Below are 55014 nucleotides of genomic sequence, written 5' to 3'. Positions count from 1 at the left end.
TCAGCGCGTCGAACTGAGGCTGAACCTGCTCAGGCGGCCGGGTAGAAAGGCGACATGGATTTAACTGGTCGAGAAGGGCCGCTTTTTGCCGAGGCTGTGTAAAAACGTTTTAGAGCAGGTTTGACAGTCAGAACCAGAACGAAAGTCGCGTTCCTACGTAAATTTCAGGTCGGGCCGATATCCCAATCATTGGCAGTCTTTACGTAGCGATGCAGATTTCAAAACAGTCTCTGCGTTTTTACACAGCCTGGACCCATTGCTACCGGTGGCGATAGTCAAAGAACGGCCTTTAGCGGTCGTTTGAACTTGAAAGTCTTATGAATAATTCGATCCAACGCTTTCAGGTTCCAAACTGGCTCCCAATTACTATTCGACCTTCAAGGCTCCCGACCCTGGCAAGTCCGTCACCAGATCGGCCCCCAGCAGCCTCGCTGGTGTGTAAGTGCCGCCAGCCCGACGCATCTGCAACAGGTAATCGACCACGGTCAACGCACCGTAGATCGTCAAGCTGTAGACGTTCGCGGTGTGCACGCGTGCCACTTTGCATTCTCCGTGAGCGTTACGGGCTTCACCCCACACATAAGTGCCTTGATCTGCACGCTTTTCGTCATCAGGGCCGATCACCGTCTTGCCGATGCGTGCCTTGAGCAGCCTCTGCACGAACGGCAAACCCAGCAGCGGACGAATGAAGTTGGCGAACCTGGCGCCGCGAATCATACCGGCAGAGCCTGGTATGAACACCTCAATGTTGGGAATGCCGGTGGTGTGCCACGCCGTGGAAACGTCACCCCAGGGAATGGTCATCGCCAGCTTCTCGCCGTCGCCGAAGTCGATACGACGCACCTGATAGGCCAACGGAACAGACACGATTTTCCCGTTGCGACGTATCTTGCCGCCCTGCGCCATGCCTTCGATTGACGTCTTGGCAGTGCCAGGCGAAAAGCTGGAGCGGGAGTCAAAACCCAGCGCCAGATGCGTTGCATCCGGCAGCGCACTCTTGAGTGCAGCGGCGACACAGTCAGTGGGGATCACGTCGAAGCCGACGCCAGGGCAAATGACTACGCCCGCCATTTGCGCACGTTCTTGCAGGGACTGGGCATGTTCGAATACGGCAATTTCGCCGGTGATATCCAGGTAGTGCGCATTGGCACGCAAGCAAGCGTCCATCATCGGGGCGGCGGTCGCCGAAAACGGCCCTGCGCAGTGCAGAACCAAACCATGACCCTTGATCTGGGCGAGCAATCGCGCCTCGTCATCCAGTCCGAAAACACGGGCTTCAAGACCCAGCTCCCGGGCCAGGACTTCGATCCTGTCGCGGCTTCGTCCCGCCAAAACCGGCCTGAGTCCACGCTTGACGGCTTCGCGAGCGATCAACTCGCCGGTATAACCGTAGGCGCCATAGATCATCCATTTCATGTGCGTCACAGGGTTGTCTTGCTGACTCATGCATTGCTCCTGACAGAATTGATGAAGTGCGTTATTGCCTTGCCCAATCAACGTCAGACGCTAACGTTAAAGTCAGGTTTAGAGTCAAGCAGAAGTGTGCCAGCGCCGGCGGCAAACTTTCAGAGGTGCAAGGGTTGACCTTAAAGAAAGGTTTAAGGTGAGCATGCACGGACATGCATGACTGTTGGAACCCGGATGATGTTAAAGACCTTTCTTTCTTGTGCGTTGGTATTGATTGGCGGTGCTTTCATGACCTTTTCAAATGCTGAGCCGAACGCTTCCTCTGCTATTGCGAAGGATCGCCAGATACTGGTGATCATGACCAATCACGCAAGCTATCCCTCACGAACCGACACCACGGGGCTGTGGCTGACCGAGCTGACGCATTTCACCGATGTTGTGGAAGCGGCCGGCTACACGACGGTTTTTGCCAGCCCTAAGGGTGGAGCTGTTCCTTTGGACGAACGCAGCCTCGGTTGGCTCTATATGGACAAGGCCGCCCGTGAACATTTGCAGTCACCGGCCTTTCGCGCTCGACTGAAAAACACGATACCGGTTGCCGATATCGATCCGTCTCGATTCAGCGTCATCTATTTCACGGGGGGGCACGGTGTCATGTGGGACTTCCCCGGAAACCCGGACCTGCGTCGTGTCGCCGAAAAAATCTACAACCAGGGCGGCATCGTCTCTGCTGTCTGCCATGGCGTAGCGGGACTACTGGATCTTAAGGACGAGCAAGGCCAGTTGATCATCAACGGCAGAAACATAACCGGATTCTCTGATCGCGAAGAGCTGTTTTCAGGCATGAAGAGTCAGGTTCCCTTCTTCCTGGAGGACAGGCTGATGAAACAAGGTGCGCGTTACCGTAAGGCCTGGCTGCCATTCACGCCATTTGCCATCACCGATGGAAGGCTCGTGACGGGCCAAAACCCTCAGTCGCCCAAGGCCGTGGCTGAAGCCGTAATGGCCTTGCTCTCCGCTGGCACTGTAACTCGCTAAGCCTTTGTCGACGACACGCTGAAAACACTACTGCGAGCAAACTTGAAAATTTGTCTCCATGGTGCTTGACCTTAAAGTTCAGTTTAACGTTAAGGTTTCTTTCGGCAGGCATTAAAGCCTGCTCTGGCGAATTTCGACTGGCGTGAGCAGCGCGGGTTATCAAGCGCAGTGAGTGCTCAGCGAAGTTCTCTGGTCGACGCCATCAAGCCGATGCAATCACCTGGAGAGAGAAAGATTGAAACTCGCAAGCGCCGTTTTAACAGGATTGCTTTTCAACACTTTTGCCAACCATGCGTTGGCGGGGATGCCTGAAATGCCCAGCCAGAACGACACAACCATGATCGATATCGCAGGTCACCAGGTGCCTGTCGTCAAGGGCGGCTTGTACGATCGCTTTCGCTCCAATCCTCCTTTGTCGGTGATTGCAGCAGAAGCACCGGGCGTTGATTTAGGCTGGTTCAAAGGATTGGAGAAGACCAAGGTCGACATTGGCTTTGAGTCGTACTCGCCAAATTTTTACTACGAGAACAGCCGCGTGACGGCTGTCTATACGGCGGATCTGAACAAGCTCCGGGAACTCATGCCACCCGAGGTACTGGCAACCGTCCAACCCCTGCAGATCTGGCCGGGCCGAGGCTTGATCGCATTTACCGCGTACACCTATCAGCACTGCGATAACGACGCTTATAACGAAGTCGCTGTGTCGATCATCACCAACAAACCTGGCAAAGCCAATCTTGGTCCGCTCACGCTGATTGGCCAGTCGATGTCTGGAGATTTCTGGGGTTATGTGCTCAAGCTGCCGGTCAATACCGAGCTGGCGAGGGTTCGCGGTGTCGTCGGTTACAACCTGCCGAAATGGCTGACGGGCATCGACCGGAAAGAAGATGCCCAATCGGTGGTCTATGACATCACCGACAGCCAGACCGGCAAAGTGGACGTGTCCTTCAAAGCGAAGAAGCTCGACGACCTGTCCAGTGACGTCGATATCGTCACCAGCAGTTTCACGAATCTTGATCACCAAGGCCGGTTAGCCTATGGATATGCTGTTTCCCGCCAGCTCAGCCACGGCTCCAGCAGGAACGAGGATTCGGCAACCCTCACGCTGGGCGACGGCAGCCTGTCGAACTACATCCGCTCCTTGAAGCTGGGGAAAATGATGAAGTACGAATACGTGCCAGCGTTCCAAAGTGCGCTCTACGCGCCGCAGCCGTTAGCGGCACTGGCTAACGCGCACTGATTCAACGATCCGGCAAAAACCTGTCAGACCTCACAAGCCTGACAGGTGACGTTTTACTTGGACGACGCAATACCACGGCCGCGTGGTGCTGCCGCCACACCTTCCTCGCGTAGACGATGCAATAACAACTGCGTGTTGTCCACGCAACCCATGCCTTCAGGCTTACTTTCAACTCCCTCGATAACCAGAAGAAGTTGCGCTTTATTGAGTGCCAGCCGTTGCTGCAGGACTTCGATTTCCTCAACCTTGCGCTTGAGTCCACTGAGCAACTCTTCATGCCGCCAACCGTTCGCATTCATCGGCAGTAATTGTCGAATTTCTTCCAGTGAAAACCCCGCCGCCTGGGCGCCCGTGATGATCTCCAAAACCCACTCCGTATCAGGTGCATAGTCCCGATACCCATTGGCTTTGCGCCCGACAGATTTGATCAGGCCGCTCGCTTCGTAAAAGCGAATCCGTGAAGGCGCCAGTCCGCTGATTTTCGCCAGTTCGCCTATTCTCATATCCCACCCCAAAAAAGCCATTGACCTTAAAGTTGACTTTAAACCTAAAGTGATTTGGCGACCAAGCTGCGCGGATGTAATGCATTGCTAAAACGCCATGGAATTCAGGGGTGGGCGAAAACCAGACCAGGACCAATCCCTGGGAACCGCCTATTGGATGGGCTGCACGTTATTGAACAAGGGCAAGGTTCAACAAGGGGCACGATCAGGACACGATTGGTCATACCCTCCATTTCATTCGGGAGATGCGAACATGGGTTATGTCACTACGCAGGACGGTGTTGAGATCTTTTACAAAGACTGGGGACCACGGGATGCCCAAGTGATCTTTTTTCATCACGGATGGCCACTCAGTGCGGACGACTGGGATGCGCAGATGCTCTTTTTCCTGGCGAACGGCTACCGGGTCATTGCACACGACCGGCGTGGTCACGGGCGATCCAGTCAGGTCTGGGACGGGCATGACATGGATCACTATGCTGATGACGTCGCGGCCGTGGTCAACCATCTTGGGGTACAAGGCGCAGTTCATGTGGGGCACTCCACCGGCGGTGGTGAAGTCATCCATTACATTGCGCGCCACGGCGAAGACCGAGTGTCGAAGGCCGCCATAATCAGCGCCGTGCCACCCTTGATGGTTCAGACACCGAGCAATCCAGGCGGCTTGCCAAAGTCGGTTTTCGATGACTTGCAGGCACAGCTGAAGGCCAACCGCGCACAGTTCTACCATGACGTTCCAGCCGGGCCTTTCTACGGTTATAACCGCCCTGGTGCAAAACCGTCTGAGGGCATCATCCGGAACTGGTGGCGACAAGGCATGATGGGCTGTGCAAAGGCGCATTATGACGGGATCGTGGCCTTTTCCCAGACCGACTTTACCGAGGATCTAAAGAGCATCACGATCCCCGTGCTGGTGATGCATGGTGATGATGACCAGATCGTGCCTTATGAAAACTCCGGGCTTTTGTCAGCCAAACTGTTGCAAAACAGCACGCTGAAAACCTACTCGGGCTTCCCGCACGGAATGCCTACGACGAACGCCGATACAATCAACGCCGATTTGCTCGCTTTCCTGCGAGGTTAGGCAACTTGGGGGGTAAAAAACTGCCCCCCAGTTTCTTCAAAGCCAAAAAATCGATGCGTTGAAGATTCGATTAAGTGGCTGAAAACTGAGCTGACCGAGTGTCCGCTTGCGACTCCCTTCGTCTATGTTTCCTGTTCCTCACTGGTTTAAAAAAAATGGGGCTGTTAATCAATTAATTATTTGCCCTGTTCAGGCTGCCCAGCGTAGTCCGGCGACGCTCAGCAGGATCATGCCGATCCAGACAAGTTTCCAGAACGATACCGCATCACCCATCCAATACATTCCAACGACGGCTGTGCCGGCAGCGCCGATGCCGGTCCAGACCGCATAGGCGGTTCCTACAGGCAGCACCCGCAAAGCCATCGTCAACAGGCTCAAACTGCCGGCCAATACTACGACCGTGCCGACCAGCAGCCAGGGTCTTTCAAGGCCATTGGCAGATTTCAAGCCGACCGCAAAGAAGATCTCCAGGAATCCGGCAACGATCAGCAGTAACCACGATGCGTTGTAAGTCATTCGATGAAACCTGTGTGGCAAAAAAAAGCGAGCCGGTCAAGGCTCGCCAAAGGGAGGTAAAAGGTCAGTTGGCCAACAGTTTGCCGCTGAACAGGCTGATCAGGGTTTTCACCAACAACACGGTCAGTGCCACGGTGAGAAACAGCAGAATTACAGCAGCGATTACCATCAGCACGGTGTTGTCCTGGGCATGTGCATATTTCAGCGCGGCATTGCTCAGGGCCGCGATGGGAAAGCTGATTGCCCACCACGAAGGGGCAAAGGGCACATCGCGACGGAACACTTTGAAGCCGAGCACCACGAACAGAAACAGACCGAAGTAGAACAATACGCTGGCAAACCTGTCGATCTCGCCGAACACATTGGTGTACGCCAGGAAACCGACTTCAAAGGGGGCAATAAGGACCATCAGCGAAGGCACCATGCCTTTGGCCAGCGTTGTCTCATGCACCAGCCGCGAAAAGATCCGGGTGAAGAAAACCAGCGCCAGCACCGCACCCACGGCGAGGGCAAACAGGTTGAACTCAGCAACCCAGGCCATGGGCATATGCGCACCGGTTACCGCGATATCGAGGGTGGCAACACCCGGAATCAACCAGGCAGGTACGGCATTCAACGAATCCTGATTGCCCGACAACAGACGGAAAACCACGAGGCCTGCGAGCAACACCGTCAGTGCGCTGCCCAGTATCCAGAGAGCCCGTCCGAGCAATTCGTTGTGGGGCGCGGCGACTGCCGAAAGCAGCAACAATGCAATGGTGACGGTGCCGAAAAAGTTGCTGGCGATCGGATGGTTGAACTCGGCCTTTACCGCCTCTGGATGTTTCACCCATTTGCCCAGGTAACCCAAGGTCAGCAGCACGAATACCAGGCCGGCCAGGGCGCCAATCGCTTCACCCAACACTCCGCCGACACCGTAATACTGACCACTCAAGCGCCAAGCCAGTCCCAGACCGGCCAGACCCATGACCGAGCCGAACAGATTAATAGGCAGGTTTTTGATGGACGTATTGCTGGTTTGCACCGATTGAGCGGCAACGACCGTGGGGGTATATGCAGTGTTCATGGCAGTCTCCCGTTTGACTGAATTTGCTGTTGGGGCTATTTTCAGCCAAACAGAACTTGGCTGAAATAGTCATTAAGCGACGTATTCAGCCAATGATTCGACGAGGACAGACATCATGCGCATAACCCTCCTGGCCTTCCCCCGCGTGCAACTGCTGGACGTTGTCGGACCTGCCGATGTCTTCGCCGAAGCAGCCAGGCAACTGGGCAACCCACGCGCCTATCGGGTTGAAGTGATCGGCACCGGCAAAGGGATGATCAAAAGCTCTAGCGGTTTGAAGCTTGCCATCGACGACACCTTTGAAACGTATAAAGGCAAGATTGACACCTTGCTTGTCGCTGGCAGTCCACACATCGATGAAATTGCCCTGGACCCTGCATTGCAGGAATGGCTACGCCGGCAGGCGAAATCCGTACGTCGTATCGGCTCCGTCTGTAGCGGTGCCTTTTTGCTGGCCGCCGCCGGGCTGCTTGACGGACGCCGTGTCACCACTCACTGGAACTCCAGCGCAAAGCTGGCCAGGGAACACCCGCAAACCCATGTCGACCCGGACAGCATCTTTATCAAGGATGGCAACATCTACACCTCGGCAGGGGTCACGGCGGGCATGGACCTGGCTTTGGCGCTGGTCGAAGAAGACCACGGCAGAGAACTGGCGCTCAGCGTTGCCCGTGAAATGGTGATGTTCTTCAAGCGGCCCGGCGGACAATCGCAGTTCAGCGCGCAATTGGCGGCACAAACCGCCGAACGCAGCGTGATCCGAGACGTGCAGGATTATGTTGTGGAACACCTGAAGGCCGACTTGAGCGTACCCATCCTGGCCGCCCGCGCCGGTATGAGCGAGCGCAACTTCGCCCGTACCTTCAAGGCCGAAGCCGGTTCAACCCCGGCCGAATTTGTCGAACTGGCGCGCATCGATGCGGCCAGACGGTTAATCGAAGACTCGGACGTATCACTCAAGCGCTTGGCCGATACAGTAGGTTATGCCAATACGGACGGGTTCAGGAGGGCATTCATGCGGCGTCTCGGGGTTGGTCCCAGTGATTATCGAAAGCGTTTTTCATCGGTGTAATGTAGAGGGGCCTCATCGCTAAACGTTGCCGCCGCATCATGGGCAACCCGAAGCGTGAATTCCAGGATGGCGGCATTTAGGGCGGGTAGGGCGAGATTTGGGTTGATTTTGAAACGCAGGCATCGCTCTGGGTGCTGCGGCCTGAAGGTTCGCTGTTTTGGTAATTCACATCACTCAATGCTCATGGGCATGCGAATGGATGGAAAGGGCACCAGGGACCTTGGTGCGTTCGAGCCCCCCACGTTCCAGCCACCGAAGGGTCTGCTCATAGGCACGCTGCAGCAAAGACTCGGTCTGGTCAAAGTTGAAAACCGAGACATCCACCGGGCACAAGGGCGGGACGATGTGCAGACTGGTGACAGTGCGGAAGTGTTCGATGTCGCTCACCAGCTGGCGCATGCTCATCAGATTGACGGTGTGCAGGGCCAAGGCGACCAGTCCTCGGGGAGGTTGCGTCAGGTCGCAACTCACTCCGGTGGGGATTACCACGACGTTGGTGGCTCCCAAGGCTACGGCAGTCGAAATAGGTGTATTGCTTGCCACGCCGCCATCAACCAGAAACTGATCGGCGATTTGTACGCAGGGGAACACCAGCGGAATGGCAGCGCTGGCCAGTAACGCCTGCTCGAGTTCGCCACTGGACAGAACCGTCTCGGCACCACTGAGCAGGTTGGTGGTGACGATGTACAGGGGCAGCACCGCATCCTCAATGCGGTGAATGGGCAGTGCCTGACCCAGCAGCCGATTCAAGGCCGACGGCTGTAACAGATAGCCACGCCGTTTGATCAATCCTCTACAGGTATCGAACCAAGAGAGGGGGAAGATGTCAGTTTTACTCAGCCCGCGCCAGAATCCGGCGAGCGCCTGGACGCCATCGGAATCGGGTCTTGCGGCAAAGTAGGCACCGTTGATAGCGCCTACCGAAGCACCAATCACCATGTCAAACCGAACATTGGCTTCGACCAGAGCCCGCAACATTCCTACCTGCACCGCCCCCAAACTGCCACCGCCAGCGAATACGATTGCGGTTTTGGTCGTCATGGCGGAAGTCTCTGTGCGGAAATGTATCGAATGAGTGTAGCTGGCGGGGCGGCATGACTTCCGGCAGCCCGCCATATGCATTCAGTGCGCGACCTATGAAGCGGCGCTCGCCTCATTGGTAGAATTCAAATAGCAGGCCATCTCCCGTTCGACAACGTCGATCTCATTTAGCCCCCAGTTTGTAAGGGGCGCGGAAAGTTTGCCGGTCGACGCAAAACTCGCCGCCAGCAGACGGGTCATCAGCGTCTTTGCCAAGTCCAGTTGCTCCTGAAGCTCCTGAACCGCGCGATCAGCCTTGTCCAGGCTCTGTCGCAGGGCATCGCGCCCGGCAGTGATCTGTCCGACACTGGCCATCGTTTCATGTAGGTCGACCATCAATGCCGCTTTTTCTTCCAAAGATTTATCACTCATCAATGTGCTCGTTCGCTCAGGTTCAAGGTCAGGCACGCGCAGGCCTTGCCTCAGTGATATCGGCACGAGAGTTTATTCCTATAGTTTTCTATCGCACTGCTGCGCAAGGTGCCGACCAACGGCAGCGGAACCCATCAGTACCCCCGACCCGAAACGCCCGCTGAACGATTTAGCCTATCTGTTGCGTTGGTGGGTTGAATCCACAACCCATAGCTGACGGTCGGCTTGGCTCAGATTCAGATTGAGCAAGCCGGTCTCTCGAATCAACACTTCGTAAAAAACGAACAATTCGCAACGAATAAACGATTTTTACTGATGCTACATGCCCGTTAGCATGACCTCTTCCAGCCCATTTACTTCATGCAGAGACAGTCATGCAGAAGGCCATCCAATGCCGCGGTTTCGAGATTACTTCAGCAAGCGCCTGGCCTACCGCTTAAGTCACTGCGCCGCCCGCATTGGGGCGGGTGATCGTGCGGCGCTATATGAGTATCGGCCAACCTTGGATAGTTAAATGACCACCATTAGCGTCGGCCAATCTTGGATGTGGGCCGCCTTTATCGGGTTCGTCCTCGCCATGCTGGCGCTGGATCTTTTCGTTTTCGGCGGGCGCAAGGCGCATCGTGTTTCGGTACGCGAAGCGCTGGCCTGGGTCATCGCCTGGACCAGTTTGGCGTTGGTCTTCTCCGTCCTGCTCTGGTGGTATCTGCGCAGCATGTTCGGCGCCGAAGTGGCCCAGCGTACAACGCTCGAATTCCTGACGGGCTACCTGATCGAGCAGTCGCTGTCGATCGACAACATGTTCGTTTTCGTGATGATCTTCGGCTATTTCGCCGTGCCGCCAGAGTTGCAGCGCCGCGTCCTGCTCTATGGCGTGCTCGGCGCCATCATCATGCGCGCCGGTATGATTTTCGCCGGTGTCTGGCTGGTGCAGGAGTTTGCCTGGCTGCTCTATGTCTTTGGCGCTTTCCTCCTCATCACCGGCGTCAAGATGCTGATCTTCGCCAACCAGCAGCCAGAGCTCGAAAAGAACCCTTTGCTGCGCTGGTTGCGTAGCCATCTTCGCATCACCGACGGTTTTCACGGCGAGCGCTTCTTCGTGCGCCAGAACGGCCTGCGCTGGGCGACGCCGCTGTTCCCGGTGCTGGTGCTGATCGAGGCCAGCGACCTGGTGTTCGCGGTCGACAGCATCCCGGCTATCTTCGCCGTCACCACCGACCCCTTCATCGTGTTCACCTCCAATATCTTCGCCATCATGGGCATGCGCGCACTGTATTTTCTGCTTGCCGACATGGCCTACCGTTTCCACTTGCTCAAATATGGTCTGGCCATCGTACTGGTGTTCATCGGCGGCAAGATGCTGGTCGCGCCGTGGTGGCACATGCCGATCCAATGGTCGCTGACCACAGTCGGCGGCATCATCTTGATTTCGGTACTGTTGAGCCTGACTTTGACGAAGAGCAAAACACGGGTTACGGGAGAACAATGATGAATTTGAGACAAGAACGGGCGATGGCGGCACCGACGCTAGCTGAGTGCGACAGTGATGGTCGACTGATCGGCGTAGTCATCGACCGGTTGAATCTACAACCCAAAGCAGACGGTGGCGACAGGCAAAAGTCGGCCAATAGCGGCCTACCTGAAAATCAAGCTTTCAACAAAGCATCCGCGATTGTTCCTGAAAAAGTCGTCTCTACCGGTCCGGTGAGAAAAACTGATCCCTCGCCATCCCATTGAACCGTTACAACTCCGCCGTCACATTCAACCTCAACGCAATTGTCTAACAAGCCACGACGAATTCCGTTAACCGCGGCGCCACAAGAGCAGGAGCCTGAACCCAGCGGGATACCACCCCCGCGCTCCCAAATTCGCAACCGGATGTGCTTTCGGTCAATGATCTGGACGAAATGCACGTTCGTCCTGAGGGGAAACAAGGGGTTGGTTTCAACTCCCGGTCCAATCGTCGCAATCTCAACGGCTGCCAGGTCATCCACAAAATAGGTGCAGTGCGGATTTCCCATGCTGCAAGCTGTTGGGTGACCGGCAAGTGGTATCACTAAAGTGTCCATTTCCAAAGCCAGAGGAACATCCGACCAACCCAAAAGTGGCTTTCCCATGTTTACAGAAATGGCGCCGGTTGAAGTTCGTTCGCAAGTCAGCAGGCCACGGTTGGTTCGCAGTGCTGCCGAAGTCATATTGGATTCACGCATCAGCATATCAGCGGCCCCGCGCGTTGCGCTGCCACAAGCGTCCAGCGTTGAGCCATCTGCATTCCAGAACATCAAACGCGCATCTGCATCATCGCAATCAAACACCACCGCGAGTTGATTGAAGCCGATTCCTCGGTTCCGATCTCCCATTAGACGAGCCATATTGCTGGTGATTGAGTTCGGTGATTTTCGCGAGTCGACGATAACGAAATCATCGCCATTGGCGTGCATTTTATGAAAGCTGAGCGGCATAAATAGACCTGGCAGCAAGACATGTGATGAGTTGACGTTTTAAAGCGATCTATCCCTATTCGCATGACTTTTGCAAGCTACGTGAAAACTCATGAGGCGAATGTGTTTGGCAGACTGGACATATCGTTGTGTTTGATTCGTCACCGGCAGCTTTTGGCCGAATTAGGTCAGTTTCGACAGGCGAAGACTGACCCGATGCAGGGAGTCCCTTTCACTTTTCGAGACTCTCGGTATGGCTGACAGCTACCTGCCGCCCGCGCTCCAGGTTGACGCCGGCCAGGATCAGCAGGCCGACAACGAAATAGCTGCCGGTAATCAGCATCGCCAGGCGGTGATCGCCTCCGGACAGCCAACTGGTCAGGCCGTAAGTCATGGGGCCGAGGATTGCCGACAGTTTGACGGCTAGCCCCCAGAGGCCGAAGAACTCCGCCAGCCGCGTCGGCGGCGCGAGCAGACCGACTATCGCACGTCCGGCCGATTGGCTGGCGCCCATGCACAGACCGGCGAGGTTGGCCGCCAGCCAGAACAGCCCGGGGCCGCGCGCGACCCAGACCAGACCGACCATGCCGAGCCAGCCCAGCAAGGTCAGCGCCAGCGTGGTGCGATGGCCGAGGCGATCCTGCAGCCAACCGAACAGCACGGCACCGATGGAGGCCGTGATATTCACCACGAAGATCAGCAGCAGCGTGTCCTGGGTACTGAAGCCCATGACCTGATTGGCATAGATGGCAGCCAGGGTGATCACCGCCGAGATTCCGGCCTGGTAGCAGACGGTGCAGGCAAGGAAGCGCAGCAGGTCACGATAGCGGTCTGCTTCGCGCAGCGTCTGCGCGAAGCGCGCCAGCGCCGCTTGCGGGATAGGCCTGTCGCTGCTCCCTGTCTGCGGCAGGCTGCGTTCACGCAAGAACAGGAAGGTCGGTACGCTGGCCAACGCGAACAAGACCGCAGTGATCAGCATGCACACCGGCACGAACTGCGCCGCCGTCTGGCCTTGCGCCTGGGCCCAGCTGACGAAGGCCAGGCAGGCACCCAGGCTGACCAGGCCGCCTATATAGCCAAACCCCCAGCCCCAGCCGGACACCTTGCCCAAGGCATCCGCACGGGCGAGCTGGGGCAGGAAGGCGGCAATCAGGTTCTCGCCGCTGCCGAAGCAGTAGTTGGATAGCACGATGAACAGAATCGCAACGCCGAGCTCCCCCGGCCCGGCCAACGCCAGTCCAGCGGTAAAGGCGACGCAACCGATCGTGCTGAACAGCAGCAGGCGTTTCTTGCAGGCGAACGCGTCGGCGTAGGCACCGATCAGCGGAGCGGTCAGGATGATCAAGGCGTAAGAGAGGGATATGGCGCTGGTCCAGGCCAGCGTACCCCAGGCTTCGCCCTTGGCGACCACGGCGACGAAGTAGGCGTTGAACACGGCGGTGATCACCACGGTCGTGTAACCGGAGTTGGCGAAATCGAACATCGCCCAGGCCCAGATTTCTCGGCGTGTCACTCCGGGGGCAAGGCTGGCTGGCATGGCAGATCTCTCTGCAGGGGCTGCGTTCTTCAGAAGCCTAGCCCCGGCTCACCCATCCAGCGAGCGCTGCAGCTGATGATGGCATTCCCAGTCGCCTCCGTAGGCGCATAATGGCAGTCGGCAAGGATCTACACACAGAGTGTTCTGTCATGAGGGGCTGCCGATGCCTCGTCCGCCTCCAGAAACCCGTGCCGTTCCCCGTTGCGATGGGGACGCGGAAAAATTGCTCGAAATTGTCCGGCGTACCGTGGTCGAGCTGCGCCCGCAAGCGGCAGAAGGTTTGCAAGTCACCTTGCACAGCGTGCTGGATCGGGATCTGGGCGTAGACAGCCTGACTCGAGTTGAGCTCTGGTCACGTATCGAGCACGAATTCGGTGTGCGCTTGCCAGAAAACCTGTTCGCCTCAGCAGACACCCCCACCGACATACTGCGCGTGCTGCACAGCAGGCATGGCGCCGAGGCCGTACGTCCGTTGCCCTCCAGCAACTCCAGCGAGACCCTGATAGCAACGGGGCAGACGCCAGATGCCGCGCGGACCTTGATCGAGGTACTCGACTGGCATGTGCGCCAGCAGCCGCAGCATCTCCACGTGCGCCTGCTAGGTGAAAGTGACCAGCAGGAAGATATCAGCTATGGCGCCTTGCACCAGGGGGCCTTGGCCGTTGCCGGAGGGCTGCAACGCAGTGGCTTGCACGCCGGTCAGACCGTGGCCCTGATGCTGCCCACAGGCCGCGACTTTCTCCAGGGCTTTTTCGGCATCCTGTTGGCCGGTGGTGTGCCGGTGCCCATCTACCCACCGCTGCGCCTGTCGCAGATAGAGGATCATCTGCGCCGCCAGGCCGGTATTCTGCGCAACGCCGAGGCCAAAGTGCTGATTACCGTGACGCAAGCGAAGCTGCTCGCCCGATTGCTCCAACCGCAGGTCCCGAGCCTGACGCGCATTGCCAGCGTGGCCGAGCTGACAGGCGAGGGGGGCGAGTGTGTCACACCGCCGCGGCAACCGGATGACATCGCCTTCCTGCAGTACACCTCGGGCAGTACTGGCCAGCCCAAGGGTGTGATGGTCAGTCACGCCAATCTGCTGGCCAATCTGCGCGCCATGGGGAGGGCTCTGAAGGTGGGGCCGCAAGACGTGTTCGTCAGCTGGCTGCCCATGTACCACGACATGGGATTGATCGGTGCCTGGCTGGGCAGCCTGTACTACGGCTACAGTCTGATGCTGATGTCGCCGCTGGCTTTCCTGGCACGGCCGGCGCGTTGGCTATGGGCCATCGACCGCTTCCGCGGCACGATGTCGGCGGCGCCCAACTTCGCCTACGAGCTGTGTCTGAACAAACTCGCTGACGACGATCTCGAGGGTCTGGACCTGAGCAGTTGGCGCCTGGCCTTCAACGGTGCCGAACCGGTCAGCCCGCAGACCTTGCAGCGCTTCGCCGAACGCTTCGCTCGCTACGGCTTGGCGCCCACTGCGCTGGCGCCCGTCTATGGGTTGGCCGAGGCCACACTGGGCGTGGCCTTTCCTCCCCTGGACCGAGGACCGCTGATCGACCGGGTACAGCGCGACGCGTTCCAGGCCCGTGGCAATGCACTGCCCGTCGAAGCGGATGCCAGCGCAACGCTGCGCTTCGTCTCCAGCGGTCGACCACTGCCGGGCCATCAGATTCGTATTGTCGATGGCAGTGGAATCGAACTGCCCGAACGCAGCGAAGGGCACCTGCAATTTCGCGGGCCGTCTACCTCGGCAGGCTACTACCGCAACCCCGAAGAGACCCGCCGGGTGCTGCGCGATGGCTGGTTCGACTCGCTCGACTTCGCCTACATGGCCGGCGGCGAGGTCTACCTGACCGGCCGCGCCAAGGACTTGATCATCCGTGCCGGGCGCAACATCTACCCCTACGATGTCGAAGCAGCGGTCGGCAATCTGCCCGGGCTGCGCAAAGGCTGCATCGCGGTGTTCGGCAGTCCGGAGCCGGCCACCGGCACCGAGCGCCTGGTGGTGTTGGCGGAAAGCTACGAGAAGGACGCTGCTGCGCGGCAACAGCTGCAGCAGGAGGTCAACCGTATCGTGTTCGACCTCACCGGTGTGGCGCCCGACGATATCGTTCTGGCGCCACCGCATAGCGTACTGAAAACCTCCAGCGGAAAGCTTCGCCGTGCTGCCAGTCGTGAACTGTATGAGCGCGGCGAAGTGGGGCGGCCGCACCTGGCCGTTTGGCGCCAGCTGTTGCGCCTGGTATTGCAGGCCTTGCGCGGGCATTTCGGTCGCAGCTGGCAGACCTGCCGCGCCGCGTTGTATGCCACTTACATCTGGCTGCTGTTCTGGCTGGTCACACCGCTGACCTGGCTGGTCGTTGCGATCCTGCCGCGCCAGCGTTGGTGTCGCAGCTTTACCCGTGCGGCCTCCCGGCTGTTTCTGCGCCTGGCGGGTGTTCCGTTCAGTGTCACGGGACTCGAGCGCCTGCCTTCCTCCTCGGTGAGCGTGCTGGCTGCAAACCATGCCAGCTACCTCGATGGTGTCATTCTCAGCGCGGCCCTACCGCCGCAGTTCAGCTTCGTCGCCAAGCGCGAATTGGCTGGCCAGTGGATCGCCGGCCGGTTCCTGCGCAAGCTCGGCGCCCGCTTTGTCGAACGCTTCGACCTGCAGCGCAGCGCCGCAGACACCGAGCCCCTGGCCGAGGCGCTGCAGGCTGGCCAGCCCCTGGTGTTCTTTCCCGAGGGAACCTTCACCCGCGAGCCAGGATTGCGAACGTTCCATATGGGCGCCTTCGTGCTAGCTGCGCGTGCCGGCGTGCCGCTGCTGCCGGTCGCAATTTGCGGCACGCGCAAGGTGCTGCGCGACGGTCAGTGGTACCCGCGCCACGGTGCAATCCACGTCAACGTCTGTCCTCCGCTGTTGGCAGACGGGCCGGACTGGATGGAGGCAATCAAGCTGCGGGATGCGACGATAGCGATGCTGCTAGAGCACCTGGATGAATCGGAACGAGCCCAGCGCCCAGGTTAGGCGACTACTTTGCTGCCGTCGTTTTTCCAGAGCCGTTTATAGAGTGGGCACACGTCAAAATCTAAACTGGATTCTTATCCTCTACTGAACAAGTCTGATATCGACATCCGCTGTGAGCGCCCGCTTTTGGCTGACTGCTGCCTGTCGCGAAGGGCCGAAAACGACTCAGTCACTCCGGTGCCATCATCACCACAAGCATCATCTTGATGAATTCTTCAATCTTATCGATGGCTTCCAGGGCACCGCGTACGTTGTTAGCGACACCGGCTGACCCAAACTGCTCGACCCAGCCAGGCGCTATAGCGGAGGGCGGGCCTGCACCCGGCCCAGGGCGGTTTCATGCTCTGGGCGCAGCTGCTGGAATATTTCGACACACTGCTTGAAACGGGCTTTACTGGAACAAGTCGTGCGGATTATCGAGGGCTGCATGTGCTCGGCAGCCAGTACTGGCTGGATGTTGAGTTCAAAAACTACACCCGTTGTGGTTGAGGAGCAGTCCTTGCCCATGTCCCGGTTTCTCTGCGCCATGCTGTTCGCGCTGCTGCTCGTCGGCTGCGCCACCACGCGCTTGCCTCACGAATTCAGCGAGGCGATACCCGCCAGCGATTCGGCGTTCGGGCGCTCGATCCAGGCTCAGGCCGCCGCGCATGAGGGGCGCTCGGGTTTTCGCTTGCTGCCCAACAGCAGTGAAGCATTCCGGACGCGCGCGGAGTTGATCCGCAATGCACAGAAAGCCGTCGATTTGCAGTACTACATCGTGCATAACGGTTTCAGCACTCGGGCGCTGGTGCATGAAATGCTGCTGGCAGCAGATCGCGGCGTACGGGTACGCATCTTGCTCGATGACACTGCCAGCGACGGCCAGGAAGAAGTCATCGCTACCCTGGCGGTACACCCGAACATCCATATCCGCGTCTTCAACCCTTTGCATCTGGGGCGCAGCACCGTGGTCACTCGAACCATGGGCCGCCTGCTTGATCTTTCCCAACAACACCGACGCATGCACAACAAACTGTGGCTGGCCGACAACAGCGCAGCCATCGTCGGCGGACGCAACCTGGGGGATGAATATTTCGACGCCAGGCCCGATCTCAACTTCACCGACATGGACCTGCTGGGCATCGGCCCGGTCGCCGAGCAATTGGGGCACAGCTTCGATCAGTACTGGAACAGCGCCTTGAGCCAGTCGATCAGTGACTTCCAGCTCAATAAGCCAACAGCGCAAGACTTGCTCGAAAGCCGCCAACGCCTGGAGCAATCGCTCCAGACCTCACGTATCGAGAGCAAGGCGTTGTACAACCATCTCATGACCTACCAGACTCAACCGCAACTCGAGACCTGGCGCAAGCAGCTGATCTGGGCCCATAGCAAGGCGATGTGGGACGCTCCAAGCAAGGTCCTGGCCAGCGGCGAACCGGCACGCGCGCTATTGATGGCCACACAGCTGCGGCCTGAACTCGATAGCGTCAATAGCGAGCTGATCATGATCTCGGCCTATTTCGTCCCGCAAAAGCCGGGCATGGACTATCTCCTGGGTCGTGCCGATGCCGGCGTTGATGTGCGCCTGCTGACCAACTCACTGGAGGCCACCGATGTGCCGGCGGTGCATGGCGGCTATGCACCGTATCGCAAGACTCTGCTCGAACATGGCGTGAAACTCTATGAGCTGCGGCGCCAGCCGGACGATCCCGGTCGTAGCTCCTCGTTTGGTTTCAGTGGTGGCTCTGACTCCAGCCTGCACACCAAGGCCATGATCCTGGACAGACAGAAAGTGTTCGTCGGCTCGTACAATTTCGACCCGCGTTCAGTGTTCTGGAACACTGAAGTCGGGGTGCTGGTCGATAGTCCCGAACTGGCCGGCTACGTACGCCAGCTGGCGCTTGAGGGCATGGCGCCGGCCCGGAGTTACCAGGCCCGACTGGAAAACGGCGAAATTGTCTGGCTCACCGAGGACGACGACCGCCTGCATACCTTGCGCAAGGAGCCCGGCGGCAGGTGGCGCAGCTTCAAGGCCTGGCTCAGCGACAAGATCGGCCTGGAGAAAATGCTCTAGATCGAAACCCGGAGTACACCCACTGGCCTCACGCCCGCGTGTGAGCATTCAATCAGAGCGCAGGGCTTGCGTCAGGCCGCCGTGCAATAGGGACTTACAAAGAAGCCTCTCGATAAGGGTGACGCGATCAAGCTGGATGTCTTCTGACGTTTTTGCCTGCACCTGCCTGACTCAGGCGCCTTGCAGTAAACGGAGGGTACCTTATGCCCTTATTTTTGAGGGTAATGAATGAAACAAGGACAGGTTCTGCTGTTGGCTTTGTTGATGCTGTTTTTAACGGGGTGCACGACTACACCGCCAAAAGACCAAGGCAATCTCTGCAGTATTTACCGTGAGTATCCCGACTGGTATGAGGACTCGCTGCAAATGCAGAGTGAATATGGGACGCCTCTGCATGTGGCCATGGCGATCATGAAGCAGGAAAGCAGTTACGTGGCGGACGCATTGCCGCCTCGTGACTACCTGCTCTGGGTGATCCCCTGGGGGCGAGTCAGTTCGGCCTACGGTTATGCGCAGGCTCAAGACCCGGTGTGGGGTGAGTACAAGGACAATACGGGCAACGGTGGTTCGCGTGACAGTTTTGACGACGCGATCATGTTTATCGGTTGGTACACCACTGGCACCCAACGTCAGCTCGGAATCTCCAAATGGGACACCTACAATCAGTACCTGGCCTATCACGAGGGGCGTGGGGGCTTTAGCCGCAATACCTATCGCAGTAAACCTTGGCTGATGCAGGTTGCCCAGAAAGTGCAAAAGCAGTCAGAGATTTACAACGCTCAACTTAAAGTGTGTCGCCAAGAGTTGGAAGATGATCGTAGCGGGTGGTTTTAACGCATTTACGAAAAAAACCCCGCATCTCCTGGGGGAAGATGCGGGGAAAAGTATTACACATGGTGAGGAAGGTCGGCCTCCTCGAAAGCAGACTGGCTGTATTCGAAGCGTCCGTTAAAGGTGTCACCTGTAAACCTCACCTTGGCCAACGCCCCCTCGACGCATATTTAAAGTCGAGGGAGAGGGGCGAGCGAAATCAATAATTATCAAAGACAGATTAATAAATACGGATATGACGTCGTGGATAGCCTCATCGGTGATGGCGTCGCGAGGTCAAGCCTGTTCCAAAAGAAGTCTGGCGGTGCTGATAGGCAAGGGGTGAGGTGCATTGATCCGGCCTTCCAATCTGATCACGAACGCCAAGGCCTCTGCGTAGCTGCGAAACTCAACGCACCACGCGTTCATCCATACATTCCAGCCTTCCGGTTTGCTCGCTTTCTCGATTTTTATCAGCATCCTGGAATCCCTCCATGTGGTGGTTTAGCCTGGTCTCGAACCGGGGAAAACCGAAGTGCGGTGTGTGAATGTTTGTCTGCGTGGCCTGGGTGACGACGCAGGACAAAACAGTAAATCTGCTCAGGAAAGTCAGCCTCTGCAAATGCGGTTTTGATGGCAGTCGAAGCTTTCGTCAAAAACGTCACCTGCGGGCCCTGCCATGGCTAACCCTCCTCCTGGCACATTTAAAGCCGATAGAGGGGAGTGTTTGGAAATTAATAATTATCAAAAATGGATTTACGGCGGCGGGGGGGATTCAGACGTTGGAACCGTATTTGCGTTCGATTGGGCATTCTCTAAACCAAGGGCTTGCAAGCGAAAGCGGATGCAAGCCCTTGTTTTTTTCTATTCCATTATTTCTATCTTGATCGTGATTGCCTGATGCTTTTCAGGACGTCGGGTCTGCCTTGCGGCGATCGCTGCCGGCCGGGTTGCCGGTATCGATCAGCCTTCTTTCCAGCAGTACGTTTTCCAGGGCCTGGCGGTCTGACGGGTTCATCTGATGTTCTCGCTCCTTGAGTTCCAACAGGATCGGGGTCGACCACTGGCGGTAGGTTTGTTCAGCACTACGATTGAGTGACATGGGTTCCTCCTTGATCAGGCTCCTGCCAATAAAGGCGCCGCACTTCGATACGCCAAAAAACCCTAGTCGACGAAGCCTGTTCCCGCCACTGCTTTACGTCGGACGGCCATTGCCCCAGATGCCCGTAGCGGCAGTGCGCCGTACGTAGTCGCCAAAGTCGCGCGCCGGCCGGCCCAGCGCCCGCTGTACACCATCGGCCACGGGTGTGTTGCGCCCGTCCAGCACAGTCGTGAAGAGATACAACACCAGGTCGATCAACGCCGGGGGAAGCTGTTCCTGTTCCATTGCCTGTCGATAGGCGTCCCGAGGTACGGCCACGAATTCGATCTTGCGACCGGTGGCGCAAGCAATCTCGGTCACGGCCTGGGCAAAGGTCAACGCCCGAGGGCCGGTCAGTTCATAGAGCTGGTTGGTGTGTCCGGGTTGGGTCAGTGCCGCGACGGCACACTCGGCGATGTCTTCTGCATCGACAAAGGGCTCGGCGACCTGGCCGACGGGGAGTGCAAGCTCACCTTGCACAATGGGTTCAAGAAAGTGTGCCTCGCTGAAATTCTGGCAGAACCAACTGGCCCGCAGAATCGTCCAGTCAATCCCGCTGTCCTGTACGACGCGTTCGGCCTGTTGCGCTTCAACTTCGCCGCGCCCGGATAACAAGACCAGTTTGCGGACGCCGCTTTTCACCGCCAGGTCGGTGAACGCCTGGATGGTTTCAACGGCACCTGGAACGGCGAGGTCCGGTTGAAAGGAAATGTAGACGCAATGAACGCCATCGATCACGGCGTCCCAGGTCGATCGATCTTCCCAGTCGAAGGGTGGATTGGCATCGCGCGCACCCCGGCGAACGGGCAAGCCGGCAGCCTCGAGCCGTTGTGTGATGCGCCGTCCGGTTTTGCCGGTGGCGCCGAGGATCAGCGTGATGGGTTGGGCCGTTTTCATCGCGTTCATCTCCATCGATTAATGTGAGTGATGCTCATGTTTAAAAGATGATAGATGCTCATGTTTCGCCGTCAACCCATCAGATCGAATTCCCCGACGTGCGGCATCTGTTGTTGGGCGTAGGGAATGGCGATGCTAAGGTGAGTACATGTCACGTTTTTGATCGGGAACTCACTCGTGCGCAAAAAAACCTCTGAAACCCTCGAACAGCCTGCTGCAGAAGCGGTTCGACGCAAACCCACGCAACAACGCAGCCGCGATCGTCAGGAGCGGATTCTGGCCATGGCCACTCAATTGATCGCGGACAAGGGCAGCGATCAACTCAAGATGAGTGAAATCGCCGAGCGCTCCGAGATCTCGATCGGTTCTCTTTATCAGTATTTCCCTGACAAGAGTTCCGTGATCCGTACGCTGGCTGAGCGCTATAACGCTGAAAGCCGTCGTTGCATTGCCGAGGCAATGGAGGCTGTCGAGGATGCCCATGGTTTGCGCGCCGCCTATTCGCAGTTGCTCGATCTGTATTACGAGATCGTGATGACGACACCGGTGATGCGTGACATCTGGTCCGGTATGCAGGCCGACAAGCAGTTGTTGCAGCTGGAACTGGAGGAGAGCCGGGTTGCCGGAGCCCTGCTGGCCCAGGCGATGCTACGCGTGTATCCCGACTGCGACGAGCAACAGGTCGAGGAGTCCGCGTTTTTGATCTGGCACCTGGGCGAGGCGACCATGCGGTTGGCGGTCACTTGTGCACCCGTTGAGGGGCGAGCACTGGTCGAGGCGTTCAAGCGCATGTCCCTGCGCGAGATCATGGAGCCCGCGCGCAGGGACATCGTCTTGCCGTAAAAACCTGACGGCGACTTCATGCTCCCTAAACGAAGGGTTGGCCGCCAAAGCCACGGGGCAGTCGTTGCAGGCCGGCCATCGCGGTCAGCCGCTCGGTCCAGGCTGAACGCCAGTCATTGGCGGTGTGCACGGCTTTGGCTTTGCGTGCTGCGCGGCGGGCAGCGTTGCGCTCAGCCTTGCGGGCTTCTTTGTAGGCGTCGGTGTTTCGGCAGCTTCGGCATTTCACCCGGTTGAGTTCGCGGGTCGATACGAGGTTGTTGCCGTGGTGACCGCAGGCCAGGTGCCCGCTGACTTTGAAATGAGTGACCATTGGAACGTCTCCTTCGTGACGTGTGAGCGGTTGACTCCACGTGAGCGGGGACGTTCGATTGGTTTTGCGCAACAAAAAATCCCGGTTCCAGGCCGGGTTGTGAGAAGGGATGGAAATCCAGCAGGCAGCCAACGGTGTGGAGACGTACGGTCACCGATCATGCTGCCCGAATAGGGCCTTTTCCCGCACCGCGAATTCGTGACGGATCATCTGAACCGGGGCAGAGGCCGGTCGACAGGCTTGAGAGACGACAGCGTGTGCCGGATCAGCGGCGTGTCCTTCTCAATGTCGTTCAGGCGATCACGAATTCTGAGGGCGGTGGGGTGTCCGCCTTGATGATCGACCCAGTCGGCGATTTCCTTGCAGGCGGCGGCCAGGCGAGCCTGACGGGAGTCCAGCAAGGTGAGCAGCGTGGTGATGGACTCTTTTTCGGACATGGGAGGCACCTCCGTTCAAGAAACCTGGGTGTGGCAGCAAAAAGCCCGCCTGGGGCGAGCTTTCTGCCGAAAGGGTTACTGATCCTTCAACTATCTCAGTATAGACCCGTTAAAAAATGCTGACGAGCCGTCAACTTTGTCGGGCTGTCACTTGTGATTGAGCGTTCAACTGACGGCAAACACGCACAGCGTCTTCTTCACTATCGTAGCCATCTCCGATGAAGCCTTGGGTGCGGGTATCGGCGATGCGGTACCAGACCGCGGCATCCGGTGGCAGGTGGTCATTTTCACCCGCACGGCGACCATGGATGATGATCTTGTTGCAGCGTTTCACGACGAAAATGTCTTCCATGGCGTCTCCGCAGCGGATACGTGTTCAGTTCAACTATAGAAGCCATTGGTGATCGTGCAAAAAATAGGCAGGTCAATTCGTCGATTCGGATGCTGTAAGCGTTCTCTGCAGAAAGTTCGCCAGCCCGACTTCCTCGGCCGAGAGTCCCTTGCGCGCTCTCGGCCTGGGCAGTTGCGCCAAAGCGCCCAGAGGGAAGCCATCCAGCACCGCCGGGTGGATATAGCACTTGCGGCACACCGCCGGGGTGTTGCCCAGCTGCCTGGCAACGTCCTTGACCATCTCCACCAGGTGCCGCCTGGCGTCTGTTTCAGGCTCCCAATGCCGCTTGCGCAGTATCGCCAGAGCCAGAACGCTGCCAGCCCAGGTGCGGTAGTCCTTGGCGGTGAAATCGGTGCCGCTGAGCGTTTGCAAATAGCTGTTGATGTCGGATGAAGTGACGGTGTGCCGGTCACCGTTTTCATCCAGATACTGAAACAGGTTCTGCCCGGGTATTTCCTGGCAGCGCTTGATGATCCGGGCCAGTCGGCGGTCTTTCACAGTGATCTGGTGTTCGACGCCACTTTTGCCGCGGAACTGGAACAGGATGGCACTGCCGTTGATCTCTACATGGCGGCTGCGCAAGGTCGTCAGGCCGTAGGAGCGGTTGTCCCGGGCATATTGGCTGTTGCCGATGCGGATCAGCGTCGAGTCGAGCAGGGTAATGACCGTGGCCATGACTTTGTCGCGACTGAATCCCGGAGTCGCCAATACGGCTTGCAGTCGTTTGCGAAGTTTCGGCAAGGCCAGCCCGAACTCACGCAGGCGCAAGTACTTGTCGGCGTCACGCACCTCCCGCCAGCGGGGGTGATAACGGTATTGCTTGCGACCTCGGGCGTCGTGGCCGGTGGCCTGCAGATGACCGCGTGGATCGGCGCAAATCCACACCTTGGTATAGGCGGGCGGCACCGCGAGGGTGTTGAGGCGTTCGATTGCGTCGGGGTCGGTGATGCGCTGACCGGCCGGGTCGAAATAGGCGAATTTTCCGCGCAGTTTCCTGCGGGTGATGCCCGGCTGGGTGTCATCGACATAATGCAGGTCAGGTGGCAGTCCATCGGACATGACAAGCATCCTGGGCAAGGAGTTAGGGGCGTTACAGCCATTGACCTCGCCCCGGTGCAGTCGTGCCTTCGGATTTACGCCAGCACCGCGACCGCTTTGATTTGTGCCCACAGTGGCTGGCCGGGATGGATGTTCAGTTGATCACGGGAATAACGCGTGATCCGCGCAAGCAATGGCGCGCCGGCGGCGTCCAGGCGAATCAGCACGTGGGCGGCGTTGTCGGCGCTCATTTCGCTGACCACAGTGACCGGCAGGCGATTGAGAATGCTGCTTTGCCCGGTATTGTCCAGGCTCAGGCTCACATCCCGCGCCTGGACCTTGCAGCGCAGTGCCTGGCCCGCATCCAGTGGCGTATGAGGCACACGGATGTTGAGGGTAGTGTCGGGCAATTGCAGGCTCAGCAATTGATAGTCGGCGTCATAAGCGCTGACGCGACCTTCGATCACCACACCAGCGTCATCCCCCATTGCCAGCGGCAAGTCGAGGCGTGCCAGGGTCTGGCCGATCGGGCCGCTGGCCAGTGCCCTGCCGTTGCTGAGCAACACGATATGGTCGGCCAGCCGCGCGACTTCATCCTGGGAGTGGCTGACGTACAGCACCGGGATGTCGAGTTCGTCGTGCAGGCGTTGCAAGTAGGGCAGGATTTCACCTTTGCGTTGGGCATCCAGCGCCGCCAGAGGTTCGTCCATCAACAACAGTCTCGGGCTGGTGAGCAAGGCGCGGGCGATGCCGACGCGCTGTCGCTCACCGCCTGAAAGGTGCTGCGGGTGCCGGTCCAGCAAATGGCTGATGCCCAGCAACTCGGTGGCGTGGGCCATGTCGACCCGACGCTGCGGCTTGGGGATGCGCTTGAGGCCGAATGCCAGGTTGGCCAGCACCGACAGATGAGGAAACAGGCTGGCTTCCTGGAACACGTAGCCCAGCGCGCGCTTGTGCGGCGCGACGAAGATCCGGTTGTCGCTGTCTTGCCAGATTTCATCGTTGACCTGGACAAAGCCTTGATCGGCCCGTTCCAGGCCGGCAATGCAGCGCAGGCAAGTGGTCTTGCCAGAGCCGGAGTGGCCGTAAAGCGCAGTGACGCCACGGCCAGGCACCTGCAGATCGACGTCCAGGGCGAAGCCCGAATAACGTAGTTTCAGACGCATTTGAATCATCGATCAGCTCCAGCCCGCTTTGGTTTTACGACTGGAATACAGCGCCAGCAGGACGACAAACGAGAACACCAGCATTGCCCCGGCCAGCCAATGGGCCTGGGCATACTCCATGGCTTCGACGTGATCGTAGATCTGCACCGAGACCACGCGGGTCTTCTCGGGAATGTTGCCGCCGATCATCAACACCACGCCGAACTCGCCGACGGTGTGGGCAAAGCCGAGAATGGCCGCGGTAATGAAACCGGGGCGGGCCAGGGGCAGTGTCACGCTGAAAAAGGTATCCCAGGGATTGGCTCGCAGGGTCGCGGCCACTTCGAGCGGGCGCGTGCCAATCGAGGAAAAAGCGTTTTGCAGCGGCTGGACCACAAACGGCATCGAATACAGCACCGAACCGATGACCAGCCCCGCGAAACTGAACGTGAGGGTGCCAAGGCCCAGTGATTGGGTGAGCTGGCCAAGGTACCCGTGAGGGCCGAGGGCCAGCAACAGATAGAAACCAATCACCGTCGGTGGCAGCACCAGGGGCAGGGCGACAATCGCCCCGACCGGACCGCGCAACCAGGAGCGGGTGCGCGACAGCCATAACGCAATCGGAGTGCCGACAATCAGCAGGATGACGGTCGTCAGGGACGCCAGTTTCAGGGTCAGCCAGATGGCGGAAAAGTCGGCACTCGATAGCGACATTTAGATTTCGTAACCGTAGGACTTGATGACAGCTGCCGCTTTCGGCCCCTTGAGGTAGTCAACCAGTGCCTTGGCGGCCGGGTTGTCCTTGCCCTTGTTGAGAATCACAGCGTCTTGCTTGATCGGGTCGTGCAGGCTGGCGGGAACGATCCAGGCCGAACCGCTGGTGATCTTGCCGTCCTTGTAGATCTGCGACAGGGCGACAAAACCCAACTCGGCATTGCCGGTGGAGACGAACTGGTAGGCCTGGCTGATGTTCTGGCCTTCGACGATCTTGTCCTTGACCTTGTCGGTCAAACCTTCCCTGGCCAGTACCTGGGTCGCCGCCAGGCCATAAGGCGCGGCTTTGGGGTTGGCGATGGACAGGTGCTGGTATTCGTTCTTTTTCAGCACATCGCCCTTGGCATCGACGTAGCCTTCTTTGGCCGACCACAGCGCCAGCGTACCGACGGCGTAGGTGAAGCGCGAACCCTTGACGGAGTCGCCTTCGGCTTCAAGCTTTTTCGGGGTGCTGTCGTCTGCCGAGAGGAACACTTCGAACGGCGCGCCGTTTTTGATCTGGGTGTAGAACTGGCCGGTGGCGCCAAAGGAGGCGACCAGTTTATGCCCGGTGTCTTTTTCGAAGTCAGCGGCGATGGCCTGGATGGGGGCGGTGAAGTTGGCGGCGACGGCCACCTGGACTTCGTCCGCCTGGGCTGAGCCGAAGGCGAATACGGCGAGAAGGCTCGTCAGGCAGGTCGGGGTAAAACGTGAGGCACGAATGGTCATGAAACGGCTCCGTTAAAGGCAATGGCGGCAGGTTAATCGTTATGTACAAAAATATATAGCGAATTGCCTTTAAACGGAATGTGTTACCGCAAAATTGTATACAATTTTAATGAGAGTGATGCTCAGGGACGACCTAGCAGTCTCGCTAATCCTTCTTCAGCCAGCTTTCTAGTCAGTGCTTCGGTGGTCAATTCGACCCCGAGGGTAAATGCCTGGCCGGCCCAGAGGTTGCTGAAGTCCGCTTCACCTTTGGCCCGCAACGGCATCAGCGCGCCACCGGCAAGGGGGAAGGCCGGGGCCTTGGCGCTCATGGGCCCCAGCTCACGCATCACCCGATTGAGGATGCCCCGGGCCGGGCGGCCGGTGAACACGTTGGTGACGGCCGTCTCGCTTTCCCGGGCGGTTCGCAAGGCTTTGTGATGGGAAGGGCTGACCTTGGCCTCTGGCGTGAACAGGTACGCCGTACCCACCTGCACCGCCGAAGCACCGAGCATGAAGGCCGCGGCGACGCCTCGTGCGTCAGCGATGCCGCCGGCGGCAATCACCGGCACCTTCACCGCATCGACGACTTGGGGCACCAGGGCGAAAGTCCCCACCTGACTGCTCAGGTCATCGCTGAGAAACATTCCGCGATGGCCCCCGGCTTCGTAGCCCATGGCAATGATTGCATCACAACCATGCTGTTCCAGCCACACGGCTTCTGCGACGGTGGTGGCCGAGGACAGCACCTTCGCTCCGGTGGCCTTGACCCGGTCGAGCAGGGATTTTTCCGGCAGGCCAAAGTGGAAACTCACCACTTCAGGGCGAAACGCTTCGACCACTTCGCAGGCCGCATTATCGAACGGCGCCCGGTTGGACACCGGTGTCGGCGCATCGAAGTCGGCGCCGAGTTCCTGGTAGTAAGGTTGCAGCAGGTTTTTCCAGTCCTGCGCGCGTTGCTCATCCGGAGCCGGAGGTTGATGACAGAAGAAGTTGACGTTGATCGGGCGCCGGGTGTGTTGGCGGATGGTTTTGAGCTCTTCGCGCAGTTGATCCGTGCTGAGCATCGCCGCAGGCATCGAGCCCAGGCCGCCGGCATTGCAGGTTGCAATCACCATGGAAGAGTTTGTGGCACCGGCCATCGGCCCCTGAATGATCGGCAGTTCGATCCCGAGCAGGTCAAGAATGCGGGTATCTGGCCATTGGTTCATGTGCTGTGTTCTCCGACGTTGAATCCGGGTAGGGGCGGTAGAACAGAATTTGTAACGCAACGACTGGCGCAAGGCCAGTCGTCATTTCAGTGGGTGAGGCTTATGTGTTATTTCAGTTGCACCACCCACAGACTGATTCCATTGAGAGGCCGTAATGTTCAAAGGCATTTTGATCGACAAAGACGACAGCGGTTACCGGGCCACACTGCAAGAGATCCAGGACGATCAGTTACCTGAGGGCGATGTCACGGTGCGTGTGGCCTACAGCACGCTGAACTTCAAGGATGGCCTGGCGATTACCGGCAGCAGTCCGGTGGTGCGCAAATTCCCGATGGTTCCGGGGATCGACCTGGCCGGTGTCGTCGAAGTCAGCGGGCATCCGGACTACAAGGTCGGTGACCAGGTCCTGCTCAATGGTTGGGGCGTGGGTGAAGGGCATTGGGGTGGATTGGCGCAGAAGGCTCGCCTGAACGGTGACTGGCTGATAGCGCTACCCAAGGCGTTTACCGCGGCTCAGGCGATGGCCATCGGTACGGCGGGCTACACGGCCATGCTGTGCATCCTGGCACTGGAGCACAACGGCGTGACGCCCGGGCAGGGCGACATTCTGGTGACTGGCGCCAACGGTGGCGTCGGCAGTTTTGCCATCGCCTTGTTGAGCAGGCTCGGCTACCGGGTGGTCGCGTCCACCGGACGGACCTCGGAGCACGACTACCTGAAGCAACTGGGCGCCAGCGAAATCATCGATCGCGCCACCTTGTCCGCGCCGGGCAAGCCGTTGGCCAAGGAGCGCTGGGCGGCCGTCATCGACTCGGTCGGCAGCCACACCCTGGCCAATGCGTGTGCCAGCACCCAGGCCAATGGCACCGTCGCGGCCTGCGGTCTGGCCCAGGGCATGGACTTTCCAGCATCCGTTGCGCCGTTCATCTTGCGCGGCGTGACCCTGGCCGGCATCAACAGCGTGACCCAGCCCAAAGCCAAGCGTGTGGAGGCCTGGAATCGCCTGGCCCAGGATCTGGACTTCCACCTGTTGCCGCTGATCAGTCACGAAATCGGCTTGAGCGAAGCCATCGAAGCCGCGCCACGCTTGCTGGCCGGGCAGTTGCGCGGGCGCGTGGTGGTGGATGTGAACCGCTGATCACTGCGATTCGCGCTGCAGTAATTGACGTTTGCGCTCGACACCCCAGCGATAGCCCGACAGATTGCCATCGCTGCGCACCACGCGATGGCAAGGGATCGCCACGGCCAGGCTGTTCGCGCCGCAGGCCTGGGCCACGGCGCGAACGGCTTTTGGTTGACCGATGCGTTGGGCGACATCAGCGTAGCTGGCAGTGCTGCCCACGGGAATCTCTCGCAGCGCTTGCCAGACACGCTCCTGAAACGCCGTGCCGCGTACGTCCAGCGGCAAATCAAGGCCAATGGCCGGCGCCTCGATAAAGCCGACGACCCGGGCAATCAATTGCTCGAACTCATGATCGGCACCGATCAGGTTGGCGCGGCGGAATTTGTCTTGCAGATCACAGACCAGTTGGTGCGGATCATCGCCCAGCAGGATCGCACAGACCCCACGCTCACTCTGCGCCACCAGAATCGCTCCCAGCGAACACTGGCCGACGGCAAAACGAATGTCGTTGTTTTGACCGGCCGCGCGGTAGTCCCCGGGTTTCATTCCCAGCAGTTGGTCTGCCGCTTCATAAAACCGGCTGTTGGAGTTGAAGCCGGCGTCATACAGGGCATCGGTCACCGAGCCGCCGTGCGCCAGTCGCTCGCGTACCTTGCGTGAACGATGGGCATCGGCGTAGCCCTTGGGCGTCAGGCCGGTAACGGCTTTGAACACGCGATGGAAATGGAAGCTGCTCAGGCCCGCCGCCTCGGCCAATTCGCCCAGGGCGGGCAGCGTTTGCGCGCTTTCGATCCGGCGGCACGCGGCGGCCACGGTGGCGGCATGTTGCGCGGCGAGTTCGCTCTGATCCTTCGTCGCGCGTTTGCTCGGACGATAACCCGCGGCCCGGGCCTGTTCGGCGCTATCGAAGAATTCGACATTGTGTGGCTTGGGCAAGCGCGCGAGGCTGCTGGGGTTGCAGTAGATGCCTGTGGTCTTCACGGCATAGACAAACTGCCCGTCAGCCTTGGGATCGCGCGCAACCACGGCGGCCCAGCGCGGATCGTTTTCAGTGGCGATTTTGGTCGATCGGGTTGTCATGGCGTCACGTCCATTGAGGGGTTGCCTGCACATTAACCGTGGGGAAGTTGCCACACACTCCGGCGCTTGCGGTCAAATTCGAAGGCTTTATCCGGCGGTACGGAAGGTGAAGTTGATGCGTTGCTCGCCCAGTTTCGGATGATGGCCGTCCTTGATCGGCAACACGCCGTGATAACGCAGGCGATCCACGCCACCCCAGACCACGATGTCGCCATGGAACAGGGGAACGCGCTGACTTTTGTCGCTGCGTGCAAAACCGCCGAACAGGAACATCGCCGGCAAACCCAGGGATACCGAAACTATGGGGGCGGCGTAGGAATGTTCGTCCTTATCCTGATGCAATGACATTTTTGCCCCGGGGATATAACGGTTGATCAGGCAGGAATCCGGCGCAAAACCGGTGAACCCTGCTGCCTGTGCCGCCGCTTGCGCCAGTTGGAAAAACACCTCGGGCATCATTGGCCAGGGCTTTGCGGTGTCTGGATCGAGGCGGGTGTACCGATAACCGCTGCGGTCAGTGGTCCAGCCGAATTGACCACAACTGCTCAGGGCGACCGACATGGTGAAACCGCCGGGTGTGACCATTTGCCGAAACGGCGCGGCCGCCAGCACTTCTTCCAGGGCAGGCAGCAAACGCTCCAGCCAGGGCAGGGCGAAGCCTCTGAGCACGTAGGACTGTTCGCCGATCTGCTCGCACCTGGGCTGTTGCTCGGGTTCTGCATCGGCAAACAGATCGAAAGTCTGCGGATTCATGGGTTCATGACGCATCGTGAAAGATGATTCCAAGGGTATGCCGTTTACCGCTGTGCAGGCGACTCACGCCGTGACGCAGGGTAACGCGGTAGTAACCGCGAGTGCCTTTGACTGGACGCTGGTTGACCGCAAAGATCAGCCCGTCGCCTTTCTTCAGATCGATGACCATCGGGCGTGACTGCATTCGCGGGCGCTGTTCAGTCAGGACAAATTCGCCGCCGGTGAAGTCTTGATCCGGGTCTGACAGCAGGATCGCCACTTGCAGCGGGAAAACGTGCTCACCGTACAGATCCTGATGCAAACAGTTGTAGTCCTGCGGACCATATTGCAGCAACAAGGGGGTCGGACGGTTCTGACCAGCGGCATGGCAACGTTCGAGGAAGGCTGGAAGGGTTTCAGGAAAACGCTCCGGCAAGCCCATCTGTTCATGCCAGCGATTGGCGATGGGCACCAGTCGTGGGTAGAGCGCGCTGCGCAAGCGGGCCACAAGTTCCGGTAAGGGGTAGTTGAAATACTTGTACTCGCCTCGGCCGAACCCGTGGCGAGCCATCACCACGTGGGAGCGAAACAGTTCGGTGCGAGGGTACCAGGCGCTGACCTGCCCGCAAGCCTTGTGACTCAGCAGTGACGGGATGACGGCGCAGCCGTCCTGATCAAGTTGCTGCTCCAGCAGGGGCCAGTCCAGCCTGTCCAGATATTGCTCGCTCATTGCCGGGCCTCTTGTGATGGAGGTGGTCAGTCTGCAAGGCAAAAATAAAGCTGGCACTCCGCTGCTTGCGGTTGAACTGCGAGCGGGAGCCGACGTCCATTGTCGCTCCGGATCGTGTTACAACGCTTTACTGACGCTGATGTCGCTGATGACGTCGTCCTGTCCATGAATGGCATCCAGCGCCGCCTTGGCTTCTTCCTGGGTGCCGTTTTCAAGCTGGGCAAACTCGAAGCGGCGCTCACCGTTGAGTTTGTATTTGATGACGTACTTGGTCGTTTGGGCCACGGTTGTATCTGCCTGTCTTGTGTTTCGGGTTCGCTGATCAGCTCAGTTTCGTGCTGGAGCGGCGAATGATTTTGATCGAGTGCGTCAGGGTGGGTTTGCGCGTCACGCTGATAGCGCGGCGGTTGACGGTGTCGATCGTGATGTTCCAGAAACCGGTGCTCGGGGCTGTGATGCGGGCTGGAAACGTGTCGAATGCACCGCCGTGATAGGTGTGACGACCGCCATTCTTGAAGCTGCGGAAGTTGGCGTCGTTCATCAAGCGGATGTTGCACATTTGGGAGCATTGAATGACGACGATGTCGTCTTCATTGAGGTGCTCGCGCTGATGGATAAATTTCATGAGGCGCCTCCAGAAGGGCTTTTTCTACAAAATCAAAACGATAGCATGGGCGATAGGCGCAGTTTATCAGCCCGAACGCCTTATTATCCGACCGCTTCGACAATAAAAAACGCTTATTTCACATTTGATGAGCGATAAAGCAGTTTGTCTCGGAGAAAAATCGCAGTTGCGCTGTCCGAGGGTCTTTAATGGAGGTTTGGTATGAAGTGGGGTTTGTGGTTGTTGCCGATGGCATTGACGATCAGTGGTTGCGCGAACGTCTCGGACATCAACGAGTCCTTGCCGACGATGAACGTGATTTCTGGCAAGAAGCCCCATGAATACGCGCAATGCCTGAGCGAAAAACTGGCCGATAGCCGAGGCGCCTTGCAGATCCAGTCGCACAAGGATGGCTTGCGCGTGATCGTGCCGCTCAAGTTTTCCGTGGGGCCATCTGCCGTGTTTGACATCGAAGAACGCTCCGGCGGCAGCAGCATCAAGCTGCACGAGAGCATGTCCAATGTCCCGGTGCGGCCAAAGGATGTACAGAAGGCTGCCAACGAGTGCATTTCCGGCTGATAGACTATCGACCATCAGCACCGATGCCGCCAAAGCCCTGCTTTGGCGGCATCGTTATTTCTGGAGTCGAACATGAAGCGAGAGCAGGTCCGGGAGCGGCATGCAGAGGGTTTAATCTCTGCCACCCATGTGATTCAGAATCCGGCGGAGCTGGGGGAATGGATCGTGTTTTTCAAGAAAAGCGCCGGGCGCAGCTATTTCCTGGTGGATGACAATGATGAAGTCGAGTCCTTCAGCCGCCTTGATGATCTGATCGATACCGTGCGCGGGCTTGGAATCAAATTCGCCGAAATCCATATGTAGGGCGTGGCGCGTTACCTGCAGATCACCACGACGTTGCGGCTCTTGTAGTTACCGACGTCGGCGCCGAGGGTCTTTTCGCTCTCCTTGAGCGAGGGGGTGCCATCGGTTCCGACAATCTTGTAGCCGGTGCCCGCGCAGGACGCATCGGCCTTTTCGTAGCACGCCGCCCAAGAGTTGGCTTCCCCGGAGCAGTCAATCGATAGACCTTGCTCTCCGTTGGCCAGGTAGGTTTGTTCCGACGTTGCGCAGCCGCTCAGGGCCAATACCGTCAGCAAAGGCAAAACTTTATTCATGGCTTGATCATCGTCAGGGGGGGGGGGGTGGGCTAAGGCTGAGACAGCGCCGGATTCAAAAGGTTATAGCCAAAGGCCACTTCTTTTTCGGTATTCATAAAAAAGCCCTGCGCCATGGCAGGGCTTTTCGCATCGGGCGTCGATCAGCTCTTGTCTTTGCCGCGTCGCTTGGGTTCCGGGTGCTCAAGCTCCAGCACCGAGGCCACTTCGATTGCCAGGGCTTCGGAAGGGAAAGGCCCGGCGATATTTTCACCGGCGACACTGGCCACCCACCATTGGCCGTCTTTCTCCTGATTGATCAGGAATCCGTTGACGCTTTTTACTGCCGACATCTACTTGCCTCGTTGTCTGGTTCAATCGCGCCATGATACCGCCAAACACACTCAAGGGGTGCCGATGGGCGTATGGTGATGGGTTCCGGGCGTTAGAAGCCGTGCATTTGCGCAAGTCTCTGCTATGCATAAGAGGCTGCGCAGCGACCTGCGCACTCCCGCAGGGAACTATCGGCAAGAATATTTCTCTATGTTGGCATCGGTTAGCCAGCGCGGGGCATTGTAAGGTGCACGCCGCCTGATTAGACTGCGCCGAAACTCGTACACACAGCCCTTTCAAGGACTTATATGATCAAGAAATGCTTGTTCCCAGCAGCCGGTTACGGTACTCGCTTCCTGCCAGCGACTAAAGCCATGCCCAAAGAAATGCTGCCGGTGGTGAACAAGCCACTGATCCAGTACGGCGTCGAAGAAGCACTGGATGCCGGCTTGACCGAAATCTCCATCGTCACCGGTCGCGGCAAGCGCGCCCTGGAAGACCACTTCGACATCAGCTACGAGCTGGAAAACCAGATCAAGGGCACCGACAAGGAGAAATACCTGGTCGGCATCCGCAAGCTGCTCGACGAGTGCTCGTTCTCCTACACCCGCCAGACCGAAATGAAAGGCCTGGGCCACGCGATCCTCACCGGCCGTCCACTGATCGGTGATGAGCCGTTCGCCGTGGTACTGGCGGACGACCTGTGCGTCAACCTCGAAGGCGACGGCGTTCTGACCCAGATGGTCAAGCTGTACAAGCAGTTCCGCTGCTCGATCGTGGCCATCCAGGAAGTCGATCCGTCCGAGACCAACAAGTACGGCGTAATCGCCGGCGAGATGATCCGCGACGACATCTACCGCGTACACAGCATGGTTGAAAAACCAAAGCCGGAAGACGCACCGTCGAACCTGGCCATCATCGGCCGCTACATCCTGACCCCGGACATCTTCGACCTGATCGAACAGACCGAGCCAGGCAAGGGCGGCGAAATCCAGATCACCGACGCCCTGATGAAGCAGGCCCAGAACGGCTGCGTGATGGCCTACAAGTTCAAGGGCAAGCGTTTCGACTGCGGCGGCGCCGAAGGCTACATCGACGCGACCAACTTCTGCTTCGAGAACTTCTACAAGACGGGCAAGGCGTACTGATCGCTTTCGACCTGACTGTATTGAAAAGCCACCTTCGGGTGGCTTTTTCATTTTCAGGCCCCATATCGACTGCAGCGCTTGCCCAACAAATGTCTGCGGGTATGCTGGTCACCTGCCGAGGAGATTGAAAATGGCCTACGATTTTGACCTATATGTGATTGGCGCCGGTTCCGGTGGTGTGCGGGCTGCGCGGTTTGCCGCCGGGTTCGGTGCGAAAGTGGCTGTGGCCGAGAGCCGCTACCTGGGCGGTACCTGTGTGAACGTCGGCTGCGTGCCGAAAAAGTTGCTGGTCTACGGTGCGCACTTCGCCGAAGACTTCGAGCAGGCTTCCGGTTTTGGCTGGGGCCTGGATGAAGCGCAGTTCGATTGGTCGACGTTGATCGCCAACAAGGACCGCGAGATCAATCGCCTCAATGGCATTTATCGCAACCTGCTGGTCAACAGCGGAGTGACCTTGCATGAAGGTCACGCGAAGATCGTCGATCCGCATCAGGTCGAGATCAATGGTGAGCGTTTTACCGCCAGGAATATCCTGATCGCCACCGGCGGCTGGCCGCAGATTCCGGAGATTCCGGGGCATGAGCATGCCATCAGTTCCAACCAGGCGTTCTTCCTCAAAGAGCTGCCCAAGCGGGTGCTGGTGGTGGGCGGTGGCTACATTGCGGTCGAGTTCGCCGGGATCTTCCATGGCTTGGGTGCCAAGACCACGCTGCTGTATCGCGGCGAACTGTTCCTGCGCGGCTTCGATGGTTCCGTGCGCAAGCATTTGCAGGAAGAGTTGACCAAGCGCGGCATGGACCTGCAGTTCAATGCGGACATCGAGCGCATCGACAAGCTGGCCGATGGCAGCCTGAAAGTCACGCTCAAGGATGGTCGCCAGCTGGAAGCCGATTGCGTGTTCTACGCCACGGGTCGTCGTCCGATGCTGGACAATCTGGGGCTGGAAAACACCGGGGTGAAACTCGACAGGAAAGGCTTTGTCGAGGTCGATGAGCTGTATCAAACCGCCGAGCCGTCGATCCTGGCGCTGGGCGATGTGATCGGCCGTGTTCAGCTGACGCCGGTGGCCCTGGCTGAAGGCATGGCGGTGGCGCGACGCTTGTTCAAGCCAGAGCAGTATCGTCCGGTGGATTACAAGATGATCCCGACGGCGGTGTTCAGCCTGCCGAACATCGGCACTGTCGGTTTGACCGAGGAAGAGGCTCGCGAAGCCGGTCACGAGGTGCAGATCTTCGAAAGCCGCTTCCGGCCGATGAAGCTGACCCTGACCGAATGCCAGGAGCGCACGCTGATGAAACTGGTGGTGGACGCCAACACCGACAAGGTCCTGGGTTGCCACATGGTCGGCCCGGAAGCCGGTGAAATCGTCCAGGGCCTGGCGATTGCCTTGAAGGCCGGCGCCACCAAGCGCGACTTCGACGAAACCATCGGGGTGCACCCGACGGCCGCCGAAGAGTTCGTCACCATGCGTACGCCGGTCGCCGGTTAAGCGTCCTTCGCTGCGTCTGCCGCTGCCGCAAGGGTCGCGGCCAGACGTACGCGTTCTTCCAGATCCGTCCGGGTCTTGGCCAGATCCATTTCCAGTGACCTGTTGAGCTGCGACTGCTCATCGACGTTCTGCTTGAGTGCCTGGCTTTCCAGTAGGGCGACGCGCAGGCGTTCCTGGAGGAGGGTGCGCTCACCGTCGACGCGGGTGGCCTGTTCCAGCAACTGATCCTGACGGGTATTGCTTTGCTTGAGCTGTTCTTGCAGCAGGCTCAGTTCGCGCAGCGTGCCGCGGTTTTCAGTCAGCAAGCGTTCGTTGTCGCGGTGCAACTGGGTGATTTCATCCTGGCGTACCAGTGCGCTTTGTTGCGCCTGACGCAGTTCCATCTGCAGCTGTTGCACCTGGCCTTCGTGGCGACTCATTTCCTGTTCGCGCTGTTCCTTGACCGCATTGCGGTAGTGCTCCAGTGCGTCGCGAGTGTGCAGGTGCTTTTCTTCAAGGGAGCGGATCTGCTCGTCCTTGTCTTTCAAGCGCAATTCGAAATCGGCCAGCGCCTGATTCAACCCGGCGTTGCGGGTTTGCTCCGTTTGCAGCATGGCTCGAGTTTCTTGCAGGGCCTCGGATTCCTGAGTCAGCGCCAGGCTTTGAAACTCGTATTGCTGGTGCAGTTCGCTGTTGTCCTCTTGCGCTTCGCCGAGCTGGTTTTCCAGCGCCTTGCGTTGTTCTTCGTACTGTGCGCGCGCCTGGTCGATGGGCTCTTGCGCCTGCTCCTTGAGTCTTTGCGCGAGCCGCGCCACCAGCGCCATCAGTTCGTCGTCGATCGGTTCTGTCGGCGCCTCGACAGGTTCGACCTGGTCATCGAGCTCCTTGAGGTAGCGATGAATCGTGGTTTTCGAGCCGGTATTGCCCATTTCGATGCGTACGGCATCGATGCTGGGGTTTTCGCCGCGGGCGAGGATCGCCAACCGAGCGGCTTGAACCACCGCTTTATTTACACCGCCGCGTGCCATGAGATCTCCCGGGTTTTGATGATGTGGTACGTACCACGTAAATACACATTGTACCATTCAATAGAAAAAGTTAAATGCTGAATGTGATTAACACGGGATATACTGGTATTACCCCGTGTGATCGAAGTTTCTAGGTATTCCCCGCACTGTTTCCGTACACCAACCCTTGTAGGAGCGAGCTTGCTCGCGAAAAACCCGAGAACGCCGCGGGGCACCTGGCAGTCAGCGTTATCGTTGACGACCATCGCGAGCGAGCTCGCTCCTACAGTCGGTTAAAACAGGTTCATTTCCTATGAGCGATATGGATCGCTATCTGCAAGCCGCGACTCGCGACAACACCCGTCGCAGCTATCGGGCGGCCATCGAGCACTTCGAAGTCACGTGGGGCGGTTTTCTGCCGGCAACCGGCGACAGCGTGGCGCGCTACCTGGTGGCTCATGCCGGCGTGTTGTCGATCAACACGCTGAAATTGCGTTTGTCGGCATTGGCGCAGTGGCACAACAGCCAGGGCTTTGCCGACCCCACCAAGGCGCCTGTGGTGCGCAAAGTTTTCAAGGGCATTCGCGCGCTGCACCCGGCCCAGGAAAAACAGGCAGAACCCTTACAGCTTCAGCACCTGGAACAGGTGGTCAGTTGTCTGGAGCAAGAAGTGCAGACCGCCAGGGCCACAGGCGACCGACCGGGTTTGCTGCGGGCCAGGCGCGACATGGCCCTGATCCTGTTGGGCTTCTGGCGTGGCTTTCGCAGTGATGAGTTGTGCCGGCTTCAGGTGGAACACGTGCAGGCCAGCGCCGGTTCCGGCATCAGTCTCTATCTACCGCGTAGCAAAAGTGATCGCGATAACCTTGGCAAGACCTATCAGACACCGGCCTTGCAACGCTTGTGTCCGGTGCAGGCTTATATCGACTGGATTACCGAGGCGGCACTGGTGCGTGGGCCGGTGTTCCGTGGCATCGACCGCTGGGGGCATCTGGGCGAGGAGGGATTGCACGCCAACAGCGTGATTCCGTTATTGCGTCAGGCGTTGGCGCGAGCAGGTATCGCCGGTGAGCTTTACACCAGTCATTCCTTGCGTCGCGGCTTTGCCACCTGGGCGCATCAAAGTGGCTGGGATCTGAAGTCGCTGATGAGCTATGTGGGCTGGAAGGACATGAAGTCGGCCATGCGCTACATCGAAGCCAGTCCGTTTCTCGGCATGGCGCGTATCACGGAAAAGTCCGTCTCACCCTAGATACCGTTTTCTTCTATTAATACAGTTGGCTAATAGCGAAAGCCAATCAGCAGCATCAGGTTTGCCAATGAGCCTTCCGTTCGTCGAGTGGGTAAAGTTCTTTCCATCAACTTCTTAACCCCTGACGGAGAGTCAACGATGCCTATCATCAACAGCCAAGTTAAACCGTTCAAAGCTGACGCATTCAAAAATGGCGACTTCGTAAAAGTCTCGGACGCAGACCTGAAAGGCAAGTGGTCCGTGGTGTTCTTCTACCCGGCCGACTTCACCTTCGTCTGCCCGACCGAGCTGGAAGACCTGGCTGACAACTACGACGCGTTCCAGAAACTGGGCGTCGAGATCTACAGCGTTTCCACCGACACCCATTTCGCCCACGCTGCCTGGCACAACACTTCGCCAGCCATCGGCAAGATCCAGTACACCATGATCGGCGATCCGACCCACGCGATCTCCCGCAACTTCGACGTATTGATCGAAGAAGCAGGCCTGGCTGACCGTGGCACCTTCGTGATCAACCCTGAAGGCCAGATCAAGATCGTTGAACTCAACGACGGCGGTGTAGGCCGTGACGCTTCCGAGCTGCTGCGCAAGATCAAGGCTGCCCAGTACGTCGCTGCTCACCCAGGTCAGGTTTGCCCAGCCAAGTGGAAAGAAGGCGAGGCCACTCTGGCGCCGTCCCTGGACCTGGTCGGCAAGATCTAAGTCTGTGATCGCACCATCAGGGCGGAACTCCGCACCTACTCGGTAAGCTGCACCGCCCAATAAAAACGCCCGGGCGAGATTCGCTCGGGCGTTTTTTTATGCCCGCTCTAAATGAATCAGTCAAAAGGAAATCGCCCGTATGTTGGACGCCAATCTTAAAGCCCAGTTGAAATCGTACCTGGAACGGGTCACCCAGCCGATCGAGATCGTTGCCTCCCTCGACGACGGTGCGAAATCCCAGGAAATGCTAGAGCTGTTGAAAGACGTTGCCAGTCTTTCCAGCCAGATTACTTTGCTCGACAACGGTGACGATGCACGCAAGCCATCGTTCTCGATCAATCGCCCGGGTGCCGATATCAGCCTGCGTTTCGCCGGCATCCCGATGGGCCACGAATTCACTTCGCTGGTGCTGGCCTTGCTGCAAGTCGGCGGCCACCCTTCGAAGGCCAGTGTCGATGTGATCGAACAGATCCGGTCGCTCAAAGGCGAGTTCAACTTCGAGACTTACTTCTCGCTGTCCTGTCAGAACTGCCCGGACGTGGTCCAGGCGCTGAACCTGATGGCGGTACTGAACCCGAACATTCGCCACGTCGCCATCGACGGCGCGCTGTTCCAGGCTGAAGTCGATGAGCGCCAGATCATGGCGGTCCCCAGCATCTACCTTAACGGTGTGAACTTCGGCCAGGGCCGCATGGGCCTGGAGGAAATCCTCGCCAAGATCGACACCAGCGGCATCGAACGCCAGGCCGAGAAAATCAGCGCCAAAGAAGCCTTTGACGTGCTGGTGGTCGGCGGTGGACCGGCCGGTGCTTCGGCGGCAATCTACGCGGCCCGAAAAGGCATTCGCACCGGTGTCGCGGCCGAACGTTTTGGTGGGCAGGTGCTGGACACCATGGCCATTGAGAACTTTATCTCGGTGCAGGAAACCGAAGGCCCGAAACTGGCCGTGGCCCTGGAAGAACACGTCAAGCAGTACGACGTGGACATCATGAACCTGCAGCGTGCCGACAAACTGGTACCCGGCAAGAATGGCGAGCTGCACCAGATTCACTTCGCCAGCGGCGCCTCGTTGAAGGCCAGGACCGTGATTCTGGCGACCGGTGCGCGGTGGCGAGAAATGAACGTTCCCGGTGAGCAGCAATACCGCAACAAGGGCGTGGCGTACTGCCCGCATTGCGACGGCCCGCTGTTCAAGGGCAAGCGCGTGGCGGTGATTGGCGGCGGCAACTCCGGCGTCGAAGCGGCCATCGACCTGGCCGGTATCGTGTCCCATGTCACGCTGCTGGAGTTCGAAGTGCAGTTACGTGCCGATGCGGTATTGCAGCGCAAGTTGCACAGCCTGCCGAACGTCACCGTGATCACCAGTGCGCAAACCACTGAAGTCAGCGGTGACGGTCAGAAGGTCAACGGCCTGCGCTACAAGGATCGTCAGAGCGACGAATTGCGCAGCGTGGAACTGGAAGGGATCTTTGTGCAGATCGGTCTGTTGCCCAACACTGATTGGCTCAAAGGCACCATCGAATTGTCGCCCCGTGGCGAGATCATCGTCGACGCTCGCGGTGAAACGTCGGTGCCGGGTGTGTTCGCTGCCGGTGACGTGACCACGGTGCCGTACAAGCAGATCGTGATCGCAGTGGGCGAGGGTGCCAAGGCTTCCCTGAGCGCTTTCGATCACTTGATCCGGACCTCGGCTCCGGCATAAATCGGACGCTGAAAACAAAAAACCTTGTAGGAACTCGCTCGCGATGGTCGTCAACGATAACGCTGGCTGGCAGGTGCCCCGCTGCGTTCTCGGGTTTATCGCTAGCAAGCTCGCTCCCACAAAGGGGTATCGGCGCCGGCGCTGCAATATACAACCCTGTAGGAGCGAGCTCGCTCGCGATGATCGTCAACGATAACGCTGGTTGGCAGGTGCCCCGCGGCGTTCTCGGGTTTATCGCGAGCAAGCTCGCTCCTACAGAGGGGCATCGGCGCCGGCGCTGCAAATATACAACCCTGTAGGAGCGAGCTCGCTCGCGATGGTCGTCAACGATAACGCTGGTTGGCAGGTGCCCCGCGGCGTTCTCGGGTTTATCGCGAGCAGGCTCGCTCCTACAGAGGGGTATCGGCGCCGGCTCTGAAAACACAAAACCCCATGATTGATCATGGGGTTTTGTGTTCCACACATTCCAAATGTTGGATTTGTTGTGCGGGTTACAGCGGTGCTGGCTGAATGATCTCTACCCAATAGGCGTCCGGATCCTTGATGAACGCCAGGCTCTTCATGCGGCCATCGCTCAAGCGTTTCTGGAAATCGCAGCCCAGTGCTTCAAAGCGCTCGCAGGCGGCGACGATGTCCGGCACCGAGATGCAGATGTGGCCAAAACCGCGCGGGTCGGTGTTGCCATTGTGGTAGGCGAAATCCGCATCGTTCTCGGTGCCGTGGTTGTGGGTCAGCTCCAGGATGCCTGGGATCGATTTCATCCACTCGGTGCGCGCGGTGGCGTCGGCCGGGATCTGGTTCTTGTCCACTAGCGCCAGGAAATACAGGCTGAACTCGGCTTCCGGGAAATCGCGTTTTTCCACCAGGGTAAAACCCAGGATGCGTGTGTAGAAATCCAGGGACTTGGTGATGTCCTTGACCCGCAGCATGGTGTGGTTGAAGACAAATTTCTGTGTAGCGGCGTCCGGTTGGGCGGTAACGCCGGGGAAGGTGTTCAATTCGTGCAGGCTCATGGGCCCTCCGGAAAATATGTGGGCTAACGAATGGAGACAATGATACGCAAGGGTTCGGACATCACCAAACCCAAACAGTCGGCTATTGCCTGACAGCCGGCCTGGGCCCAGACTTTACGGCTTGAACCTTGAGTGCCCATTGCAATGATTCGATTCCGTAACGTGCTGTTCATCCTGCTAAGCGTGCTTTCGCTGGCTGGCGCTGCTCGCGCCGATGCGCCAGTGGTGACCTGGCCGCAAGGCTGGCAGGTCGAAGACGTGCCTGAATCGGCGTCGGGGGTCAGTCGCCAGCGGGCGGTGAAAAATGATCAGGATGGATCGCCGCTCATGGTGATGGAACTGACCATGAGCCCGGTGCAAAGCGGTCACCAGGTAAACCTCGAAGGCGTACTGCTGGAGATGCGCAAGTCGGTTCAAAAAGACTTCTTTCAGGGCGGATATCAAAGTGTCTGCACGCGCATTCATTCGACTACGTTGAGTCGATTGGCCGCGCTGGAAACAGCCTGCACCATCACGCAAAACGGCAGGCATGTGCTTTCTCAAACATTGGTGGCCGCGGTGGACGCCGATAAGGCCTATGTTCTTTCCTACGCAGGGCAGGCCGAGGCTTATAAGGCGAGCCGGGATGAAATAGACGCTGCCCGTAACAGCTTGAAACTTTAGTAAGCGGCAGTGCTTTTTCGATGCATGAAAAATATTTTAGATATCCAAATGGATTAAGCACAAAGTTGATGGCAGTTAGTAATTGTCGGGTGCCGGCCCCGGGCATTTAGATAGCCCATGAAAAAGCCCTGCATAAGCAGGGCTTTTTTGTCGCCGCGAGAGTTAGCCGCGCAACCAGGAATCAACGGTGGCTGCACCGTACTGTTCTTTCCAGGCTTTCAGGCCGCGGTGGTTGCCGCCCTTGGTTTCAATCAGCTCGCCGGTGTGCGGGTTCTGATAAACCTTGACCACACGGGCGCGGCGGGTTTTAGGGGCGGCTGCCTGCAGCAGGCCGGATTTTGCCGGGTTAGGATCGAGAATGGCGATGATGTCGCGCAGGCTCTTGCCATAGGTTTTCATCAAGCCCTGGAGCTTCTCTTCGAATTCGATTTCTTTCTTGAGCCCGGCATCGTTCTTCAGGGATTCCAACTGCTTGAGCTGTTCTTGAAGGGCCTTTTCGGCTGCACGAAATTCAGCGAGTCTGGACAATATCTTTACTCCAATAGTGTGTTTGGTTGATGCCAACCGCAAACAAAGCTATAAGCCAAGAGCCTTGAAGCGACTCGGTGATAGTGGCTCACCTGCCAATTTAGCGCAGGCATCAAAAATTGTAGTAGTTAATTGGCCAAGAGTAAATCCTGTCTTTTTCTTCATGTAACGTCAGAAGTGTTTTGATTCAAATTGGTGCGGCTAATCGTTTGTTTTGGCGATTGAATTCGCGAGTTAATGGTCGCTTAATGCACTAATGAATTCCGCGCCGGGCATGGGTTTGCCGAACAGATAACCTTGCAGAAAGTTGACCTGGTGAACGCTCAGGTAATCACTCTGTTCGCGGGTTTCGACACCTTCGGCCACCAGGGCAAGGTCGAGTTTGACCGCCAGTTCGATGATGCTGTCGAGGATGTGGCTCGACAGTGTGTCGATGCCGATCATGGCGACAAAACTCTGGTCGATTTTCAGAAAATCGACATTGAACTGCCGCAGGTAGCCAAGGCTTGAATGGCCGGTGCCGAAGTCGTCGATGGCGATTTTCACGCCCAGTTCGCGAAGTTGTTCGAACAGTTGCAGGGTGATGGCCGTGGGCTCGATCAATTCACGTTCGGTCAGTTCCAGTACCAGATGGATCGAGCCTGGCTCGAACGCATCGAGAAACTCGCGGCAATCCTTGACCAGTTCCAGGTCCTGGCAATGGCTGGCGGTGATGTTGATGCCAATGTGAAACGGCTTGTTGAAGCTGGCCGATTGCGGTGCGAGCAGGGCGGCGGTTTGTCGCATCAGTGAGCGGGTCATCGGCACGATCAGCCCGGAGTGCTCGGCAAACGGAATGAACAGATCCGGACGCACCAGGCCTTCCTTTGGGTGTTGCCAGCGCATCAGCACTTCAGCGCCGGACCAGCTTTTACTGTCGCCATGCACCACGGGCTGGAAATACGGAATGAACTCTGAAGCTTCCAGTGCCCGCTGCATTTCCTGGGTAGGTGCCGAGGAGCGCTTTTGCAGGACGTGACCAATAGCCCCGGCAATCACACCGAAGAAAATCAGCAGACTGAGCAGCGGCGGATATTCGCTGCGTATGTATCGCCAGATTTCGCCTTTGGGAAAACCGGCTTCCACGGCAAAAGCATAGTGCCCGGAGGTCAAGTGACTTTGCGCAACGGGCAGGTCAGGCGCAGTGCCGGTATGAACCTTGCCATCGGCGGATATCCAGTCCGGGCCAACTTGCAGCACCAGCAAGGTATTGCGACCGATCAGGCGCAGGGTATTAATCAAGTGATAACCATCGAGGGTCGACAGTGCGCCTTTTTTTCCTTCGCTCACCCGGTACACCAGCACGGCGGTGTTGGGCGTTACCGGATTGCCGCTCAAGAGCCATAAGGCGCCCTGGGTGTAGTCACCGGGGTTGACCTTCTCCTGGTAGTCGCCGAACAGAGAGCTGCAATAGAGGTTGTTGTCCCACACCAGATTGGTTGAACGCACGAAGGGGCGGCGAGTGACCTGCTCGCGCAGCGCCAGTGTGACTTCACCGCAACTCTGGCCTGCCAGCGGCAGCAATTCACGAGCAGCCTGGGCGTTGTTGTCGAGCATCAGGTCGAACTGACGAATCGCTTCTTCGGCGGTTTGTTCGGCGTCTTGTTTGAGCGCACGCCCTGCTTGCATGTAAAGAATGGCGGCACCCAGCAGCACCGGGAGCAAACCACTGATCAGAGTGACGGCAATTCTTGTGCTGCGACTGCGGGTTTTGGCTTTCAGCGGCATTCGCGAGTCCTGTCACGAAGATGTAAGGCTCTCAATTGATGGCGGGGCAAAACGCCTCCCATGAAGAGTTCGGGTATGGGCCATGATAGTTGGCCGTTGGCGGTTATGCCGCTCAACGCAAATCAAGGCTTTCGGCCAGCCTGATAAAGGCCAGCGTCGCGGGTGATGCCTGGCGTCGATCGAGCACCGCCAGGCCGACCTGGCGCAACACCGCCGGCGACAGAGGTTTTTTCACGCAGCGGCGGTCAATCTGATTAGGCAATGAACCTTCGGCAACCACCGTCACCCCGTCGCCACGAGCGACGACATCCAGGGTGCTGATCAACTGCGAGCAGCGATAACGGATATTGGGCGTCAGTCGGGCCACTGTGAACAGACGTGAAACCAGCTCCGAAGAACCGGCCTCGGTCAGCACTAACGGGAAGTCGCACAGATCCTTCAGGCTCAGGCTGTCGTGAGCCGCCAGCGGATGGTCGGCGGGCAGCAGCGCGACCATCTGGTCTTCGATCAGCGCGACCGTGTCGAAACGCTCCTCGGGCAATACCACAAAGCCAATGTCGATCCGCCGTTCCTCCAGCCACTGGAGTACCTGACGGTCGGGGCCTTCGTCGATATGCACCTCGATGCCGGGATGGGCGGCGCGGTACTGCTGCAGAATCAACGGCAGCAATTTGATCGATGAAGTCGGGCCGAAGGAGCCGATTCGCAGCGTGCCGCGTTTCATGCCCCTGGCATCGGCCGCTTCCTGGCGCAGGGTGTTGGCCAGGCCGAGCATCGCCCGGGCGCGCAGCAACAACTGCTGGCCAATGTCGCTCAGTTCGACCTGGGTTTGATGCCGGCGCAGCAGTTCGACACCCAACTCCAACTCCAGGGACTTCAAGGCATGGGACACCGCCGATTGGGAAATACCCAGGCGATTGGCCGCTGCCGTGAAGCCGTGGAGTTCGGCCACGAGGGAGAAAATCTCCAGTTGAGTGAGGGTCATGAGTGTTTGCTCATTTTACGATGACTGGGTATTAACCGAATGATACGGCATCTATCCGACATCCGGTCCTGGAATCTATGACGATCTGCGAGCAAAGCCTGTCAAAACCATCGGATCTTCCGGTGTATCTGAAACTGGCGGCGGTCACCATGGTGTGGGGTGGCACCTTCGTTGCCGGACGCTATCTGGCCGCTGACCTCAGCCCGCTACTGGCTGCCAGCCTGCGGTTTCTGCTGGCCAGCGTGGCCTTGCTGCTGTTTATACGCATGGCACGCACACCGCTGGTCCGGCCCAGCCCCCGGCAATGGCTGCAATTGTCATTGCTTGGCTTTTTCGGGATATTTTTTTACAACCTGTGCTTCTTTTATGGCCTGCATTACATCAACGCTTCACGGGCATCCTTGATCGTGGCGCTGAATCCGGCGGTGATCGGCCTGGCTTCCTGGCTGCTGTTCAAGGAGCGTTTGAATCGGGCGAAAGTCGTCGGCATTGCGATCTGCGTGGCGGGCGCGAGCATGGTGATCGTCAGTCGCGACCCGCAACTACTGGCCGGCGGTGCCGATGTCTGGCTCGGCGATTTGCTGATTTTCGGCTGCGTCCTCGGCTGGGGTGTCTACTCGCTGTTCTCCAAAGAGCTGAATCACACCCTGGGCCCGGTGCAAACGGTGACCTATTCGATCCTGCTGGGCACCGTCATGCTCTGGATGACCTGCATCGCGCGCGGCGAGGTGAGTGTCGCCGCGATCGCCCAGCTGGGTGCGCAGCAATGGTTGAGCCTTTTGTACCTGGGCGTGCTGGGGTCGGCGCTGGCGTACATCGGCTACTACGACGGTATTCGCAAAATCGGCGCGACCCGTTCCGGGGTGTTCATTGCCTTGAACCCGTTGACGGCGGTGATCCTTGGCGCACTGCTGCTGGATGAGCCGCTGACGCTGGCCATGTGCCTGGGTGGCGGGCTGATACTGGCGGGGATTTTCCTCTGCAACAAACCCCTTGCGCAGGCATGGAAAAAGGGGATTTGATACAGAAGGCGGACAAACTGATTTACGCTGTGTAGAATCGGGTTACGCATACAATAATAATCGTCTTCTGGCAGCAGAAGCCTCGCCCGCAAGAGCCTTGGGTCGAAAATGAAGATATTCGGGTTTCAACTGATCTACGGTGACTTTCTCGCCCGCAGTGTGCGGGGCATCTCCTGTGCGCCACCCACCGGTCTCAGCATTGCTTACAACTAACCTTTGTTAATTGATAAAAAAATGATGAGGCGCCGACCATGGCAGATTTATACGAAAACCCAATGGGCCTGATGGGCTTTGAATTCATCGAGCTCGCATCGCCGACCCCGAACACCCTGGAGCCGATCTTCGAGATCATGGGCTTCACCAAGGTGGCGACCCACCGTTCCAAGGACGTGCACCTGTATCGCCAGGGCGCGATCAACCTGATCCTCAACAACGAACCCCACAGCGTGGCTTCGTATTTCGCGGCCGAGCATGGTCCGTCGGTGTGCGGCATGGCGTTTCGCGTCAAGGATTCGCAAAAAGCCTACAAGCGTGCCCTGGAACTCGGCGCCCAGCCGATCCACATCGAAACCGGCCCGATGGAACTGAACCTGCCGGCGATCAAAGGCATCGGCGGCGCACCGCTGTACCTGATCGATCGTTTCGGCGAAGGCAGCTCGATCTATGACATCGACTTCGTGTTCATCGAAGGCGTCGACCGCCATCCGGTCGGTGCCGGCTTGAAGATCATCGATCACCTGACCCACAACGTGTATCGCGGTCGCATGGCCTACTGGGCCAACTTCTACGAGAAGCTGTTCAACTTCCGTGAAATCCGCTACTTCGACATCAAGGGCGAATACACCGGCCTGACCTCCAAGGCCATGACCGCACCCGATGGCATGATCCGCATCCCGCTGAACGAAGAGTCGTCCAAGGGCGCCGGGCAGATCGAAGAGTTCCTGATGCAGTTCAACGGCGAGGGCATCCAGCACGTTGCGTTCCTGTCCGATGACCTGATCAAGACCTGGGACCACCTGAAAAGCATCGGCATGCGCTTCATGACCGCGCCGCCGGAGACCTACTACGAAATGCTCGAAGGCCGTTTGCCGAACCACGGCGAGCCGGTGGACCAACTGCAGGCGCGGGGCATTTTGCTGGACGGTTCGTCCGAGTCGGGCGACAAGCGTCTGCTGCTGCAGATCTTCTCGGAAACCCTGATGGGGCCGGTGTTCTTCGAGTTCATCCAGCGCAAGGGCGACGACGGTTTCGGCGAAGGCAACTTCAAGGCGCTGTTCGAATCCATCGAGCGTGACCAGGTGCGTCGTGGTGTTCTCTCCACTGACTAATCCGTTACACCGATAAAACTGTGGGAGCGGGCTTGCTCGCGAAGGCGTCGTATCAGGCTACTTGAATAGTGACTGACACACCGCATTCGCGAGCAAGCCCGCTCCCACATTTTGTTTTGCGTGTGCTTAAGGTCTGCGCTGCCGGACCAGATGCTTGAACCCTTCAAACACCAGCACCAGCACGGCCATCCAGATCGGGATGTAGGTCAGCCATTCCCCGGCCTTGATGCTTTCTCCCAGCAGCAACGCCACGCCCAGCAGCAACACCGGTTCGACATAGCTCAACAAGCCGAACAGGCTGAACGGCAGCAGGCGGCTGGCAATGATGTAGACCACCAATGCCGATGCGCTGATCACGCCGAGCATCGGGATCAACAGCGATAACCATGGATGCTGTTCAAACACACCAAAACCTTGCGCGCCGCTCTGGACGAACCAGATCGCCACCGGCAGCGTCAACGCCATGTCCAGCCACAAGCCACCGAGATTGTCCGCCGCCAGTCGTTTGCGCAGGACGAAGTAGGCCGGATAACCCACGCAGACCAGCAAGGTCGCCCAGGAAAAACCACCGACCTGATACACCTCGTTGACCACCCCGAGGCAGGCGAACACCACCGCGACTTTTTGCAGATAGGACAGGCTTTCGCCGTAGGCCAGGCGACCGGTCAAGACCATGGTCAGCGGCAGCAGGAAATAGCCGAGTGATACGTCGAGGCTGTAGCCGTTCAACGGTGCCCACATGAACAGCCACAATTGCACGCCGAGCAGGGCAGAGGAGGCGATCAGCGCGCCCATCAGTTTCGGATTGGCCATGGCGCGCCGAACGATCTCCAGCACGCGCTTCCACTCCCCGGACACCACCATGAACACGGTCATGCACGGGACGGTCAGCAGCATGCGCCAACCGAAGATTTCCACGCCGCTCAAGGGGCTGAGCAGCGATGTGTAGTAGTACATGACGGCAAACAGCACCGAGGCTGAAACCGATAGAGCGATACCTTTAGACAAGCTGTCCTCGCGAGGTAGAAGGTGAAACGGGGGGCGGAGGATACGTGGTTTTTGTGCTGAATATTGTCCGGATGATCAATATTTCCAACATCCCCTGTAGGAGCGAGCCTGTTCGCGATGAACGACCAGACACCGCGGGCAGGCAGGCTCCCCGCGTTATCGTTGACCACCATCGTGAGCAAGCTCGCTCCTACAGTGGTTTAAAGCGATCTGCGGCCGGACACAAAGTGGCTCACATCATTGAACCCCGGTGTCGACGCATGCCCCGGTGTCACCAGCGAATCGATGAACGCCTCATCCTCTGCCGTGATCTTCACTGCCTGCGCCTTAGTGTAGGCGTCCCACTGCGCTTCGGTACGCGGCCCGACAATGGCCGAGGTCACGGCGCTGTTGTTCAGCACCCAGGCGATCGCGAACTCGACGATGCCGACGCCGCGTTCCTGAGTGTATTGCTGGATTTGCTGGGCGATGCGCAGGGATTCGACGCGCCATTCGGTTTCCAGGATGCGTTTGTCCTGGCGTCCGGCACGACTGTTGGCATCAGGTTTCACATCCGGTGCGTATTTGCCGCTGAGCACCCCGCGCGCCAGCGGGCTGTAGGGCACCACGCCAAGGCCGTAGCTTTGAGCCGCTGTGAACTGCTCGGTTTCTGCCTGGCGGTTGACGATGTTGTACAGCGGCTGGCTGATCACCGGCCGGTCAACGCTCAGTTTGTCGGCGACGCGAATGACTTCGGCGATGCGCCAGCCACGGTAGTTGGACAGGCCCCAGTAACGGATTTTCCCTTGGCGGATCAAGTCACCGATGGCCGATACCGTGACCTCCAGCGGCGTATTGTGGTCTTCGCGGTGCAGGTAATAGATGTCGAGATAGTCGGTGCCCAGGCGCGTCAGGCTGGCATCGATGCCGTTGAACAGGTGCTTGCGGCTCAGACCGCTGCGGTTGGGAACGCCGTCCACGGGACCGAAGCCGACCTTGGTGGCCAGCACCCATTCATGGCGGCGGCTGGCGATGGCCTCACCGACGATTTCCTCGGAACGGCCGTTGGTGTAGACGTCGGCGGTGTCGATGAAATTGATACCCTGGTCCCAGGCCTTGTCGATGATCCGCAGGGAATCTTCGGTGCTGGTCTGTTCGCCGAACATCATGGTGCCCAGGGTCAGGGTGGACACCTGCAGACCCGAATGACCCAGCGTGCGGTAGCTCATGAGCAAATCCTTTTACCAGTGGGAAAGGCTCAATCAGATACCAGAACCAATGCCGGGAGCAAACGCAAATCTCAAACACACACAAACCAACTGTAGGAGCGAGCTTGCTCGCGATGGAGTGTCAGCTACATGGGCGTGTCTGACACTCCTTCGCGAGCAAGCTCGCTCCCACAGGGGATTTGTGTTGATCAGGTGCGCAAGGTTCGGGTCATGCGCAACGCCAGTAAACTGCCGCAGACAATCACACCCGCCAGCAGGTACAGCGCCGCATCGGTCGAGCCGGTGCTGTCCTTGACCCAACCCACCAGGTACGGGCTGAGGAAACCGGCCATCTGCCCCATCGAGTTGATCAGCGCCAGGCCACCGGCGGCAGCGCCCGCACTGAGCAGAGAGGTCGGCACCGGCCAGAACATCGGCAGGCCGGTGAGGGCGCCCATGGTGGCGATGGTCAGACCAAGAATCGCGATGGCCGGGTTGGCGGCGAAATTCACCGCGATCAGCAGCCCCAGCGCCCCCATCAGCATCGGCACCACCAAATGCCAGCGGCGTTCTTTGCGCAGGTCGGCTGAACGACCGACCATCAGCATGAATACGGCGGCGAGCAGATACGGAATCGCGCTCAACCAGCCGATCACCAGGTTATCGCTGAAGCCCAGGTTCTTGATGATCGACGGCAGCCAGAAGTTGATCGCATAGACGCCACTCTGGATGCAGAAATAGATCAGGCCGAAAGCCCAGATCGCCGGGTTCTTGAACACCGCCAGCAGCGAATCGGTCGTGGTTTTCGGCTTGTTCGCCAGATCTTCGGCGTGGTCGGCTTCCAGCACCGAACGCTCAAACGGAGTCAGCCACTTGGCATTGGCGTAGCTGTCGCTGAGCAGGAAGTAAGCCAGCGCACCCAGGATGACGGTGGGAATGCCTTGCAGCAGGAACATCCACTGCCAGCCGGCGAGACCGCCCTGGCCGGCGGCGAAGTGGTTGAGAATCCACCCGGAGAACGGGCTGCCGAGCAGGCCCGACACCGGGATCGCCGACATGAACAAGGCCATGATGCGGCCACGGCGGAAGGTCGGGAACCACTGCGAGAGGTACAGCACCACGCCCGGGAAGAACCCGGCTTCGGCCGCGCCGGTGAACAGGCGCAGGGTATAGAACTCGGTCGGCGTGGTGACGAACAGCAGGCAGGTCGACAGGGTGCCCCAGGCAATCATCATCAGCGCAATCCAGCGCCGCGGGCCGAATTTGGTCAGGGCCAGGTTGCTTGGCACGCCGCACAGCACGTAACCGATAAAGAAGATGCCGGCGCCGAGGCCGTACACGGTTTCGCTGAACTTCAGCGCGTCGAGCATTTGCAGTTTGGCAAATCCAACGTTTACCCGGTCGAGGTAGTTGAACAGGTAGCAGATGAAAATGAAGGGGATCAAACGCAGGGTGATGCGCTTGTAGACGGCGTTTTTGTCGTCAGCGATGGCCTGGGACGCTACGGCGCTCTGTGTCATGGCGGCTCTCTCTTTATTATGATTTTTTGCGATGCAAAGGGTAACGTTGATCGCCCAGAGAGTCTCGACCACCCTCAGGGTGGCTGTCTTTGTGCCTGAGCACAGGGTTTGCAACCAAGGCCTGTGCGGGTGAACAACCCGTTCCATCACTGTCTTCAAGGATCCCCGCTATGTTCGAACTCGATCACGACCTGGCCCAGGACATCGTCGACCGGGCGATGGCTATCCTGCCGTACAACGTCAACGTCATGGACAGCCAGGGTTTGATCCTGGGCAGCGGCGAACCGGAGCGGGTCAATACCCGGCATGAGGGCGCGCAACTGGTATTGGCCAATGGCCGGGTGGTGGAGATCGATGCGCAGACGGCGATTCACCTCAAGGGCGTACAACCGGGGATCAACCTGCCATTGATGCTCGACCAGCGCCTGATTGGCGTGCTGGGCATCACCGGCGAACCCGAGCAACTGCGCACCTACGCCGAGCTGGTGCGCATGACCGCCGAAATGCTGGTGGGCCAACGCAACCAGCAGGCCGAACAGCAATGGCGGCGCCAGCGCTGCGATGACTTGCTGGCGCTGCTTCTGAGCGAAGCCGGGGATTCTCCACGACTGGTCGATGAAGCGCAGCAGTTGGGCCTCAAACCACAAATGACTCGTGTGCCGTACTTGTTCGAACTGGGCCTGGAGCACGCACCAGGACAAACCGTCGAGGCACTGAGTGCCTGGTTGACGAGCCGTCATCCGGACAGTTGGTGCGTGAGTTCGGCCAAAACCTCATTGCTCTGGTGCCGACCGGCCAGCCAGACGGTCGAGAACGAGCGCTTGCTGGACAAGCTCGACGGCCTGGGCTGGAACATCCTGCGCATTGCCGTGGGTGGGCAGGCCGATGGACTTTCCGGATTGCGTCGCTGCTATCGCCGGGTCGGTGACTTGCTGGCCTACGGGCGCGAAGTGCTGCCGCGCTCCCGATTGCTGACGCTCAACCGCTATCGGCTGCCGGTGATGCTCTGGCGCCACCGCAACGACGACGCCCTCGACGAATTGCTCAATCCGCTGCGCAAGGTCATTGCCAAAGACAGCAACGGCCAGTTGTTGGCCACCCTGCGCAGTTGGTGCGAACACGACGGCCAGAGCCAGGCCTGCGCCGATGCACTGGGCATCCATCGCAACAGCCTGCGGTATCGCATGGAGCGGATTGCCGAGCTGAGTGGGGTTGATCCATTGCGACTGGACGGCATGCTCGCGTTGTATCTGGGGGTGCAACTGCTGCCCGAGTCAGACGCCCATCCATGAATCACGCAATTGCCCTGTGGGAGCGAGCTTGCTCGCGATAGCGGTGTGTCAGCGGCATTAATGCTGACTGATGCGCCGCCATCGCGAGCAAGCTCGCTCCCACAGTTATTTGTGGTGGTGCACAGATTTGTGGACGATGCCGCTCCCGCCGGGTTTTGTGGAAATGAACAATAATCCTCAACACCGCTTGTGCAGCGGCCCGGCGTTATTGTTCATGGCGGCTGGCAGCATGTGGGCATTGGAACTGGAGAATTCCCATGAAAATCGTGATCGCCCCCGATTCGTTCAAGGACAGCCTCAGCGCTCAAGGCGTGGCCGATGCCATTGCATTGGGATTGGCGCAGGTCTGGCCTGATGCCCAACTGATCAAATGCCCGATGGCCGACGGCGGGGAAGGGACTGTCGAGTCGATCCTGGCCGCGTGCGAAGGCCAGCAGCGCCGCACCCTGGTTCGCGGGCCGCTGGGGGCCATGGTGGATGCCGCCTGGGGCTGGTTGCCCCAGAGCCACACCGCGATCATCGAAATGGCCGAGGCCAGCGGTTTGCAGTTGGTCCCGGTGGCGCAACGGGATGCGTGCATCAGCAGCACCTTCGGTACCGGGCAACTGATCCGGGCCGCGCTGGAGGCCGGCGCACAACGGGTGATCCTGGCGATTGGCGGCAGTGCGACCAATGACGGCGGCGCTGGCGCCATGCAGGCCTTGGGCGTGAGATTGCTCGACGCTCAGGGGCAGACGCTGTCACCGGGCGGCCTCGCCCTTGGGCAATTGGCCCGCGTCGACCTGAGCGAAATTGATCCGCGCCTGGCCCAGGTGCGCTTCGACATCGCCGCCGACGTCAACAACCCGCTGTGCGGTCCCCACGGTGCCTCGGCGATTTTCGGCCCGCAAAAAGGCGCCTCGCCCGTGCAGGTCGAGCAACTGGACCGCGCCCTGGGGCACTTTGCCGACCATTGCGCGCAAGCCTTGAACAACGACGTGCGCGACGAGCCGGGCAGTGGTGCGGCGGGCGGCCTGGGGTTTGCCGCCAAGGCGTTCCTCGGTGCGCAATTTACGGCCGGGGTCGAGGTGGTTGCCGAACTGGTGGGGCTGGCCGACGCCATTGCAGGCGCCGATCTGGTGATCACCGGTGAAGGGCGTTTCGATGCGCAAACCCTGCGCGGCAAGACGCCGTTTGGCGTGGCGCGAGTCGCCCGGGAACACGGCGTGCCGGTCATTGTCATCGCCGGCACGTTGGGCGAGGGCTATCAGGCACTGTACGAGCACGGTATCGACGCTGCGTTTGCCCTGGCGAGCGGGCCGATGACCCTGGAGCAGGCTTGTGCCGAAGCGCCGCGCTTGTTGCGTGAGCGGGCGACCGATGTGGCGCGGGTTTGGCGGCTGGCCAGTCGCTGACCTTTCGAACACCCCAATCCCTGTGGGAGCGAGCTTGCTCGCGATGACGGTATGTCAGCGACATCAATGCTGACTGACATACCGCTATCGCGAGCAAGCTCGCTCCCACAGGTTTTTTGAGTGTTGGCGGACTATTCAGGCGGATCTATCTGATCCAGCACCCGGTTCGCCGCGATCT

General features: G+C 58.8%; 58 protein-coding genes (1 of these 58 running past the window's edge). 23 read left to right on the top strand and 35 right to left on the bottom strand.

The features are described from left to right. Positions 1 to 366 precede the first annotated feature (366 nt). On the bottom strand, positions 367 to 1446 hold the full coding sequence (locus ABIE16_RS10950; protein WP_429521120.1) for a saccharopine dehydrogenase family protein: 1080 nt from the start codon (positions 1444 to 1446) through the stop codon (positions 367 to 369). Between the two features lie 195 nt (positions 1447 to 1641). On the opposite strand from ABIE16_RS10950, the gene ABIE16_RS10945 reads away from it, so the two are divergent. Then, complete coding sequence (locus ABIE16_RS10945; protein WP_429521169.1) at positions 1642 to 2445, top strand: type 1 glutamine amidotransferase domain-containing protein; 804 nt, start codon at positions 1642 to 1644, stop codon at positions 2443 to 2445. A gap of 235 nt (positions 2446 to 2680) precedes the next feature. Then, positions 2681 to 3685 (top strand): acetoacetate decarboxylase (ADC), encoded by a 1005-nt coding sequence (locus ABIE16_RS10940; RefSeq protein WP_429521119.1) that lies wholly within the window; start codon positions 2681 to 2683, stop codon positions 3683 to 3685. Between the two features lie 53 nt (positions 3686 to 3738). Here ABIE16_RS10940 and ABIE16_RS10935 read toward each other — a convergent pair whose 3' ends face one another. Then, positions 3739 to 4188 carry a MerR family transcriptional regulator gene (locus ABIE16_RS10935; RefSeq protein ID WP_349734412.1) on the bottom strand — a complete coding sequence of 150 codons (450 nt, stop codon included), beginning with the start codon at positions 4186 to 4188 and terminating at the stop codon, positions 3739 to 3741. Positions 4189 to 4441: 253 nt separating this feature from the next. Between ABIE16_RS10935 and ABIE16_RS10930 the strand changes: the two genes are divergently transcribed. Next, complete coding sequence (locus ABIE16_RS10930; protein WP_090455529.1) at positions 4442 to 5272, top strand: alpha/beta fold hydrolase; 831 nt, start codon at positions 4442 to 4444, stop codon at positions 5270 to 5272. Positions 5273 to 5461: 189 nt separating this feature from the next. Here the strand turns inward: ABIE16_RS10930 and ABIE16_RS10925 are convergent, their stop codons facing one another. Beyond that, the gene (locus ABIE16_RS10925; protein WP_154859809.1) at positions 5462 to 5788 is read right to left on the bottom strand and encodes a DMT family transporter; all 327 of its coding nucleotides are present in this window, start codon (positions 5786 to 5788) and stop codon (positions 5462 to 5464) included. Between the two features lie 64 nt (positions 5789 to 5852). Then, entirely contained in the window at positions 5853 to 6854 is a 1002-nt protein-coding gene (locus ABIE16_RS10920; RefSeq protein ID WP_429521118.1) for an SLAC1 anion channel family protein, read from the bottom strand. Between the two features lie 115 nt (positions 6855 to 6969). On the opposite strand from ABIE16_RS10920, the gene ABIE16_RS10915 reads away from it, so the two are divergent. Then, a complete protein-coding gene (locus ABIE16_RS10915; protein WP_090455525.1) occupies positions 6970 to 7926 on the top strand; it encodes a GlxA family transcriptional regulator in 957 nt (318 codons plus the stop codon). A 174-nt stretch (positions 7927 to 8100) separates the two neighbouring features. On the opposite strand, the gene ABIE16_RS10910 is transcribed toward ABIE16_RS10915, so the two are convergent. Then, the gene (locus tag ABIE16_RS10910) at positions 8101 to 8967 is read right to left on the bottom strand and encodes a patatin-like phospholipase family protein (RefSeq protein ID WP_057714630.1); all 867 of its coding nucleotides are present in this window, start codon (positions 8965 to 8967) and stop codon (positions 8101 to 8103) included. A gap of 93 nt (positions 8968 to 9060) precedes the next feature. After that, positions 9061 to 9378, bottom strand: a complete 318-nt coding sequence (locus tag ABIE16_RS10905) for a hypothetical protein (protein WP_218498173.1) — start codon at positions 9376 to 9378, stop codon at positions 9061 to 9063. A 514-nt stretch (positions 9379 to 9892) separates the two neighbouring features. On the opposite strand from ABIE16_RS10905, the gene ABIE16_RS10900 reads away from it, so the two are divergent. Next, positions 9893 to 10867 (top strand): TerC family protein, encoded by a 975-nt coding sequence (locus ABIE16_RS10900; protein ID WP_429521117.1) that lies wholly within the window; start codon positions 9893 to 9895, stop codon positions 10865 to 10867. A 157-nt stretch (positions 10868 to 11024) separates the two neighbouring features. Here the strand turns inward: ABIE16_RS10900 and dapF are convergent, their stop codons facing one another. Both dapF and ABIE16_RS10890 read right to left on the bottom strand, forming a co-directional pair. Then, positions 11025 to 11840: a diaminopimelate epimerase gene (gene dapF, locus ABIE16_RS10895; RefSeq protein ID WP_429521116.1), complete on the bottom strand. Its 816-nt coding sequence runs from the start codon at positions 11838 to 11840 to the stop codon at positions 11025 to 11027. Positions 11841 to 12051: 211 nt separating this feature from the next. Next, positions 12052 to 13356 (bottom strand): MFS transporter, encoded by a 1305-nt coding sequence (locus ABIE16_RS10890; protein ID WP_349734405.1) that lies wholly within the window; start codon positions 13354 to 13356, stop codon positions 12052 to 12054. Positions 13357 to 13519: 163 nt separating this feature from the next. On the opposite strand from ABIE16_RS10890, the gene ABIE16_RS10885 reads away from it, so the two are divergent. The 4 genes from ABIE16_RS10885 to ABIE16_RS10870 all read left to right on the top strand — a co-directional run bounded on the left by ABIE16_RS10885 (position 13520) and on the right by ABIE16_RS10870 (position 19244). Then, on the top strand, positions 13520 to 16357 hold the full coding sequence (locus ABIE16_RS10885) for an AMP-binding protein (protein WP_429521115.1): 2838 nt from the start codon (positions 13520 to 13522) through the stop codon (positions 16355 to 16357). 339 nt (positions 16358 to 16696) lie between these two features. Further along, positions 16697 to 16846: a hypothetical protein gene (locus ABIE16_RS10880; protein ID WP_159390070.1), complete on the top strand. Its 150-nt coding sequence runs from the start codon at positions 16697 to 16699 to the stop codon at positions 16844 to 16846. A gap of 16 nt (positions 16847 to 16862) precedes the next feature. After that, positions 16863 to 18410: a phospholipase D family protein gene (locus tag ABIE16_RS10875; RefSeq protein ID WP_429521114.1), complete on the top strand. Its 1548-nt coding sequence runs from the start codon at positions 16863 to 16865 to the stop codon at positions 18408 to 18410. Between the two features lie 228 nt (positions 18411 to 18638). After that, the gene (locus ABIE16_RS10870) at positions 18639 to 19244 is read left to right on the top strand and encodes a hypothetical protein (protein WP_057714639.1); all 606 of its coding nucleotides are present in this window, start codon (positions 18639 to 18641) and stop codon (positions 19242 to 19244) included. A 273-nt stretch (positions 19245 to 19517) separates the two neighbouring features. Here the strand turns inward: ABIE16_RS10870 and ABIE16_RS10865 are convergent, their stop codons facing one another. The 3 genes from ABIE16_RS10865 to ABIE16_RS10855 form a co-directional block, all read right to left on the bottom strand. Next, positions 19518 to 19700: a hypothetical protein gene (locus ABIE16_RS10865; RefSeq protein WP_057714641.1), complete on the bottom strand. Its 183-nt coding sequence runs from the start codon at positions 19698 to 19700 to the stop codon at positions 19518 to 19520. 427 nt (positions 19701 to 20127) lie between these two features. Next, the gene (locus ABIE16_RS10860; RefSeq protein ID WP_090455493.1) at positions 20128 to 20322 is read right to left on the bottom strand and encodes a hypothetical protein; all 195 of its coding nucleotides are present in this window, start codon (positions 20320 to 20322) and stop codon (positions 20128 to 20130) included. A 93-nt stretch (positions 20323 to 20415) separates the two neighbouring features. After that, a complete protein-coding gene (locus ABIE16_RS10855; RefSeq protein WP_429521113.1) occupies positions 20416 to 21258 on the bottom strand; it encodes an NAD(P)H-binding protein in 843 nt (280 codons plus the stop codon). 177 nt (positions 21259 to 21435) lie between these two features. Here ABIE16_RS10855 and ABIE16_RS10850 point away from each other — a divergent pair, with 177 nt between their 5' ends. Further along, positions 21436 to 22101: a TetR/AcrR family transcriptional regulator gene (locus ABIE16_RS10850; RefSeq protein WP_429521112.1), complete on the top strand. Its 666-nt coding sequence runs from the start codon at positions 21436 to 21438 to the stop codon at positions 22099 to 22101. A gap of 25 nt (positions 22102 to 22126) precedes the next feature. Here ABIE16_RS10850 and ABIE16_RS10845 read toward each other — a convergent pair whose 3' ends face one another. From ABIE16_RS10845 to ABIE16_RS10810, 8 genes are all read right to left on the bottom strand, one after another. After that, positions 22127 to 22411, bottom strand: a complete 285-nt coding sequence (locus ABIE16_RS10845; protein ID WP_057714648.1) for a hypothetical protein — start codon at positions 22409 to 22411, stop codon at positions 22127 to 22129. A gap of 206 nt (positions 22412 to 22617) precedes the next feature. Further along, on the bottom strand, positions 22618 to 22848 hold the full coding sequence (locus ABIE16_RS10840) for a hypothetical protein (RefSeq protein WP_057714650.1): 231 nt from the start codon (positions 22846 to 22848) through the stop codon (positions 22618 to 22620). 130 nt (positions 22849 to 22978) lie between these two features. Continuing rightward, positions 22979 to 23200, bottom strand: coding sequence for a hypothetical protein (locus ABIE16_RS10835; RefSeq protein ID WP_429521111.1), 222 nt, complete (start codon positions 23198 to 23200; stop codon positions 22979 to 22981). A 72-nt stretch (positions 23201 to 23272) separates the two neighbouring features. Next, complete coding sequence (locus tag ABIE16_RS10830; RefSeq protein ID WP_429521110.1) at positions 23273 to 24298, bottom strand: DNA topoisomerase IB; 1026 nt, start codon at positions 24296 to 24298, stop codon at positions 23273 to 23275. A gap of 74 nt (positions 24299 to 24372) precedes the next feature. Next, on the bottom strand, positions 24373 to 25452 hold the full coding sequence (gene modC, locus ABIE16_RS10825) for a molybdenum ABC transporter ATP-binding protein (RefSeq protein ID WP_429521109.1): 1080 nt from the start codon (positions 25450 to 25452) through the stop codon (positions 24373 to 24375). 3 nt (positions 25453 to 25455) lie between these two features. After that, complete coding sequence (modB, locus tag ABIE16_RS10820; protein WP_090455483.1) at positions 25456 to 26136, bottom strand: molybdate ABC transporter permease subunit; 681 nt, start codon at positions 26134 to 26136, stop codon at positions 25456 to 25458. Beyond that, entirely contained in the window at positions 26137 to 26904 is a 768-nt protein-coding gene (gene modA / locus ABIE16_RS10815) for a molybdate ABC transporter substrate-binding protein (RefSeq protein WP_429521108.1), read from the bottom strand. Between the two features lie 122 nt (positions 26905 to 27026). Next, positions 27027 to 28094, bottom strand: a complete 1068-nt coding sequence (locus ABIE16_RS10810) for an NAD(P)H-dependent flavin oxidoreductase (RefSeq protein ID WP_223502675.1) — start codon at positions 28092 to 28094, stop codon at positions 27027 to 27029. A gap of 154 nt (positions 28095 to 28248) precedes the next feature. On the opposite strand from ABIE16_RS10810, the gene ABIE16_RS10805 reads away from it, so the two are divergent. Then, positions 28249 to 29232, top strand: coding sequence for an MDR family oxidoreductase (locus ABIE16_RS10805; protein ID WP_429521107.1), 984 nt, complete (start codon positions 28249 to 28251; stop codon positions 29230 to 29232). Here ABIE16_RS10805 and ada read toward each other — a convergent pair whose 3' ends face one another. The 5 genes from ada to ABIE16_RS10780 form a co-directional block, all read right to left on the bottom strand. Beyond that, positions 29233 to 30297 carry a bifunctional DNA-binding transcriptional regulator/O6-methylguanine-DNA methyltransferase Ada gene (gene ada, locus ABIE16_RS10800; protein ID WP_429521106.1) on the bottom strand — a complete coding sequence of 355 codons (1065 nt, stop codon included), beginning with the start codon at positions 30295 to 30297 and terminating at the stop codon, positions 29233 to 29235. Between the two features lie 87 nt (positions 30298 to 30384). Beyond that, on the bottom strand, positions 30385 to 31065 hold the full coding sequence (alkB, locus tag ABIE16_RS10795) for a DNA oxidative demethylase AlkB (protein ID WP_429521105.1): 681 nt from the start codon (positions 31063 to 31065) through the stop codon (positions 30385 to 30387). Further along, entirely contained in the window at positions 31055 to 31759 is a 705-nt protein-coding gene (locus tag ABIE16_RS10790) for a 2OG-Fe(II) oxygenase (protein ID WP_340312092.1), read from the bottom strand. Before ABIE16_RS10790 ends, alkB begins: the two co-directional genes overlap by 11 nt. A gap of 117 nt (positions 31760 to 31876) precedes the next feature. After that, positions 31877 to 32044 carry a hypothetical protein gene (locus ABIE16_RS10785; RefSeq protein ID WP_090455470.1) on the bottom strand — a complete coding sequence of 56 codons (168 nt, stop codon included), beginning with the start codon at positions 32042 to 32044 and terminating at the stop codon, positions 31877 to 31879. 37 nt (positions 32045 to 32081) lie between these two features. Then, entirely contained in the window at positions 32082 to 32384 is a 303-nt protein-coding gene (locus ABIE16_RS10780) for a DUF1883 domain-containing protein (RefSeq protein WP_007912251.1), read from the bottom strand. A 201-nt stretch (positions 32385 to 32585) separates the two neighbouring features. Here ABIE16_RS10780 and ABIE16_RS10775 point away from each other — a divergent pair, with 201 nt between their 5' ends. Further along, positions 32586 to 32942 (top strand): hypothetical protein, encoded by a 357-nt coding sequence (locus ABIE16_RS10775; protein WP_057714660.1) that lies wholly within the window; start codon positions 32586 to 32588, stop codon positions 32940 to 32942. A 72-nt stretch (positions 32943 to 33014) separates the two neighbouring features. Continuing rightward, positions 33015 to 33245, top strand: coding sequence for a hypothetical protein (locus tag ABIE16_RS10770; RefSeq protein WP_008053025.1), 231 nt, complete (start codon positions 33015 to 33017; stop codon positions 33243 to 33245). Between the two features lie 11 nt (positions 33246 to 33256). Here ABIE16_RS10770 and ABIE16_RS10765 read toward each other — a convergent pair whose 3' ends face one another. Next, the gene (locus ABIE16_RS10765) at positions 33257 to 33538 is read right to left on the bottom strand and encodes a hypothetical protein (RefSeq protein WP_057714661.1); all 282 of its coding nucleotides are present in this window, start codon (positions 33536 to 33538) and stop codon (positions 33257 to 33259) included. Positions 33539 to 33681: 143 nt separating this feature from the next. Next, positions 33682 to 33870: a hypothetical protein gene (locus ABIE16_RS10760; protein WP_007985505.1), complete on the bottom strand. Its 189-nt coding sequence runs from the start codon at positions 33868 to 33870 to the stop codon at positions 33682 to 33684. Between the two features lie 288 nt (positions 33871 to 34158). Between ABIE16_RS10760 and galU the strand changes: the two genes are divergently transcribed. Both galU and gorA read left to right on the top strand, forming a co-directional pair. Next, positions 34159 to 34998: a UTP--glucose-1-phosphate uridylyltransferase GalU gene (galU, locus tag ABIE16_RS10755; RefSeq protein ID WP_056724500.1), complete on the top strand. Its 840-nt coding sequence runs from the start codon at positions 34159 to 34161 to the stop codon at positions 34996 to 34998. 130 nt (positions 34999 to 35128) lie between these two features. Further along, entirely contained in the window at positions 35129 to 36487 is a 1359-nt protein-coding gene (gene gorA / locus ABIE16_RS10750) for a glutathione-disulfide reductase (protein ID WP_429521104.1), read from the top strand. Here gorA and ABIE16_RS10745 read toward each other — a convergent pair. Beyond that, a complete protein-coding gene (locus tag ABIE16_RS10745; protein ID WP_429521103.1) occupies positions 36484 to 37494 on the bottom strand; it encodes a DNA-binding protein in 1011 nt (336 codons plus the stop codon). The two genes, gorA and ABIE16_RS10745, sit on opposite strands and share 4 nt — an antisense overlap. A 292-nt stretch (positions 37495 to 37786) precedes the next feature. Here ABIE16_RS10745 and ABIE16_RS10740 point away from each other — a divergent pair, with 292 nt between their 5' ends. From ABIE16_RS10740 to ahpF, 3 genes are all read left to right on the top strand, one after another. Next, positions 37787 to 38725 (top strand): site-specific integrase, encoded by a 939-nt coding sequence (locus tag ABIE16_RS10740; RefSeq protein ID WP_429521102.1) that lies wholly within the window; start codon positions 37787 to 37789, stop codon positions 38723 to 38725. A gap of 138 nt (positions 38726 to 38863) precedes the next feature. After that, positions 38864 to 39427 carry an alkyl hydroperoxide reductase subunit C gene (gene ahpC, locus ABIE16_RS10735; RefSeq protein ID WP_007975937.1) on the top strand — a complete coding sequence of 188 codons (564 nt, stop codon included), beginning with the start codon at positions 38864 to 38866 and terminating at the stop codon, positions 39425 to 39427. A 139-nt stretch (positions 39428 to 39566) separates the two neighbouring features. Then, the gene (gene ahpF, locus ABIE16_RS10730; RefSeq protein ID WP_429521101.1) at positions 39567 to 41129 is read left to right on the top strand and encodes an alkyl hydroperoxide reductase subunit F; all 1563 of its coding nucleotides are present in this window, start codon (positions 39567 to 39569) and stop codon (positions 41127 to 41129) included. Between the two features lie 491 nt (positions 41130 to 41620). Here the strand turns inward: ahpF and gloA are convergent, their stop codons facing one another. Next, entirely contained in the window at positions 41621 to 42142 is a 522-nt protein-coding gene (gloA, locus tag ABIE16_RS10725) for a lactoylglutathione lyase (protein ID WP_057714666.1), read from the bottom strand. A gap of 144 nt (positions 42143 to 42286) precedes the next feature. On the opposite strand from gloA, the gene ABIE16_RS10720 reads away from it, so the two are divergent. Then, complete coding sequence (locus tag ABIE16_RS10720) at positions 42287 to 42805, top strand: DUF4946 domain-containing protein (protein ID WP_429521168.1); 519 nt, start codon at positions 42287 to 42289, stop codon at positions 42803 to 42805. Positions 42806 to 42967: 162 nt separating this feature from the next. Here ABIE16_RS10720 and ABIE16_RS10715 read toward each other — a convergent pair whose 3' ends face one another. The 3 genes from ABIE16_RS10715 to ABIE16_RS10705 all read right to left on the bottom strand — a co-directional run bounded on the left by ABIE16_RS10715 (position 42968) and on the right by ABIE16_RS10705 (position 46085). Further along, a complete protein-coding gene (locus ABIE16_RS10715) occupies positions 42968 to 43333 on the bottom strand; it encodes a histone-like nucleoid-structuring protein, MvaT/MvaU family (protein WP_008051761.1) in 366 nt (121 codons plus the stop codon). Positions 43334 to 43567: 234 nt separating this feature from the next. Next, positions 43568 to 45100 (bottom strand): EAL domain-containing protein, encoded by a 1533-nt coding sequence (locus tag ABIE16_RS10710; RefSeq protein ID WP_340312074.1) that lies wholly within the window; start codon positions 45098 to 45100, stop codon positions 43568 to 43570. Between the two features lie 112 nt (positions 45101 to 45212). After that, on the bottom strand, positions 45213 to 46085 hold the full coding sequence (locus ABIE16_RS10705) for a LysR family transcriptional regulator (protein WP_429521100.1): 873 nt from the start codon (positions 46083 to 46085) through the stop codon (positions 45213 to 45215). Between the two features lie 77 nt (positions 46086 to 46162). Between ABIE16_RS10705 and ABIE16_RS10700 the strand changes: the two genes are divergently transcribed. Together ABIE16_RS10700 and hppD are read left to right on the top strand one after the other, a co-directional pair. Further along, positions 46163 to 47107: a DMT family transporter gene (locus ABIE16_RS10700; protein ID WP_429521099.1), complete on the top strand. Its 945-nt coding sequence runs from the start codon at positions 46163 to 46165 to the stop codon at positions 47105 to 47107. 251 nt (positions 47108 to 47358) lie between these two features. Further along, positions 47359 to 48435, top strand: a complete 1077-nt coding sequence (hppD, locus tag ABIE16_RS10695) for a 4-hydroxyphenylpyruvate dioxygenase (RefSeq protein WP_057714671.1) — start codon at positions 47359 to 47361, stop codon at positions 48433 to 48435. A 126-nt stretch (positions 48436 to 48561) separates the two neighbouring features. Here the strand turns inward: hppD and rarD are convergent, their stop codons facing one another. The 3 genes from rarD to ABIE16_RS10680 all read right to left on the bottom strand — a co-directional run bounded on the left by rarD (position 48562) and on the right by ABIE16_RS10680 (position 52150). Beyond that, positions 48562 to 49443 carry an EamA family transporter RarD gene (gene rarD, locus ABIE16_RS10690; RefSeq protein ID WP_429521098.1) on the bottom strand — a complete coding sequence of 294 codons (882 nt, stop codon included), beginning with the start codon at positions 49441 to 49443 and terminating at the stop codon, positions 48562 to 48564. A gap of 200 nt (positions 49444 to 49643) precedes the next feature. Further along, positions 49644 to 50651 carry an aldo/keto reductase gene (locus tag ABIE16_RS10685; RefSeq protein ID WP_429521097.1) on the bottom strand — a complete coding sequence of 336 codons (1008 nt, stop codon included), beginning with the start codon at positions 50649 to 50651 and terminating at the stop codon, positions 49644 to 49646. Positions 50652 to 50839: 188 nt separating this feature from the next. Then, the gene (locus ABIE16_RS10680) at positions 50840 to 52150 is read right to left on the bottom strand and encodes an MFS transporter (RefSeq protein WP_218498150.1); all 1311 of its coding nucleotides are present in this window, start codon (positions 52148 to 52150) and stop codon (positions 50840 to 50842) included. A 170-nt stretch (positions 52151 to 52320) separates the two neighbouring features. Here ABIE16_RS10680 and ABIE16_RS10675 point away from each other — a divergent pair, with 170 nt between their 5' ends. Continuing rightward, a complete protein-coding gene (locus ABIE16_RS10675) occupies positions 52321 to 53442 on the top strand; it encodes a sugar diacid recognition domain-containing protein (protein ID WP_429521096.1) in 1122 nt (373 codons plus the stop codon). Positions 53443 to 53699: 257 nt separating this feature from the next. Beyond that, entirely contained in the window at positions 53700 to 54836 is a 1137-nt protein-coding gene (locus ABIE16_RS10670; RefSeq protein WP_429521095.1) for a glycerate kinase, read from the top strand. A gap of 131 nt (positions 54837 to 54967) precedes the next feature. Here ABIE16_RS10670 and ABIE16_RS10665 read toward each other — a convergent pair whose 3' ends face one another. Beyond that, a protein-coding gene (locus ABIE16_RS10665) for a DUF6124 family protein (RefSeq protein ID WP_218498147.1) crosses the window boundary here: on the bottom strand, positions 54968 to 55014 show its final stretch. The gene runs 313 nt beyond the window's last position; the window shows 47 of its 360 coding nt (coding positions 314–360); its start codon lies beyond the right edge, outside the window; its stop codon occupies positions 54968 to 54970.

Source organism: Pseudomonas sp. 2725, from assembly GCF_050434585.1.
Lineage (GTDB): Bacteria > Pseudomonadota > Gammaproteobacteria > Pseudomonadales > Pseudomonadaceae > Aquipseudomonas > Aquipseudomonas jessenii.
The sequence above is the reverse complement of the archived record's forward strand: the minus strand, read 5'-3'. Positions and strand labels throughout refer to the sequence as shown.

What these genes read in the sequence shown, in the direction of transcription:
- ABIE16_RS10760 (WP_007985505.1), bottom strand. Translation starts at nt 33,870, where the DNA reads ATGTCGGCAGTAAAAAGCGTCAACGGATTCCTGATCAATCAGGAGAAA.
- dapF (WP_429521116.1), bottom strand. Translation starts at nt 11,840, where the DNA reads ATGCCGCTCAGCTTTCATAAAATGCACGCCAATGGCGATGATTTCGTT.
- ABIE16_RS10920 (WP_429521118.1), bottom strand. Translation starts at nt 6,854, where the DNA reads ATGAACACTGCATATACCCCCACGGTCGTTGCCGCTCAATCGGTGCAA.
- ABIE16_RS10705 (WP_429521100.1), bottom strand. Translation starts at nt 46,085, where the DNA reads ATGACCCTCACTCAACTGGAGATTTTCTCCCTCGTGGCCGAACTCCAC.
- ABIE16_RS10925 (WP_154859809.1), bottom strand. Translation starts at nt 5,788, where the DNA reads ATGACTTACAACGCATCGTGGTTACTGCTGATCGTTGCCGGATTCCTG.
- ABIE16_RS10710 (WP_340312074.1), bottom strand. Translation starts at nt 45,100, where the DNA reads ATGCCGCTGAAAGCCAAAACCCGCAGTCGCAGCACAAGAATTGCCGTC.
- ABIE16_RS10675 (WP_429521096.1), top strand. Translation starts at nt 52,321, where the DNA reads ATGTTCGAACTCGATCACGACCTGGCCCAGGACATCGTCGACCGGGCG.
- ABIE16_RS10870 (WP_057714639.1), top strand. Translation starts at nt 18,639, where the DNA reads ATGAAACAAGGACAGGTTCTGCTGTTGGCTTTGTTGATGCTGTTTTTA.
- ABIE16_RS10950 (WP_429521120.1), bottom strand. Translation starts at nt 1,446, where the DNA reads ATGAGTCAGCAAGACAACCCTGTGACGCACATGAAATGGATGATCTAT.
- hppD (WP_057714671.1), top strand. Translation starts at nt 47,359, where the DNA reads ATGGCAGATTTATACGAAAACCCAATGGGCCTGATGGGCTTTGAATTC.
- ABIE16_RS10765 (WP_057714661.1), bottom strand. Translation starts at nt 33,538, where the DNA reads ATGAATAAAGTTTTGCCTTTGCTGACGGTATTGGCCCTGAGCGGCTGC.
- ABIE16_RS10930 (WP_090455529.1), top strand. Translation starts at nt 4,442, where the DNA reads ATGGGTTATGTCACTACGCAGGACGGTGTTGAGATCTTTTACAAAGAC.
- ABIE16_RS10720 (WP_429521168.1), top strand. Translation starts at nt 42,287, where the DNA reads ATGATTCGATTCCGTAACGTGCTGTTCATCCTGCTAAGCGTGCTTTCG.
- ABIE16_RS10835 (WP_429521111.1), bottom strand. Translation starts at nt 23,200, where the DNA reads ATGGAAGACATTTTCGTCGTGAAACGCTGCAACAAGATCATCATCCAT.
- modA (WP_429521108.1), bottom strand. Translation starts at nt 26,904, where the DNA reads ATGACCATTCGTGCCTCACGTTTTACCCCGACCTGCCTGACGAGCCTT.
- ABIE16_RS10745 (WP_429521103.1), bottom strand. Translation starts at nt 37,494, where the DNA reads ATGGCACGCGGCGGTGTAAATAAAGCGGTGGTTCAAGCCGCTCGGTTG.
- gloA (WP_057714666.1), bottom strand. Translation starts at nt 42,142, where the DNA reads ATGAGCCTGCACGAATTGAACACCTTCCCCGGCGTTACCGCCCAACCG.
- ABIE16_RS10855 (WP_429521113.1), bottom strand. Translation starts at nt 21,258, where the DNA reads ATGAAAACGGCCCAACCCATCACGCTGATCCTCGGCGCCACCGGCAAA.
- ada (WP_429521106.1), bottom strand. Translation starts at nt 30,297, where the DNA reads ATGACAACCCGATCGACCAAAATCGCCACTGAAAACGATCCGCGCTGG.
- ABIE16_RS10945 (WP_429521169.1), top strand. Translation starts at nt 1,642, where the DNA reads ATGATGTTAAAGACCTTTCTTTCTTGTGCGTTGGTATTGATTGGCGGT.
- ABIE16_RS10680 (WP_218498150.1), bottom strand. Translation starts at nt 52,150, where the DNA reads ATGACACAGAGCGCCGTAGCGTCCCAGGCCATCGCTGACGACAAAAAC.
- galU (WP_056724500.1), top strand. Translation starts at nt 34,159, where the DNA reads ATGATCAAGAAATGCTTGTTCCCAGCAGCCGGTTACGGTACTCGCTTC.
- ABIE16_RS10890 (WP_349734405.1), bottom strand. Translation starts at nt 13,356, where the DNA reads ATGCCAGCCAGCCTTGCCCCCGGAGTGACACGCCGAGAAATCTGGGCC.
- ABIE16_RS10915 (WP_090455525.1), top strand. Translation starts at nt 6,970, where the DNA reads ATGCGCATAACCCTCCTGGCCTTCCCCCGCGTGCAACTGCTGGACGTT.
- alkB (WP_429521105.1), bottom strand. Translation starts at nt 31,065, where the DNA reads ATGCGTCATGAACCCATGAATCCGCAGACTTTCGATCTGTTTGCCGAT.
- ahpC (WP_007975937.1), top strand. Translation starts at nt 38,864, where the DNA reads ATGCCTATCATCAACAGCCAAGTTAAACCGTTCAAAGCTGACGCATTC.
- ABIE16_RS10805 (WP_429521107.1), top strand. Translation starts at nt 28,249, where the DNA reads ATGTTCAAAGGCATTTTGATCGACAAAGACGACAGCGGTTACCGGGCC.
- ABIE16_RS10885 (WP_429521115.1), top strand. Translation starts at nt 13,520, where the DNA reads ATGCCTCGTCCGCCTCCAGAAACCCGTGCCGTTCCCCGTTGCGATGGG.
- ABIE16_RS10840 (WP_057714650.1), bottom strand. Translation starts at nt 22,848, where the DNA reads ATGTCCGAAAAAGAGTCCATCACCACGCTGCTCACCTTGCTGGACTCC.
- ABIE16_RS10700 (WP_429521099.1), top strand. Translation starts at nt 46,163, where the DNA reads ATGACGATCTGCGAGCAAAGCCTGTCAAAACCATCGGATCTTCCGGTG.
- ABIE16_RS10670 (WP_429521095.1), top strand. Translation starts at nt 53,700, where the DNA reads ATGAAAATCGTGATCGCCCCCGATTCGTTCAAGGACAGCCTCAGCGCT.
- ABIE16_RS10865 (WP_057714641.1), bottom strand. Translation starts at nt 19,700, where the DNA reads ATGCTGATAAAAATCGAGAAAGCGAGCAAACCGGAAGGCTGGAATGTA.
- ABIE16_RS10770 (WP_008053025.1), top strand. Translation starts at nt 33,015, where the DNA reads ATGAAGCGAGAGCAGGTCCGGGAGCGGCATGCAGAGGGTTTAATCTCT.
- ABIE16_RS10900 (WP_429521117.1), top strand. Translation starts at nt 9,893, where the DNA reads ATGACCACCATTAGCGTCGGCCAATCTTGGATGTGGGCCGCCTTTATC.
- ABIE16_RS10935 (WP_349734412.1), bottom strand. Translation starts at nt 4,188, where the DNA reads ATGAGAATAGGCGAACTGGCGAAAATCAGCGGACTGGCGCCTTCACGG.
- ABIE16_RS10860 (WP_090455493.1), bottom strand. Translation starts at nt 20,322, where the DNA reads ATGTCACTCAATCGTAGTGCTGAACAAACCTACCGCCAGTGGTCGACC.
- ABIE16_RS10740 (WP_429521102.1), top strand. Translation starts at nt 37,787, where the DNA reads ATGAGCGATATGGATCGCTATCTGCAAGCCGCGACTCGCGACAACACC.
- ABIE16_RS10875 (WP_429521114.1), top strand. Translation starts at nt 16,863, where the DNA reads ATGTCCCGGTTTCTCTGCGCCATGCTGTTCGCGCTGCTGCTCGTCGGC.
- gorA (WP_429521104.1), top strand. Translation starts at nt 35,129, where the DNA reads ATGGCCTACGATTTTGACCTATATGTGATTGGCGCCGGTTCCGGTGGT.
- ABIE16_RS10905 (WP_218498173.1), bottom strand. Translation starts at nt 9,378, where the DNA reads ATGAGTGATAAATCTTTGGAAGAAAAAGCGGCATTGATGGTCGACCTA.
- ahpF (WP_429521101.1), top strand. Translation starts at nt 39,567, where the DNA reads ATGTTGGACGCCAATCTTAAAGCCCAGTTGAAATCGTACCTGGAACGG.
- modB (WP_090455483.1), bottom strand. Translation starts at nt 26,136, where the DNA reads ATGTCGCTATCGAGTGCCGACTTTTCCGCCATCTGGCTGACCCTGAAA.
- ABIE16_RS10810 (WP_223502675.1), bottom strand. Translation starts at nt 28,094, where the DNA reads ATGAACCAATGGCCAGATACCCGCATTCTTGACCTGCTCGGGATCGAA.
- ABIE16_RS10845 (WP_057714648.1), bottom strand. Translation starts at nt 22,411, where the DNA reads ATGGTCACTCATTTCAAAGTCAGCGGGCACCTGGCCTGCGGTCACCAC.
- ABIE16_RS10880 (WP_159390070.1), top strand. Translation starts at nt 16,697, where the DNA reads ATGCTCTGGGCGCAGCTGCTGGAATATTTCGACACACTGCTTGAAACG.
- ABIE16_RS10780 (WP_007912251.1), bottom strand. Translation starts at nt 32,384, where the DNA reads ATGAAATTTATCCATCAGCGCGAGCACCTCAATGAAGACGACATCGTC.
- ABIE16_RS10685 (WP_429521097.1), bottom strand. Translation starts at nt 50,651, where the DNA reads ATGAGCTACCGCACGCTGGGTCATTCGGGTCTGCAGGTGTCCACCCTG.
- ABIE16_RS10910 (WP_057714630.1), bottom strand. Translation starts at nt 8,967, where the DNA reads ATGACGACCAAAACCGCAATCGTATTCGCTGGCGGTGGCAGTTTGGGG.
- modC (WP_429521109.1), bottom strand. Translation starts at nt 25,452, where the DNA reads ATGATTCAAATGCGTCTGAAACTACGTTATTCGGGCTTCGCCCTGGAC.
- ABIE16_RS10790 (WP_340312092.1), bottom strand. Translation starts at nt 31,759, where the DNA reads ATGAGCGAGCAATATCTGGACAGGCTGGACTGGCCCCTGCTGGAGCAG.
- ABIE16_RS10775 (WP_057714660.1), top strand. Translation starts at nt 32,586, where the DNA reads ATGAAGTGGGGTTTGTGGTTGTTGCCGATGGCATTGACGATCAGTGGT.
- ABIE16_RS10830 (WP_429521110.1), bottom strand. Translation starts at nt 24,298, where the DNA reads ATGTCCGATGGACTGCCACCTGACCTGCATTATGTCGATGACACCCAG.